General features: G+C 70.2%; 53 protein-coding genes, 1 tRNA gene and 3 pseudogenes (2 of these 57 running past the window's edge). 44 read left to right on the top strand and 13 right to left on the bottom strand.

Annotated features, from left to right (window positions below):
• The 8 genes and pseudogenes from OG413_RS17625 to OG413_RS17590 form a co-directional block, all read left to right on the top strand.
• Positions 1-82 carry the end of a DUF6177 family protein gene (locus tag OG413_RS17625; protein WP_266806666.1) on the top strand. The gene continues 1,337 nt to the left of window position 1, outside the view, so only the last 82 of its 1,419 coding nucleotides appear in the window; its start codon lies beyond the left edge, outside the window; it ends in the stop codon at positions 80-82.
• Between the two features lie 125 nt (positions 83-207).
• Positions 208-540: a hypothetical protein gene (locus OG413_RS17620; protein WP_266806665.1), complete on the top strand. Its 333-nt coding sequence runs from the start codon at positions 208-210 to the stop codon at positions 538-540.
• 48 nt (positions 541-588) lie between these two features.
• Positions 589-900: a pore-forming ESAT-6 family protein gene (locus OG413_RS17615; protein WP_266806664.1), complete on the top strand. Its 312-nt coding sequence runs from the start codon at positions 589-591 to the stop codon at positions 898-900.
• Between the two features lie 58 nt (positions 901-958).
• Positions 959-1,384: a DUF6507 family protein gene (locus tag OG413_RS17610; RefSeq protein WP_266806662.1), complete on the top strand. Its 426-nt coding sequence runs from the start codon at positions 959-961 to the stop codon at positions 1,382-1,384.
• Positions 1,381-4,152 carry a hypothetical protein gene (locus OG413_RS17605; protein WP_266806660.1) on the top strand — a complete coding sequence of 924 codons (2,772 nt, stop codon included), beginning with the start codon at positions 1,381-1,383 and terminating at the stop codon, positions 4,150-4,152. The genes OG413_RS17610 and OG413_RS17605 overlap by 4 nt, the downstream gene beginning before the upstream one ends.
• Before the next feature lie 14 nt (positions 4,153-4,166).
• Entirely contained in the window at positions 4,167-5,033 is an 867-nt protein-coding gene (locus tag OG413_RS17600) for an immunity 49 family protein (protein WP_266806659.1), read from the top strand.
• A gap of 815 nt (positions 5,034-5,848) precedes the next feature.
• Positions 5,849-6,409, top strand: a complete 561-nt coding sequence (locus OG413_RS17595; RefSeq protein WP_266806657.1) for a hypothetical protein — start codon at positions 5,849-5,851, stop codon at positions 6,407-6,409.
• 528 nt (positions 6,410-6,937) lie between these two features.
• Positions 6,938-7,309, top strand: a pseudogene (locus OG413_RS17590) (immunity 49 family protein); the annotation flags it as partial.
• A gap of 107 nt (positions 7,310-7,416) precedes the next feature.
• Here OG413_RS17590 and OG413_RS17585 read toward each other — a convergent pair.
• Together OG413_RS17585 and OG413_RS17580 are read right to left on the bottom strand one after the other, a co-directional pair.
• Positions 7,417-7,565: pseudogene (locus OG413_RS17585) on the bottom strand (IS701 family transposase); the annotation flags it as partial.
• A 189-nt stretch (positions 7,566-7,754) separates the two neighbouring features.
• Entirely contained in the window at positions 7,755-8,699 is a 945-nt protein-coding gene (locus OG413_RS17580) for an MBL fold metallo-hydrolase (protein ID WP_266806655.1), read from the bottom strand.
• Between the two features lie 324 nt (positions 8,700-9,023).
• On the opposite strand from OG413_RS17580, the gene OG413_RS17575 reads away from it, so the two are divergent.
• The 3 genes from OG413_RS17575 (at position 9,024) to OG413_RS17565 (ending at position 11,109) form a co-directional block, all read left to right on the top strand.
• Positions 9,024-9,791, top strand: coding sequence for a hypothetical protein (locus OG413_RS17575; protein WP_266806653.1), 768 nt, complete (start codon positions 9,024-9,026; stop codon positions 9,789-9,791).
• A 98-nt stretch (positions 9,792-9,889) separates the two neighbouring features.
• Positions 9,890-10,396: a hypothetical protein gene (locus OG413_RS17570; RefSeq protein WP_266806651.1), complete on the top strand. Its 507-nt coding sequence runs from the start codon at positions 9,890-9,892 to the stop codon at positions 10,394-10,396.
• A 185-nt stretch (positions 10,397-10,581) separates the two neighbouring features.
• The gene (locus OG413_RS17565; RefSeq protein ID WP_266806649.1) at positions 10,582-11,109 is read left to right on the top strand and encodes a DinB family protein; all 528 of its coding nucleotides are present in this window, start codon (positions 10,582-10,584) and stop codon (positions 11,107-11,109) included.
• Between the two features lie 61 nt (positions 11,110-11,170).
• Here OG413_RS17565 and OG413_RS17560 read toward each other — a convergent pair whose 3' ends face one another.
• On the bottom strand, positions 11,171-11,512 hold the full coding sequence (locus OG413_RS17560; protein WP_266806647.1) for a DUF5713 family protein: 342 nt from the start codon (positions 11,510-11,512) through the stop codon (positions 11,171-11,173).
• Positions 11,513-11,735: 223 nt separating this feature from the next.
• Here OG413_RS17560 and OG413_RS17555 point away from each other — a divergent pair, with 223 nt between their 5' ends.
• The 3 genes from OG413_RS17555 (at position 11,736) to OG413_RS17545 (ending at position 14,842) form a co-directional block, all read left to right on the top strand.
• The gene (locus OG413_RS17555) at positions 11,736-12,893 is read left to right on the top strand and encodes an acyl-CoA dehydrogenase family protein (RefSeq protein ID WP_266806645.1); all 1,158 of its coding nucleotides are present in this window, start codon (positions 11,736-11,738) and stop codon (positions 12,891-12,893) included.
• A 19-nt stretch (positions 12,894-12,912) separates the two neighbouring features.
• Positions 12,913-13,788: an acyl-CoA thioesterase II gene (locus OG413_RS17550; protein ID WP_266806643.1), complete on the top strand. Its 876-nt coding sequence runs from the start codon at positions 12,913-12,915 to the stop codon at positions 13,786-13,788.
• Between the two features lie 88 nt (positions 13,789-13,876).
• Positions 13,877-14,842, top strand: coding sequence for a cation diffusion facilitator family transporter (locus OG413_RS17545; protein WP_266806641.1), 966 nt, complete (start codon positions 13,877-13,879; stop codon positions 14,840-14,842).
• A 214-nt stretch (positions 14,843-15,056) separates the two neighbouring features.
• Here the strand turns inward: OG413_RS17545 and OG413_RS17540 are convergent, their stop codons facing one another.
• Entirely contained in the window at positions 15,057-15,836 is a 780-nt protein-coding gene (locus tag OG413_RS17540; protein WP_266806639.1) for a phosphatase, read from the bottom strand.
• Positions 15,837-16,364: 528 nt separating this feature from the next.
• Here OG413_RS17540 and OG413_RS17535 point away from each other — a divergent pair.
• Positions 16,365-18,203, top strand: a complete 1,839-nt coding sequence (locus tag OG413_RS17535; RefSeq protein ID WP_266806637.1) for a cellulose synthase catalytic subunit — start codon at positions 16,365-16,367, stop codon at positions 18,201-18,203.
• A 24-nt stretch (positions 18,204-18,227) separates the two neighbouring features.
• Complete coding sequence (locus tag OG413_RS17530) at positions 18,228-21,275, top strand: acyltransferase family protein (protein WP_266806635.1); 3,048 nt, start codon at positions 18,228-18,230, stop codon at positions 21,273-21,275.
• A gap of 21 nt (positions 21,276-21,296) precedes the next feature.
• Here OG413_RS17530 and OG413_RS17525 read toward each other — a convergent pair whose 3' ends face one another.
• The 4 genes from OG413_RS17525 to OG413_RS17510 form a co-directional block, all read right to left on the bottom strand.
• Positions 21,297-22,553: a DUF418 domain-containing protein gene (locus OG413_RS17525; protein ID WP_266806634.1), complete on the bottom strand. Its 1,257-nt coding sequence runs from the start codon at positions 22,551-22,553 to the stop codon at positions 21,297-21,299.
• Positions 22,550-23,056 carry a hypothetical protein gene (locus OG413_RS17520; protein WP_266806633.1) on the bottom strand — a complete coding sequence of 169 codons (507 nt, stop codon included), beginning with the start codon at positions 23,054-23,056 and terminating at the stop codon, positions 22,550-22,552. The genes OG413_RS17525 and OG413_RS17520 overlap by 4 nt, the downstream gene beginning before the upstream one ends.
• Before the next feature lie 69 nt (positions 23,057-23,125).
• A complete protein-coding gene (locus OG413_RS17515; RefSeq protein WP_266806631.1) occupies positions 23,126-23,788 on the bottom strand; it encodes a GPP34 family phosphoprotein in 663 nt (220 codons plus the stop codon).
• A 164-nt stretch (positions 23,789-23,952) separates the two neighbouring features.
• Positions 23,953-24,570 (bottom strand): TetR/AcrR family transcriptional regulator, encoded by a 618-nt coding sequence (locus OG413_RS17510; RefSeq protein ID WP_266806630.1) that lies wholly within the window; start codon positions 24,568-24,570, stop codon positions 23,953-23,955.
• Between the two features lie 99 nt (positions 24,571-24,669).
• Here OG413_RS17510 and OG413_RS17505 point away from each other — a divergent pair, with 99 nt between their 5' ends.
• From OG413_RS17505 to OG413_RS17440, 14 genes and pseudogenes are all read left to right on the top strand, one after another.
• Complete coding sequence (locus OG413_RS17505; protein WP_266806628.1) at positions 24,670-26,292, top strand: carboxyl transferase domain-containing protein; 1,623 nt, start codon at positions 24,670-24,672, stop codon at positions 26,290-26,292.
• Positions 26,293-26,299: 7 nt separating this feature from the next.
• On the top strand, positions 26,300-28,255 hold the full coding sequence (locus OG413_RS17500; RefSeq protein ID WP_266806626.1) for a biotin carboxylase N-terminal domain-containing protein: 1,956 nt from the start codon (positions 26,300-26,302) through the stop codon (positions 28,253-28,255).
• A gap of 23 nt (positions 28,256-28,278) precedes the next feature.
• The gene (locus OG413_RS17495; RefSeq protein WP_266810213.1) at positions 28,279-29,208 is read left to right on the top strand and encodes a hydroxymethylglutaryl-CoA lyase; all 930 of its coding nucleotides are present in this window, start codon (positions 28,279-28,281) and stop codon (positions 29,206-29,208) included.
• Positions 29,209-29,216: 8 nt separating this feature from the next.
• Complete coding sequence (locus OG413_RS17490; protein WP_266806624.1) at positions 29,217-30,383, top strand: acyl-CoA dehydrogenase family protein; 1,167 nt, start codon at positions 29,217-29,219, stop codon at positions 30,381-30,383.
• 320 nt (positions 30,384-30,703) lie between these two features.
• Entirely contained in the window at positions 30,704-31,222 is a 519-nt protein-coding gene (locus OG413_RS17485) for a toxin-antitoxin system HicB family antitoxin (RefSeq protein ID WP_266806622.1), read from the top strand.
• An 82-nt stretch (positions 31,223-31,304) separates the two neighbouring features.
• Positions 31,305-32,150 (top strand): DUF4097 family beta strand repeat-containing protein, encoded by an 846-nt coding sequence (locus tag OG413_RS17480; RefSeq protein ID WP_266806620.1) that lies wholly within the window; start codon positions 31,305-31,307, stop codon positions 32,148-32,150.
• A 119-nt stretch (positions 32,151-32,269) separates the two neighbouring features.
• Positions 32,270-33,256, top strand: coding sequence for an ATP-binding cassette domain-containing protein (locus tag OG413_RS17475; protein ID WP_266806618.1), 987 nt, complete (start codon positions 32,270-32,272; stop codon positions 33,254-33,256).
• Positions 33,253-34,044, top strand: a complete 792-nt coding sequence (locus OG413_RS17470; protein ID WP_266806616.1) for an ABC transporter permease — start codon at positions 33,253-33,255, stop codon at positions 34,042-34,044. Before OG413_RS17475 ends, OG413_RS17470 begins: the two co-directional genes overlap by 4 nt.
• Positions 34,045-34,193: 149 nt before the next feature.
• On the top strand, positions 34,194-34,835 hold the full coding sequence (locus OG413_RS17465) for a GNAT family N-acetyltransferase (RefSeq protein WP_266806614.1): 642 nt from the start codon (positions 34,194-34,196) through the stop codon (positions 34,833-34,835).
• A gap of 130 nt (positions 34,836-34,965) precedes the next feature.
• On the top strand, positions 34,966-36,369 hold the full coding sequence (locus OG413_RS17460) for an FG-GAP and VCBS repeat-containing protein (RefSeq protein ID WP_266806612.1): 1,404 nt from the start codon (positions 34,966-34,968) through the stop codon (positions 36,367-36,369).
• A gap of 205 nt (positions 36,370-36,574) precedes the next feature.
• Positions 36,575-37,420 (top strand): siderophore-interacting protein, encoded by an 846-nt coding sequence (locus tag OG413_RS17455; RefSeq protein WP_266806611.1) that lies wholly within the window; start codon positions 36,575-36,577, stop codon positions 37,418-37,420.
• A 285-nt stretch (positions 37,421-37,705) separates the two neighbouring features.
• Positions 37,706-39,154, top strand: coding sequence for an aspartate aminotransferase family protein (locus OG413_RS17450; RefSeq protein WP_266806609.1), 1,449 nt, complete (start codon positions 37,706-37,708; stop codon positions 39,152-39,154).
• Entirely contained in the window at positions 39,138-39,392 is a 255-nt protein-coding gene (locus OG413_RS17445) for a hypothetical protein (RefSeq protein WP_266806607.1), read from the top strand. Before OG413_RS17450 ends, OG413_RS17445 begins: the two co-directional genes overlap by 17 nt.
• Positions 39,389-39,675 (top strand): annotated as a pseudogene (locus OG413_RS17440) (IucA/IucC family siderophore biosynthesis protein); the annotation flags it as partial. The gene OG413_RS17445 and the pseudogene OG413_RS17440, both read left to right, overlap by 4 nt.
• Before the next feature lie 180 nt (positions 39,676-39,855).
• Here OG413_RS17440 and OG413_RS17435 read toward each other — a convergent pair.
• A complete protein-coding gene (locus OG413_RS17435) occupies positions 39,856-41,475 on the bottom strand; it encodes a beta-N-acetylhexosaminidase (protein WP_266806606.1) in 1,620 nt (539 codons plus the stop codon).
• A gap of 133 nt (positions 41,476-41,608) precedes the next feature.
• Here OG413_RS17435 and OG413_RS17430 point away from each other — a divergent pair, with 133 nt between their 5' ends.
• The 3 genes from OG413_RS17430 to glmS all read left to right on the top strand — a co-directional run bounded on the left by OG413_RS17430 (position 41,609) and on the right by glmS (position 44,793).
• Positions 41,609-42,505, top strand: coding sequence for a DUF4429 domain-containing protein (locus OG413_RS17430; protein WP_266806605.1), 897 nt, complete (start codon positions 41,609-41,611; stop codon positions 42,503-42,505).
• Between the two features lie 86 nt (positions 42,506-42,591).
• A complete protein-coding gene (locus tag OG413_RS17425; protein ID WP_073723503.1) occupies positions 42,592-42,867 on the top strand; it encodes a hypothetical protein in 276 nt (91 codons plus the stop codon).
• A 96-nt stretch (positions 42,868-42,963) separates the two neighbouring features.
• Complete coding sequence (gene glmS, locus OG413_RS17420) at positions 42,964-44,793, top strand: glutamine--fructose-6-phosphate transaminase (isomerizing) (RefSeq protein ID WP_266806603.1); 1,830 nt, start codon at positions 42,964-42,966, stop codon at positions 44,791-44,793.
• A gap of 228 nt (positions 44,794-45,021) precedes the next feature.
• Here the strand turns inward: glmS and OG413_RS17415 are convergent, their stop codons facing one another.
• Positions 45,022-45,543, bottom strand: coding sequence for a universal stress protein (locus OG413_RS17415; protein ID WP_266806602.1), 522 nt, complete (start codon positions 45,541-45,543; stop codon positions 45,022-45,024).
• Between the two features lie 377 nt (positions 45,544-45,920).
• Here OG413_RS17415 and OG413_RS17410 point away from each other — a divergent pair, with 377 nt between their 5' ends.
• From OG413_RS17410 to OG413_RS17395, 4 genes are all read left to right on the top strand, one after another.
• The gene (locus OG413_RS17410) at positions 45,921-46,241 is read left to right on the top strand and encodes a hypothetical protein (RefSeq protein ID WP_266806600.1); all 321 of its coding nucleotides are present in this window, start codon (positions 45,921-45,923) and stop codon (positions 46,239-46,241) included.
• Positions 46,242-46,601: 360 nt separating this feature from the next.
• A complete protein-coding gene (locus OG413_RS17405) occupies positions 46,602-47,807 on the top strand; it encodes a helix-turn-helix domain-containing protein (RefSeq protein WP_266806599.1) in 1,206 nt (401 codons plus the stop codon).
• Between the two features lie 10 nt (positions 47,808-47,817).
• Entirely contained in the window at positions 47,818-48,420 is a 603-nt protein-coding gene (gene orn / locus OG413_RS17400) for an oligoribonuclease (RefSeq protein ID WP_266806598.1), read from the top strand.
• A 126-nt stretch (positions 48,421-48,546) separates the two neighbouring features.
• A tRNA-His gene (locus tag OG413_RS17395) sits at positions 48,547-48,619 on the top strand.
• A 235-nt stretch (positions 48,620-48,854) separates the two neighbouring features.
• Here the strand turns inward: OG413_RS17395 and OG413_RS17390 are convergent.
• On the bottom strand, positions 48,855-49,064 hold the full coding sequence (locus tag OG413_RS17390; RefSeq protein WP_266806597.1) for a hypothetical protein: 210 nt from the start codon (positions 49,062-49,064) through the stop codon (positions 48,855-48,857).
• A 90-nt stretch (positions 49,065-49,154) separates the two neighbouring features.
• On the opposite strand from OG413_RS17390, the gene OG413_RS17385 reads away from it, so the two are divergent.
• Positions 49,155-49,817, top strand: a complete 663-nt coding sequence (locus OG413_RS17385; RefSeq protein WP_266806596.1) for an HAD family hydrolase — start codon at positions 49,155-49,157, stop codon at positions 49,815-49,817.
• Here the strand turns inward: OG413_RS17385 and OG413_RS17380 are convergent.
• Entirely contained in the window at positions 49,798-51,033 is a 1,236-nt protein-coding gene (locus tag OG413_RS17380; protein ID WP_266806594.1) for a helix-turn-helix transcriptional regulator, read from the bottom strand. The genes OG413_RS17385 and OG413_RS17380 overlap by 20 nt on opposite strands.
• A gap of 295 nt (positions 51,034-51,328) precedes the next feature.
• On the opposite strand from OG413_RS17380, the gene OG413_RS17375 reads away from it, so the two are divergent.
• The 6 genes from OG413_RS17375 to OG413_RS17350 all read left to right on the top strand — a co-directional run bounded on the left by OG413_RS17375 (position 51,329) and on the right by OG413_RS17350 (position 56,024).
• Positions 51,329-51,475 (top strand): hypothetical protein, encoded by a 147-nt coding sequence (locus tag OG413_RS17375; RefSeq protein ID WP_266806593.1) that lies wholly within the window; start codon positions 51,329-51,331, stop codon positions 51,473-51,475.
• Between the two features lie 151 nt (positions 51,476-51,626).
• Positions 51,627-51,806 carry a hypothetical protein gene (locus tag OG413_RS17370; RefSeq protein WP_266806592.1) on the top strand — a complete coding sequence of 60 codons (180 nt, stop codon included), beginning with the start codon at positions 51,627-51,629 and terminating at the stop codon, positions 51,804-51,806.
• On the top strand, positions 51,803-52,096 hold the full coding sequence (locus OG413_RS17365) for a hypothetical protein (protein WP_266806591.1): 294 nt from the start codon (positions 51,803-51,805) through the stop codon (positions 52,094-52,096). The genes OG413_RS17370 and OG413_RS17365 overlap by 4 nt, the downstream gene beginning before the upstream one ends.
• A 244-nt stretch (positions 52,097-52,340) precedes the next feature.
• Positions 52,341-53,087, top strand: coding sequence for a DUF1838 family protein (locus tag OG413_RS17360; RefSeq protein WP_266806589.1), 747 nt, complete (start codon positions 52,341-52,343; stop codon positions 53,085-53,087).
• A gap of 216 nt (positions 53,088-53,303) precedes the next feature.
• On the top strand, positions 53,304-54,425 hold the full coding sequence (locus OG413_RS17355; RefSeq protein ID WP_266806587.1) for a transcriptional regulator: 1,122 nt from the start codon (positions 53,304-53,306) through the stop codon (positions 54,423-54,425).
• 495 nt (positions 54,426-54,920) lie between these two features.
• Positions 54,921-56,024, top strand: a complete 1,104-nt coding sequence (locus OG413_RS17350) for a methyltransferase domain-containing protein (protein ID WP_266806585.1) — start codon at positions 54,921-54,923, stop codon at positions 56,022-56,024.
• Positions 56,025-56,671: 647 nt separating this feature from the next.
• Here OG413_RS17350 and OG413_RS17345 read toward each other — a convergent pair.
• Positions 56,672-57,483: the 3' portion of a LacI family DNA-binding transcriptional regulator gene (locus OG413_RS17345; protein ID WP_266806583.1), read on the bottom strand. The gene runs 220 nt beyond the window's last position; the window shows 812 of its 1,032 coding nt (coding positions 221-1,032); its start codon lies off the right edge, out of view — the gene reads right to left on this strand; the stop codon is at positions 56,672-56,674.

The raw sequence follows: 57,483 nt of genomic DNA, 5'->3' as shown, positions 1-57,483 counted from the left end.
CTACCCGTTGCCGGGGGACCCTTCGGACTTGTCGGGCTGGCAGGACTTCGAACTCTTGATGCGCCATCTCAAAGGCGCCTAGCGGTCTCGGTCGGATGTCATGAGTCAGCCCATAGGCAAGTCTGGCCGATTGCAGATTGCAGTAGCGATGCGGAGGTTGATAGATATGAACGTGCAGACGATCTTTCGACGTGGCGGGGGAAACTGATGAAGTTCGACATGGGGGCGTCGGTCCTCTCGAACCTGTTGTCGCAGTCGCAGGGAGCGAGTACCGACCTCGGCGTCCTGATCCGGCAGCTGATCGCAGCCGCGGAGCCGCTGGAGGGCAAGTTCAACGGCGCGGGCAAGGTGGCGTTCGACGACTTCAAGAATCGCTCGGACGAGATCACGGCGGCGTTGAACGCTTCGCTCTCCGGGATCCTGGGCGGTCAGTCGGGGATGGACGCGGCGTTCGGTTCGGGTGACCAGGAACAGGGCGAGAACGCGCGGACGCAGATGGCGTCCGCGAATTTCGACGCGGCGCGTTTCTCGGGCCGCTGACACCGGCCGGTCTGCGGGTTTTCGTTTTCTCACGGGGAGTGATGGTTGATGGCGGGCAACAGTGACCGGCGTTCGTACGACACGGGTGCGTCGACCGAGGTGCAGGGCAACATCCAAGTGGTGATCGCACAGTTGGAGCAGGTGATCACCGCGCGGGACACCCAGGTGAAGGCGGCGATGAACGACTTCGCGGCCGATGGCGTGGCGGATGAGTACCACGGCAAGGAACTGCGCTGGAACGCGACCTCGCAGGAGGTCAGGAACATCATCCAGCTGCTGAGGACGACGCTGGAGAAGAACGACGGCACCGCCCAGCAGACGCTGGCGCGGGCGAAGGCAGCGGTGGACGGCATCGGCTGAGTTCGCGCTCCGCGGGTCGTGATGTGTTGGTTCGGGTGTTCAGGGGGGCGGGGCTTCGATGGTGGCGTGGGATATCAAGCCGCAGGGTGTTCAGGGTCAGTTGAAGGTGGTCGGCGGGCATGCCGGTGACCTGGAGAAGGCGTTGAACGCGATGGTCAAGGCCATGTCGGAGGCAGCGCAGGCCGCGGGTACGGCGGTGCCGGGCACGGCGGCCAGCACCCCCCTGCAGGGCCCGGTGGCCCCGGGGCAGGAACTCCTTTCCCGAACGGCGATGGGCCCGGTGGCCGCGGCGCTGGGTGAGTACCTCAAGGAGCGTCAGCCGCAGCTGACGTCGGTTGCGGAGCGGATTCAGGCCGCCGTGCTGGGCGCGGCCACGGCGACGAACGAGTACGTGGAAGGCGACCTGGACACGGCCAAGCAGGCCCAGGACGCGGCGAAGTCCGTCCGGCTGGATCTGTTGAAGGATCTGGGGGGCCGCAAGTGAGCGAGAACGATCCGGTCGCCCTGGAAGGGATCCCGGTCTTCACTGGGAACCTCGCCCTGCTCGACACGCAGGTGACCGCCCTGACGAAGAGCGGGGCGACGATCTCCACGACCGCCGGTGACGTCCACAGCAGCTTCGGCGGCCTGCAGGCCTTCTACCGGGCTCCCGAGGCGGAGCAGTTGTTCGCGACGACGAAGCCGATCGCGGATACCGGGCTTTCCCTGAAGTCGGACCTGAGCACCATCGCGAACGCGCTGAGCACGTATTCGGACGACGCCTACCCGCTGGTCGAAAAGCTCAAGGAACTGAAGCGCGACGCCGGGGCCTTCCTCGTCAAGGCCAACGCGGACGACAAGTGGCGCGAGGACGGCGATCTGGTCGAGGAGAACAACAACCGCCACAACGAGATCGCCGAGACCTGGGCCGCGTTCCAGACGGTGGAGAGGGCCTGCCACGCCAAGATCGTGGCCCTGGTGGGCGGCACCCCACTCAAGACCGACGACGGCTCCGGCAAGGAGGGCACGTACGGCTACGACGCCGAGGCCCTCAAGCACGCCAAGGGCCTGCCCTGGGGCGACCCGGTCGAGGAGTCCAAGCCGTGGTGGCACCTGGGCGAGCACCTCTGGGACTTCACCAAGGGCGTCTTCGTCGACGGCGTGTGGGGCACGATCAAGGGCCTGGGCACCCTGTTCGGCACCGACGGCTGGGACGCGGCGAAGCAGGCGTGGAGCGGACTGCAGGACCTCACCACCGGCGTCATCCTCACCATCGCCGCGCCCGGCCTGCTCTGGGCCACCCCGGAGGACCGCCTGCCGGGGTTCGCCCGCGACTCGCGCCGGGCGATGAAGGAAACGGGCAAGGCGCTCCTGGCGTGGGACCAGTGGGGGGAGAACCCCTCGCGGGCGGCGGGTGCGGTGACATTCAACGTCCTGACGACCGTCTTCACCGGCGGAGCCGGCGGCGGAGTGTCCGGCGTGGGCAAGGCGGCCGTCGCGGCGAAGGCGCTGTCCTTCGCGGGCAAGGCGGGCCGGATCATCGACCCGATGACGTACGTCTTCAAGGGCGCGGGCGCGGGCCTGACAAAGATCAGCGACGTCATGGCCGGCCTCAAGGGCTCGGGCGCCGTGGAGATCCCGAAGATCGACGAGGGTGCGTTCAGTCTGCCCGAGGGCTCCCTCACACGGCCGGACGGAACGATTCAGCTGCCCAAGGACACCCCCGTCCCGGCCGGGGCGACCGAACTCGTCGATGGCGCCATCAAGCTCCCCGAGGGCACGGTCACCCTGCCCCCGAACACCGTCAAGTGGCCTTTCGATGACGGACCCGCGAAGTACGCCGACATCGAGGGCAACCTCTACAAGGAGGACGGCACCCTCTTCCAGCGGGCCGACAAGGCCAAGGTCGAAAAGGCCCCGGACACGGCCCTGGACACGGAACAGCCGAAGGTGGAGGTTCCGGTCCGCCAAGAGGCACCGGTCCTGGCCGGCGTCGGTGCCCGCGGAGGCGACGACGCCGTTCGACTCGGCAGCGAGATCTCCGACCCGGTCCGTACTGGGGACAATGGCGTTCACGTCACGGGGGGATTCGACAACACCCCTGGGGGCCGGGGCGGCGACCACAGCGAGCCGCGCGGCCACGTCGGCGGCAACCTCCCACGCAACGACGTGACCGACACCCCTCGCGGCGGCCCGTCCCGCCCCAGCGACACCCCGCTCGCTACGGGACCCCGTCCGGACGCCCCCGGCCCCGGCGCGCGCCACACCGACGGCCCCGCCCCGGGAAGTCACGGCTCCGAAGGCTCCGGCTCGGGCGGCGGCCGCGGCGCGGACGACGCCGTTATCCCGGGCGCCCGCTCGGACGACGCCATGGGCACCAGCACGCACAACAGCGACCAGGAGCTGACCCCGGAGCGGCGCAAGGAGCTCCAGCAGAGGCACGTCGAGCTGGCGAACGCCGACAAGGCCTGGCGACTGGAGCGCTACAACAAGCTTGGTCGCCGTAGGCGGATCGTCAATCTGGAGGACGGTGTCGAGCTACCGCAGTTGACCTTGGACGCCAACGGCAAGTGGATCGCCATCCACGACCTGCCGACCGGACCGCGCGAGACGAGACTCAGCCCCACATCACTGGGCACCAGCTCGGTCCCCGATGGAGTGCTGCCCGAGCTGAACAAGGTCTCCGGTGACCGCCGAGTGTCCGTCGACCTCAACAACGCAGAACTGAAGCTGAAAGAGGAGGGCACGTCAGCACGCCTCGACGCCGTCAAGCTGGCACGAGCGGCCTACGACACCCGGCTTCCCGGTGTTCCCAACAACAGCAAGATTTCAGAGGCGTTGGGCAACCGGGCCGCAGTGCTCCACGTCATCCCGCACGAATTTCCCCCGGCAAAGGTGATCGACCTCCCAAAGACGCCCAACGGCGCGAACATGTTCGATGGGGCGTACGAGCTTCCCAACAATGAGCGCCTGATCGTGGAGGAGAAAGCTCCGTCCAACGATCCCGACTGGCGCCAAGGCAAGGCCGACCCCGACCCGCACAACCTGAGCGACCACGGCGGTGCCCAGGGCATGCGAGTGCAGCAGGGCACCAAGCCATACATTCGAACGATCCTGGCCGAGATGACATCCCGTGGTGGAAAGGAGGCCGAGATCGCCGCGGATCTCCGCGCCGCACTGAAAGCGGGCAAGCTGAGGTACGTCCTGGTCAAGGCAAAGGAGGACATCAACGGCCTCTACGCTGGAGCAGTGATAGAGCAATTCAAGATCTAACTGGAGGAGAGCAGATGGCAACGCGCATTCCCCGCCATGACTTCCGCACGGACAACGCCGCGGAGGCCATGAAGCCTGTCATCGCGGCCGCACAGGAGGCCATCGCGGGCATCGAGACGTCCGAGGACGACCGCTACGACGCCCTGACGTTCTCACTGGGGGCGGCGAAGTGGCACTGCCTTCCGGACCCCACAGCGGGCGAACTCGACACATGGGAGTCATGGGTCCTGGCCATGCAGGTCGGCTCCGCGCTCTTCCTCGCCGGTACCACGCAGGAGAGTACGGTGGCCTGCCGCGTCGGAACCCTTGACGAGGTGCGCACACTCCCCCGGACCGGCCCACAGGACTACCTGCACGCTGGGAACTGGCTTACCTCCTTCTACCTGGCGGTAATCTGCCGCGAGAACGACCGGGTGAGCCAGCTGGCTCAGGTTCCGGTGTCATTCCTGCGTGCTTCAGGTGCGGAGTTCGATGAGTACGTCTATGCGTGGATCGAGACACTCCAGCACCTCTGGTTCGGCCGCGCGCAGGTCTGGGACTCCCTGGTCATCGCCGTCCAGGGCACCGCGCCGGAGCAGGCACGGATCGCCGACACCGAACTGATGCTGAAGATCCTCTACCCGCCACTTGAGCTCTTCCAGCTATACCTGCGCAGGGAGAACCAGGCATTCACCGAGTCCCTGGTGGGGGCTCTGATGTGGCACAAGGAGTACTGGACAGCAGACGAGGCCCGCTCGTTGAGCGGCGACGGCCTTGTCGCCCTGGGCCCGTTGGCCATCGCCTGTATGGCGCAGGACGCGGGCATGCCGGTCGAGGTCGAGTCCGAGTACCTTCCAAAGCACCTCCTCCAGCGCAGCTGGATCGGCGAATTCCCCACCTGAGGACACACCGAGTTACGCGCCCCCGGTGGTTCGTTGTTGCGTTTTGGAATGTATACGTAGCTCTGCCATAGGTCGACCCAATGAGTGCCTACTGGATCGAACCTCGCATCTCAAAATCTTCGCGGGTGAGAGCCCGTGACCACAGCCATTCCACGTCACACCGTCTCCCGGTAGCATCCGCCTGGGCGAGAACAACCAATTTCCGATCACACACTGCATATGCTGGAAAGAGTCAACAAAGCGTCATTCGCCCTGGAAAGGGTGAACCGAATTCATTGATCGACACGACATGATGCGGCCAGACCCCGAGCCGTACGCAAGACGACCGGGCCAATACTTGGCCGATCGGGTGGATGTTCTCGAAGAGTCAGGCGAGTACAGGGCAGACTCTTCTGGCTGGACCGGCTGCAAAAGGGGCACGATAGTGGACTGATCCCCTCAGCGGCGCTCACGGAACTCCGACAAGTACCGAGCGGCACCATCGCCGAACGCATTACCGGAACCGCACCTACGGTGAAAAGTCAATTCTGGGTACTGCGCCAGTTGGTATCCGAATAACCCGGGGAAACGGTCAGACACCCTCTGGGTGGCCATTGATCTCGCGGTGTCGAGGGAGGCTTCGGTTCGGGCTTGGCGTGCTGGCGTCGACTGCAGGACGGGAACGGGTTAGGTGTCGCGAGTGGTGGTCGGCTCCAGCCGCGTGCGCGTCATGACAGAGGGAGCCAGGCAGACCCGAGATCCATCGAACATGGCCGGGTCACATCGAAACACCACCTGATCACCGATAGACGCGGCGACGAAGGGACTGAATCCCAATGAAAAATCAGACCGCGACCTCTCTGGTAGAGAGAATCTCCGCCATCGATTGGCAAGCTGGCGAGTGTGACTTCACCCACGGTGCATCACGATCCCGCCTGATGCGCGAGTACCTCCATCGAGCCGCACTCTGGGTTCAGGAATTCCAAAAACATGCCGATCGTTCGATTTTCGATGTAAGTCATTCAGAGCGATGGCCTTTCTTTGATATGGCACGAAGTGTAGATCCTTCCGCACGCCCGGATCCAGACACCACAGCCCGCCTTGATGCCTTTCTGTTCGATCAAGCAAGCGGCCCACTGGTCGGGAAAATCTGTCATGCCGCCTTGAACTGGACTTCACTATCGACCGCTTCACTTTCAAAGTATCCAAATCTACCTGCCCCATTCGAACCATTGATCGTCCTTTTTGAAAGAGGTGGCGCGTTCTGGGTCGAGAATGGTTTCACTGATTTCATCACCCATCGCGTCCGCTTGACGACGCGGGAGGACCACATCGATAGCGAGCCGCTGAGCTCACTGGACAACGAAAACCTCGACTCACTGGACGAAGATCAATAACTCTGATTCCATTCGACCTGTGATCAACATTAGCCCCGGCGGCAGTGCACGAACTTCACTGAGCCCACCGGCTCCTGGCCAGCGGTGGCTAATGAATGAGTTCTGGATTCTGTGCAGATCGGCACCCGAATAACCCGGAAAAACGGGCAGACATGCCCTGGATGCCAATTGATCTTGCAGTGTCGAGTGGGACTTCGGCTCGGCCATGGCGTGCTGGCGCCGACCGCGGGACGGGCACGGGCAGATATCGCGAGTCACGGTCAACTCCAGGCACCCGGCGATTCGACATCAGCAAGGGTCCTCTTCCGTGACCACTACCATCGCCCGGCATAATCTGCCCGCAGGGCGCGATGCCGAACAGCTCTCGGAGGGGCTCAGCGAAGACCTGGCAGAGGGAGTCGATCGCCCTGAGGGAACAACGGTGCTGATCGATTCCACGTTCAGCTCTGCTGTCATGTCCCTGCGTGCCAGGTGCGGTATCGACCCCGGTCGGCAGCTGTTGAGCCGTGGGAGGCCACGGTCAACGCGATGCAAGTGGGCTCGGCACTGTTCGCCGCAACCGGTGTGAGTGAGGGGACTGTCGAATGCCGGATCAACCGGAAGCTGCGAACCATCCCGGCGACCGGCCCGATGTCGGCAGCCGACGCGGCTACCTGGCTGACAGCGTTCTGGCTGGCTGTCAGCTGCCATGACCAGGAGCGCATGACGCAGCTCAGTGAGATCCCGCTGGAACGGTTGCGTTCCCCGGAAGGGCAGTACGACGAGTACATCTACCACTGGGTGGACGTACTGCAGGGCTGGTGGCTCCGGCAACCCGGGCTTGCGGACAAGCTCATCGCCACGATCGAGGCATCCGACCCGGCGGTGGCCCGCATCACTCCGGAGGACCTGTTGCAGGGCCTGCTCTACCCGCCGATCAACCTCTTCTACCACTACGTCCGCAGGCACCAGGTCGGCTTCGCCCCGCCCTCATCGACGCGCTGGAGCTCCGCAGAACTTACTGGACACTCAACACCGTCCGAAGACGCATCACCTACGTACTCGGCGAGCGTCCAGCAATTCTTGCGTGGCAGGTCCGGCAGCGACCCGAGCACCAGCGCACCCTTGCCCGGCGCCGCGGATCCACCCGAACCAACCACCCCGCGAAACGGCACATCAGTAACTCGAACATGTCCTGCCACCGGGCTGGACCCATGCTGTGCTCTACGGCCACCGTCGGCTCATGTCGCCAGACACCGGTGATCATCGGTGGCCGCACCCTCTCCGGGACCAGGCCCGGCCAGCAAGACATGGCCCCGCCCAGCCATTCTCGTGGGGCTCCCGTCAGGTTGCCGATGGGAACTCATCAGTAGCGCATCGCGGTGAAATCGATGGGCCTGGGCCTAAGCATCTGGACGCGGGCCGTCAGTTGCTTCATTCGCGTGGTCATCTCCCGGGCGGGGAGCCGCTTGCGGTCGCCGTGTCCCGGCAGGAGCCACTCGAAGTGCAGCCGGTCGGCGGTTCGCACCAAGGAAGCGCCCAGCTCCTCGATGGAGTACCAGGTGACGCTCTCGGCTACTTCCAGATCGGCCGTCGTACGCGACCAGTACAGGCTGTCGCCGCTGAAGCAGTACCGCTCGTCGGCGATATAGAGCACGCTGCCCCGGGTGTGACCCGGGAGCGGGTGCGCTGTCACGCCCTCACCGATCTCGACCGGATCCGTGCCGCGCAGGACATGGTCGGCGTCGGGTGCGGCGTCGAGATCATCCGCGTGAATCCACAGCCGGGCGCCGAAGCGATCGGCGTAGCGGCGGCCGTGCGCGGCGTGGTCCCGATGAGTGAGCAGGACATCGGTGACGGAACCCAGTTCCTCGTACCGCGTGGCCAGCGTGCTGCTCCAGCGGGGCGTATCGATCATCATCACGGTGCCGGACGGCCGGCGCAGCAGGTAGGAATTGGCCCCGGCCGTGCGAGGGGAGTTGTGCCCGCACAGGTGAACATCGTCGTCCAGGGCCAGGGGGAAGGGATCCAGGGCATCGTCGAGTCGTCGGCCGGAAGGGCGGATCGACCGGACGGGACAGGCGAACGCGGCAGCGTGCAACCGCCGCGCCTCCGCCCCGTTCCGCGGCTGTCGGATCATCTCGGAGCGGCCCGCGGTCTCGCGTATGAGTTCAGGGGCAAGCTGACGCGCGACGTCGCAGTTCGTACAGCGGGTGTCGACATACCAGCCGCTCTCCCCCGCGCTCAGCTTTTCCGCTTCGGTGACTGCGCCCTGGTCTCTCGTTGATTCGGGTAACAGATCGTCGTTCATGGTGACTCCGTCCCTGGGTTGCGCAGGCTGTACGTCTCCTCAAGAGGTATCCCGCCCCGAAGGAAAAGAGGAAGAGGGGCCGGTGCTTGTGCTTCTCGGAGGAGCCCGCTCTGTGAGCGAGTGCAGGAATTACCGAAAAGCACCAAATTTCCCTGAAAGTACTTCCTGGACTTGGCCGGGTGTTGACCCTTTAGACTCCGGCGGCAACGGCCAGATTCCACTGGTACGGGACAGTCGCCAGCTAGATCACGTTCTACAGCTGGAGTACTGGACGAGTTCATGAAGGGCGTTCTCCAAGCTGTGAGCCAAGGGGCTGAGACCGAAGTGAGCGCCGAACCGTCACGTGCCGTGCTGGACCGGTTGCGCGCCATGGACTGGGCTGACGACTCTGCGGCTTTCGGCCATACCCATTCGCGTGCTCTGCTCATGCGCGAGTACCTGCGACGGGCAGCTCTGTGGGCCCTGGCGTACGAGGCCGAGCGGTCCTGGCCGTTCCTCGACATCGCCGAGCATGTCGACGCCGGAATCGTGGCCTCGCCCGATGTCTCCGACGAGGTGGAGGAGCTTCTCAAGGATCTCGCCCCGGCATCCCTGAGGACCACCTGTCGAGGAGCTGTCCGGTGGGCTGCTCTACGGGATGTCCACCATGCCCTGCCGACGGATCCGCCGGACCCGTACGAGCCGCCGCTGCTCATGTACGAGCGTGGCGGCGGCTACTACCTGGAGGAGTACCTCGACCTCAACGGCGTGATGATCCCGCTGCGGGACGTGGAGAGCAACGCCTCGGCCACCCCCTTCCTCACACTCGCCCCGGCCACCCTCGACGCGCTGGACGCCGAGGGTGAGATGACGTATTACGCGAAGATCAGCGACGGGTATCCCCGGCACAGCCCGCGCGGCACCGTCCGGCGGCGCGTCGACGACGACCGGACGTACGACGAGGCTTTCACCCGCAATCTCTGCTGGGAGCCGACCGAATACCTCAGGCTGTACGACCTCGGACACCACGACATCGACCGCGTCCGGATCGCCGAGATCGAGGCGGCCACGTTCATCGAAACCCTGACGGAGAAGCTCACCGGCTCCGCGTAGACCCGGCCTTCCCCTCACGCGTAGGCGACGGCCTCGGCGGCCGGCCGCCACACGGACGCTGGGTGAGCACGCACGCAGTCGAAGGGAATTGAGCTGACGTGATCGATGACCGAGGCGACCGGACGGCTTCCGGCATGTTGGAGAGGCTCCGCGCGGGCGAGTGGGACGGGGATTGGGACGACGCTTTCGCGCACGTGATGTCGCGTCAGCTGTTGATGCGGGAGTACCTGAGACGGGCCGCCTTGTGGGCCGAGGCGTTTCCCGCGAAGAGTTCGTGGCCGTTCTTCGACATCACAAGGTACGTGGACCCGAACTTCCAGCTGTCGCCGGACATCGCCCACGAGCTGGACGCATTCCTGCGCACCCGGTTGAGCGGGCTCGTCAAGACCACCTGTGCCGGTGCCGTACGCCTGGCGGAACTCCGGGTGCAACACCCGGCGGTCGGGGCTGATGGCCTCCCCGACCTCTACGAGCCGTTGATCCTGATGTACGAGCGGGGCGGCGAGTTCATGCGGGACAACGCAGGCGCCCTCGATCTGAGAGGCGTCTCATTCCGCGCCGGGAAACTTGAGGACAACGCGGGAAGCGCCCCCTTATCTCGCTGAGCAACGCCGTACTCGAAGCGCCCCGGAGGACGGGCCAGGACTGAATCCGCTCCATCCTGAGTACGTCCGGCTTCCAACGCGGCTCATAAGTGGTCGCCGGTATCGCCCGTCAGTGGACGCGCGCGCAGACTCCGTTCGATCTGTCGAGGACATGTACTGACCTAATTCCGGCCTACGGTCGGCCCATGACCACTTCCACGGACAGTCCGGCCACGTTTCCCCCCGGCGAGCGCGGTGAGTTGCTGCGCGCTCTTGCCGAGCAGCGGGAGCTGCTGCTCATCACCGTGCGCGGCATCACCGACGCACAGGCCATGCGCCGCACCACCGTCAGCGAACTCACGCTGGGCGGAATCGTCAAGCACCTGGCCAGTGGCGAGCGGGTGTGGGCACAGATCCTGGCCAGGGGGGACGGGGAACTGCCGGACGGGATGCTCGACATGGAGCAGTACCGCATGGCGGAGGGGGAAACGCTCCCGGGGCTGCTGGAGCTGTACACGGAGGCGACGCGGGCGATCGAAGGGGCCGTGAGGGCTCAGCCGGACATGGACAGGAGCGTGCCCCTGCCCAGGACTCCCTGGTCCCCGCCGGAGACGGTCCACTGGCCGGCGCGCCGGATTCTGCTGCACCTGATCAGGGAGACGGCCCAGCACGCCGGGCACGCGGACATCATCCGGGAAGCGCTGGACGGGGCCGGCACCACCGCTCAACGGTGATCGCGTCGGGGTACCTCGTGGCGCATTCGCCCCTGCGCGTCGTCCATGTGGTGCGCAGGTGTCACCATTCCCGGGCGGAGATCAGCTCTTCCCCGTCCGCGTCCTCGAAGCCGTACGCCATCGCGATGAACCAGAACGCCTCGCCTATCTCCTCGCGGGCGACCGTCTCGATGTCGCTGCCCGCCGCTTCGAACTCCGCCTCCAGGTCGTTGAACGCCTCGGTCGCCACCTCGGTCAGCATGTACAACGCCGCCAGGTCCGCGGGGTGTTCGGCCTCGATCCGCTCGCACAGGTGCAGCAGGACGGCCTTGCCCTTGTCGAGCACGTGGTCCGGGTAGTAGTCGTCCTCGTACAGCGGGACCAGGAATTTGTGCGCCGCCACCTGCTCGTTCGTGATCGCCACGGCGATCCCCCCTTGCTCGCTCGAAGGCCCGAAGACCGCAGGCCCGAAGATCCGATGCCCCGATCCTCCACCACACCACTGACAGTGCCGGGTCCGGGGTGTGTGCGTGCCGAGTATCACCCTGGACAGGCCCCGTGACTGCCGGGTAACTTCAATGGGTGGCTGAGCAAGCGCTTAGCCATGCGGACGAAGCCGAAAGCTGACAGCCACCAAGGAGGCACCCGTGCGCCGTACGGTATTCAACGAGGACCACGAGGCGTTCCGGGAGACCATCCGCGCCTTCATCGCGGCCGAGGTCGTACCCGTCTACGACGAGTGGTTCGCCGCCGGCCAGGTGCCGCGCGAGTTCTACCACAAGCTCGGTGAGCTGGGCATCTTCGGTATCGAGGTCGCCGAGGAGTACGGCGGCGCGGGCATCGACTCGCACAAGTACGAGGCCGTCATCTATGAGGAGACCGCCCGCGTGGGTGTCTCCTTCGGTGGCTCCGGCGTGCACACGCTGCTCGGCCTGCCGTACATCAAGATGCTCGCCACCGACGAGCAGAAGAAGCGCTGGCTGCCGAAGTTCACCACCGGCGAGGAGATGTGGGCCCTCGCGATGACCGAGCCGGGCACCGGCTCCGACGTCGCGGGTATGAAGACCTCCGCGAAGCTCTCCGAGGATGGCAAGCACTACGTCCTCAACGGCTCGAAGACGTTCATCACCGGTGGCGTGCACGCCGACCGTGTGATCGTCTGCGCCCGTACCTCCGCCCCGCGCGAGGACGACCGCCGCTTCGGCATCTCCCTCTTCGCCGTCGACACCAAGTCCGCGGGCTACTCGATCGGCCGCAAGCTCGACAAGCTCGGCCTGCGCACGTCCGACACCGCCGAGCTGGCGTTCGTCGACGTCAAGGTTCCGGCCGAGGACCTGCTCGGCGAGGAGAACAAGGGCTTCGGCTACCTCGGCACCAACCTGGCCTCCGAGCGCTGGGGCATCGCCTTCGGCGCGTACGCGCAGGCCGCGGCGGCCGTCGGCTTCGCCAAGCAGTACGTGCAGGAGCGCACCGTCTTCGGCAAGACGGTCGCCTCGTTCCAGAACACCAAGTTCGAGCTGGCCGCCTGCCAGGCCGAGGTGGACGCGGCCCAGGCCGTCGCCGACCGCGCGCTGGAGGCGCTGGACGCCGGAGAGCTGACGGCGGCGGAGGCCGCGTCCGCGAAGCTGTTCTGCACCGAGGTCGCGCACCGGGTGATCGACCGCTGCCTCCAGCTGCACGGCGGCTACGGCTTCATGAACGAGTACCCGATCGCCCGCCTGTACGCGGACAACCGGGTCAACCGCATCTACGGCGGCACCAGCGAGGTCATGAAATCGATCATCGCCAAGTCCATGGGTCTGTAAGAGCGGCTACGTTCCCTTCATGAGCGCACCACTGGACTCCCTGCTCGATCTGCTCGACCTGGAGCGGATCGAGCGGGACATCTTCCGGGGCCTGAGCCGCAGCGCGGTCGTGCCCCGGGTCTTCGGCGGCCAGGTCGCGGCCCAGGCGCTGGTCGCCGCGGGCCGCACCGTCCCGGACGACCGGGGGGCCCACTCCCTGCACGCGTACTTCCTGCGTGCCGGGGACCCGGGCGCGCCGATCGTCTACAGCGTCGACCGGATCCGCGACGGTAAGTCCTTCACCACGCGCCGGGTCGTCGCCGTCCAGCACGGGCAGCCGATCTTCCACCTCTCGGCGTCCTTCCAGACGTACGAGGACGGGCTGGAGCACCAGGCGGCCATGCCGGCCGCCCCGGATCCGGAGACGCTGCCCACGGCCGCCCAGATGCTGCCCCGGTACGCGGACCGGTTCAGCGACCCGGGTGTCGTGGACCGGCTGATCGAGGCGCGGGCCGCCGTCGACCTGCGGTACGTGGACGCCCCGCCGTTCGGCACCGTCGGGGAGCCGCGCGAGCCCCGCTCCCAGGTGTGGTTCAGGACGAACGGCAAGCTCGCGGACGACCCGCTGCTGCACGTCTGCATGGCGACGTACGTCTCCGACATGACGCTGCTCGACTCGGTGCTGCTCGCCCACGGGCGCGGCGGCTGGGCGGTCGGGGACGTGGTGGGCGCCAGCCTGGACCACGCGATGTGGTTCCACCGGCCCTTCCGGGCCGACGAGTGGCTGCTGTACGACCAGGAGTCGCCCTCGGCGTCCGGCGGGCGCGGTCTCGGCCAGGCCCGCATCTACACGCAGGACGGGCAGCTGGCGATCACCGTCATCCAGGAGGGCGTGGTCCGGGTCCCCCGGGACTGAACGGGCCGCGGTTCATCGGGGCCGAACGGGCCGCGGGTCATCGGGGCCGAACAGGCCGCGGTCCGCCGATTCGGACATACTCCCCACCATGAGTGACGAGAAATCCGGTGGTGGGGAGTCCACGTTCACCGTCATCGTCGCGGCGGTCGCCAATCTCGGCATCGCCGTGGCGAAGGCCGTCGCGGGACTGATCAGCGGGTCGAGCGCGATGCTCTCCGAGGCCGCGCACTCGGTCGCCGACACCGTCACCGAGGTCATGCTCCTCACCGCGCTCAAGCGGAGCGAGAAGCCCGCCGACGAGGACCATCCCCTCGGCTACGGCCCCGAGCGGTACATCTGGGCGATGCTCGCCTCCATCGCGACGTTCGTCGGCGGCGCCGTCTTCTCCGTCTACGACGGCGTCCACACGCTCGTCGAGGGCGAGGAGCTGGGCGATCCGCTCATCTCGTACATCGTGCTCGGGGTGGCCTTCCTGCTGGAGGGCTACTCCCTGCGCACGGGCGTCAGACAGGTGCGGCGCGAGGCGGCGAAGCTGCGCGTTCCGGACGCGTACTACTTCCGCCACACCCCCGACACCGCGGTCAAGGCCGTCGTGATGGAGGACTCGGCGGCCCTGGTCGGTCTGCTGCTGGCCGCGGGCGGGCTGCTCGGCGGGCAGCTCTCCGGCTCCGGGGTGTGGGACGGCATCGCCTCGATCCTGATCGGTGTGCTGCTCGTGTACGTGGCCTGGGTGCTCGGCCGGTCCAACGCCCAGCTCCTGATCGGCCGCCCGCTGCCGAAGGCGATGCGGGCGGGGGTGCGCGAGGAGCTGCTGTCGGTCCCGCACATCGTGGACGTACTGGAGCTGACCACGCTCATCCAGGGGCCGACCGAGCTCCTGATCGCCGCGAAGATCGACTTCCGGGACATGGCCAGCGCCGAGCAGGTCGAGTGGGCCTGCGAGGAGGCGGAGGCGCAGTTGCGGGAACGCTTTCCGTCCATCCGCCGCGTCTATCTCGATCCGACGCCGGGGCCCGAACAGCGCCGGGCCCGCGAGGCGCGCACGTCCGAGTGACCGCTTCCGAGTGACCACGTCCGAGTGGCCACGTCCGAGTGACCACGTCCGAGTGACCGGTCCGGTCGGCCGCGTCCGATCGCGTGCGTCACGGGCGATTCACCCCGGGGCGCGGCACGGCGCGCCCGCCGGGTGTCCGGACGGGTGTCCTGGCGTCCCTGCCGGTTCGGGCGTGTGCGCGGCTCGGGCAGCCCGCAGGCGCGCGCCTGCGGGCTCAGAGCAGGCCCGCCGCGTCCAGGAGGTAGTCGGTCATCGGGTCGTAGAAGCGCGGGTCGGTGACGTGGTCGTCCAGGGGGACGGTGACCTGGAGGGTGCCCTCGGACTCGCCGAGGAACAGGGCCGGGTCGTTGCAGTCCGCGTAACCGATCGAGTCGAGGCCGCGCTGCCCCGCGCAGCCCGCCCAGCCGTGGTCGGCGACGACCAGGTCGGGCAGCGGCCGGCCCTGCTGCTCCATGGCGTCCAGGATGGCCGCCATCGGGGCCGGGGAGTGCGTGTGCCACAGGGTCGCCCCACGCTCCAGCACGGCGACGTCCGCGAACTGGAAGACCATGCCCTCGTCCGCCATCAGCCCGGACGGGATCCGGACGATCTCGCAGCCCGCCCGGCGCAGCGCGTCCGCGGTCTGGCGGTGCACGTCCAGCAGGCCGCCCGGGTGGCCGGTGGCGAACAGGACGCGCTCGGAGCCCGCGGCCGCCTTGCGCAGCCGGGCCGCCATCCGCTCCAGGCCGTCGACGGTCAGCTCCGGGTCGATGGTGTCCTGGCCCTGCCGGTGCGCGGGGTCGTCGTTGACGCCGCACCGCTCGGCCATGACGGCGAGGACGTCCTGCTCGTCGGTCCAGCGGTCGCCGAGCTCCAGGCCCAGCCAGTAGTGGCGGTCGCCGTTGGCGAGCTTGCGGTAGTGGGAGAGGTTGTTGTCGCGGGGTGTGGCGACATCCCCGGCGATACGCGTACGGACGAGGTGGTCGACGAGGGCGGCGCGGCTGGGTATCGGCATGGACCCATTGTGCCGTCCGGTGTGCGCCGCGTGCCGGATGTCCTGTCCACCGGGCGGGACGGGAGGTCGCAGGGCCGGACGGGATGGTCGCGGGGCCGGACGTCGGACGGTCACCGAGCGGCGCCGGGCGGTCACGGGCCGGGCGCCGGGCAGTCACGGGCCGGGCGCCGGGCAGTCGCGGTCGCGGGGCTGGACGTCGGACGGAAACCGGGCGGGCACCCGGCGGTCACGGTCCGGGCTTCGGCAGCTCGTCTGTCCCGGCTTCGGCCGCTCGCCGGCCCGGATTCGGCCGCTCGTCGGCCCGTGGCGGAAGTCTTCCCGGACTGTTCACCCCCGCGTGACCTGCTCCTTCGCAGGCCGGACGGGCCCGGCCGCTCGAATGGATACACACAGAGGTCTGGACCACCGGAGTCACGCCAATTCCGTGTCCGATTCCGCCAGTTCCCGCACTCCCGGAGAAGTGGTCTATACCTTTGGTACTAGGGTGGGCCACCTGAAACTGCCACATACGCAGCCGTGGGGGGCTTTATGAGCGTGTGTCATCTTCCGCAACCACCGTCCGACGACGAGCTCTACTGGTACTTCGGTCCACAACGCCGTTGGGTCCTGGTCAGCAGTTCGCTCGCCTTCGTGTTCACGGCGGCGACGATGTTCACCTTCGCGTTGCGGACACCCGCCCTGTGGGCGTTCCTCGCGGTCCTCGGGCTGAATGTCGTGGCCCTGCTGCTCTCCTCGCTGAACAGCCTGCGTCAGCGCCGGCTGACCCGGCGGTCGCACGACGTACTCGTACACGCCTGGCGGCCCGCCGCGCTGCCCGGCGTCGACCTCTACCTGCCGACCTGCGGCGAACCGCTGCCCGTGCTGGCCAACGCCTACCGTGCCGTCGCCGCCGTGGACTGGCCAGGTGCGCTGACCGTCTGGGTGCTGGACGACGCCGACCGGCCCGAGGTCGCCGCGCTGGCGGCCGAGCACGGCTACACCTACGTCGTACGTCCCGACCGGGGGCACCTGAAGAAGGCGGGCAACCTCAACCACGCGCTCACCCTGAGCGGTTCCGAGTTCATCGCGATCCTGGACGCCGACTTCGCGCCCCGGCCGGACTTCCTGCGCCACCTCGTCCCGTATCTGGCCGACCCCGGCGTCGGCATCGTGCAGAGCCCGCAGTGCTTCGACACCGACGAGGGCATGGGATGGATCCAGCGCGCCGCCGGATCGGCGCAGGAATGGTTCTTCCGCTGGATCCAGCCGTCGCGCGACGCGAGCGACGCCGCCATCTGCTGCGGCAGCAACGCCGTCTACCGGCGCAGCGCGATCGACCTGGCGGGCGGCTTCGCCCGGCTCGACCACAGCGAGGACCTGTACACCGGACTCGCCCTGTACGAACAGGGGTTCCGCACCCAGTACGTACCGGTGCTGGTGGCCAAGGGCACCTCCCCCGACCACCTCACCGCCTTCGTCAACCAGCAGTACCGCTGGGCCATGGGCAATCTGCATCTGCTCGGGACGCCCGTGCTGCGGCGGATGCGGGCGCCCTGGCGGATGCGGCTGTGCTTCTACGAAGGCGTCGTCGGATACCTGACCGCGGCGGTGAACACCTTCGCGGCACCGCTGCCGCCGCTGGTCATGATGTTCCTGTACCCGGACCACATCCGCCCCTGGCACGTGCTGCCGCTCCTCGCGCCGCTCTGGCTCTGGCACGTACTGCTGCCGCGCGTCAGCCGTACCCGCTGGCGGGTGGAGGTGATCCGCGCCAACGTCCTGACGAGCGTGGCCGCCGCGACCGCCTTCGTGCACACGCTGCGGGGGCGCAGCGCCGCCTGGGTGCCCACCGGCGCCCGCGGTACCGGGGCCTCCGGGGGGATGGCCCGGCGGGTGGTGGGCGTCTCGCTGGTCTGGCTCGTCGTGTCCAACGGGGCCGCCGCCGCGGGGCTCGCGCTGGCTGTCGCCCGTAACGGCTGGGAGCCCAACTGGGGCCTGGTCCTGTACCTCCTGGTGCAGTGCCAGATCAACGTGCCGCTGATCCGCGACCTGCTGGCCGAACTGCGCCCGAAGGCACACGCGAAGGCGAAGACGGACGCGAACGCGGACGCGAAGACCAAGGCAACGGCAACGGCAACGGCAACGGCAACGGCAACGGCAACGGCAACCGTGAAGACCAAGGCCGCCGCACGCGCTGCCGCCCTTCAGCCCGCCGGTCGCACCGGGCCCGTCCGCAATCCGGTCACGGGCCTCGTCACCGGCCTCCGCGCCCGGACCCGCATGCTGCCCCGGCGCTGGCCCGAGACCCTGGCCGCCTCCGCCGTCCTCCTGCTGACCGGCCTGCTCGCCTCCGGGCTCGTCAACCCGATGCTCCCCTGGCTGAGTTGAGCTGACGTGAAAGGCACCATCCTCATGCCCTTCCTCATGACCCCGCGCCGACGCCGGAAGGCCGCCGCGCCCGCGACCGGCTCCGGCGGCGAATCCGGGCCGAGCCCGCACCGGTCCGCGTTCCGGCCCGACATCGAAGGTCTGCGCGCGGTGGCCGTTCTCGCGGTCCTCGCCTTCCACGCCGGGATACCCGGCCTGGCGGGCGGGTTCGTCGGGGTCGACATCTTCTTCGTCATCTCCGGCTACCTGATCACCGGACTGCTGGTCCGGGAGGCCGTCACCACCGGCCGCATCCGGCTCGGCGACTTCTTCTCCCGCCGCGCCCGGCGGCTGCTGCCCTCGGCCGCCGTGGTGCTCGGCGCCGTGGCGGTGGCCGGTGCCTGGCTGACCGTACCGCTGCGGCGCACCGACCTGGAGTACGACGTCGTGGCGGCGGCGCTGTCCGTCGCCAACTGGCGGTTCGTCTCGCAGCGGACCGACTATCTCGCCGCCGGGCACGACCAGAGCCCGTTGCTGCACTTCTGGTCCCTCGCGGTGGAGGAGCAGTTCTATCTGTTCTGGGCCCCGCTGCTCGCGGTGATCGTCACCGTCGCGGCCCGCGCGGTCCGCCGGGGACGGGCGGTGCGCGGCGCCGTGGCCCTGGTCACGGCCGTGCTGGCCCTCGGGTCGCTCGCCCTGTCCCTGTACTGGACGGACTCCTCCGTATCGCTGGCGTACCTCGGAACGCCCTCGCGCGTCTGGCAGTTCGGTGCCGGGGCGCTGCTCGCCCTGCTGCCCTGGCATCTGATGCGCGGGCCGCGTCCGCTGCGCCTGCTGTGCGGCTGGGCCGGAGCGGCGGCGATCGTCTGGTGCGTCCTGTCGTACGACGCGAGCACCCCGTACCCCGGTTACGCCGCGCTCGTACCGACGCTGGGCACGGCGGCCGTCATCCTGGCCGCGATCCCCGGCAGGGGCGAGCGGTACGTGGAAGGGGCGTACGGGGTCGGGCGGCTGCTGGCCGGGCGGGCACCGCGTGCGATCGGGCGGCTCTCCTACAACCTCTACCTCTGGCACTGGCCCGTCCTCGTGCTGGCCGAGGCCCGGTTCGGGGCGCTCGGCTGGCCCGCGCGGACCGCCCTGACGGTGGCGTCCACGCTGCCCGCCCTGGCCACCATGCGCTGGGTGGAGCAGCCGCTGCGCCGCAGCCGGACCGTCTCCGAACTCCCCCGGCGCGGACTGGCGGTGGGTGTCTCGGCGATCATCCTGCCGGTCGTGCTGGCGCTGGTGGTGGGCACCACGACGCTGCGGCTGCTGGGCCCGGCCACCCCGGTCGATCTCCAGGGGCTCGCACCGGGTGCCGCCGCCGGGCCCTCGCTCCTGGACCGGAGCACCGGTGCGCGGCTCGCGGACGGGCCCGTGGTGCCCAACCCCGTACAGGCGCGCAAGGACTTCCCGCCGGACGGTGAGTGCGAGGTCGCGCCGACCGTGACCCGCAGCCCCGCGTGCCTGTTCGGCGCGACGGACAGCCCGGACCGGATCGTGCTGCTCGGCGACTCGCACGCCGGTCAGTGGTTCTCGCCCATGCTCGCGCTGGCGGCCGAACGCGGCTGGGCGCTCCAGGAGTTGGTGAAGCAGGGCTGCCCACTGCCCCAACTTGCCGTGAACAGCCCGCAGTTGGGCCGTATCTATCGAGAGTGCGACACCTGGCGGGCGGACGCCCTGGAGCGGCTGCGCAAGCAGCCGAAGCCCAGGCTCATCGTGATCGCCTCGCTCAACCGCTACACCGCCGACCCGGCACTCCTCGCCCAGGGCTGGGAGAAGACGCTGAAGCCCCTGCGCGCGCTCGGGGTGCCGATCGTCTACATCGAGGACACCCCCGTACCCGGTACGGACATCCCCGCGTGCGTCTCCGGCCGCCCCGAGGACCCCGGGGCCTGCGCGTTCGCCCGGAAGGACGCCGTACCGGCCGATCCGCTGGCCCGGCGGATCGCGTCCGGCGCGCTGCCCGGTGTACGGAGCATCAGCGTGAACCCCGTCCTGTGCCCGGGGGACGGACCGGTCTGCCCCGCCGTACGGGACCGGGTCCTGCTCTACCGGGACGACGCCCATCTGACCAACGTGGCCGCCGTCGTCCTGACCCCCCGGCTGGAGCGGCTGCTCGGCGAATCCGGCGCACTGCCCGCGCCCGGCGTACCCGCAACTCCCGCACCGCCCGCACCGAGCCGCCCCGGAACGCCCGGGGCCGACGGGTGGACCGAGCTGTTGCGGGACGACTTCGAGGGCCCGGCGGGCAGCCGCCCGTCCGCCGCGCACTGGCGGTACGACCTCGGCACCTGCTACCCGGGCTGCCCCGCGCCGCAGTGGGGCACGGGCGAGATCGAGACCATGACCGACTCGACGGACAACGTCCGCCTCGACGGGAAGGGCGCGCTGGAGATCGTCCCCACCAGGAAGGCGGGCGAATGGAGTTCGGGCCGCATCGAGACCCGGCGCTCCGACTTCGCGCCGCCGCCCGGCGGGATGCTGCGGATCGAGGCGTCGATCGCGCTGCCGGACGTCGCGGGGGCCGGGGCGGCGGGCTACTGGCCGGCCTTCTGGACCCTGGGGGCGCCGCTGCGTGACGGGTACACGGGCTGGCCGGGCGTCGGGGAGCTGGACATCATGGAGTCCGTCAACGGCCGGGACACCGTGTTCGGCAGCATGCACTGCGGCGTCCTGGAGGGCGGCCCCTGCGAGGAGCCGGTGGGCCTGACCTCCGGGCCGCAGCCGTGCCCCGGTTGCCGTACGGCGTTCCACTCGTACGCCGTCGAGGTCGACCTCTCCCCCGGCGCGGAGCAGGTGCGCTGGTATCTGGACGGGCGCCTGTACCACCGGGTGACGGCCGCCGCGATGGACGGCCCGACCTGGAAGCGGGCGGTGGACCACGGGGTGTTCCTGATCCTGAACGTGGCCGTCGGCGGCAAGCTCCCGCTCGCCGACGGAGCGAGTCCGGGCCCCGCCACCGAGCCCGGCCACCCGATGCGGGTCGACCGCGTCACCGTCTCGGCCCGGGAGGCGGCAGCCGCGCGGGAAGGGGCCGCCGCCGCCCGGTAGGCCGCCGCCGCGCGGCAGGCGTTACGCGGGAGGTGGGGCCGGTCCTCGGCGGGGCCGGCCCCACAGCGTTGCCGTGCGCAGCAGCCACTCCACCGGGCCGAGCCGGTGGCGCCGCATCAGCAGGGCGGAGAAGGCGAGTTGGCATCCGTAGAAGAGCAGCGCCCCGCCCAGGGCGGTGGCCGCGCCCACCCGGCCGTACAGCGCGGCACCGTAGCCCGTGAAGACCAGGGCCATGACGAGCGACTGCGTCAGGTAGTTGGTCAGGGCCATGCGGCCCGCCGGGGCCAGCCGGGCGGCGAGGGCGGCGCCGCGCGGTGTGGTGAACCAGAGCAGCAGGCCGCTCGCGTAGGCGGCGCTCAGTGCCGGGGCGGTGATCATGCCGACGACGAACAACAGGATCTCCCAGCGGACGGACAGCGGTCCGACCGCGCCCGCCGCCATGAGCGCCCCGCCGGGCAGGCCCACGAGAAGCCCGCCCACGAGGATCCGGCGCAGCCGGTCGACGCGGCCGACGATGCCGGTGAGCAGGTCACGCCGGCCCGCCACGTATCCGGCCAGGAAGGCGGCGACGACCATGCCGCCCATCATGAGGAAACCGGCCAGGATGTCCGGCCAGGCTCCGATGTTCGCGCGGATCACGTCACCCGCGCCGCCCCGGTAGGCGGCGGTCAGTTCGGCGGTCTGCCGGGCGAGGCCGGCCGCGTCGCCGTCGTCGGCCGGGTCCAGCAGGGTGACGGCCGCCGCGAAGAACAGGTAGAGGGCGGCGACGGTTCCGTACACCCAGAGGGCGGCTCGCCACATCCGGGCCGGGGCGGCGTCGCGGGCGGCGAAGAGGATCAGGCCGAGCAGGGCGTAGATGGTGAGGATGTCACCGGTGTACAGCAGCGCGGCGTGCAGGAGGCCGAGGACGAACAGGGCGAGGAGCCGGCGCAGCATCCGCGGTGCGAAGCGGGCCCCGTCGCGTGCGGCCGAGGACATCTGAAGCGTGAAGCTGTAGCCGAAGAGGAACGAGAACAGCAGGTAGAACTTGGTCTGCACGAACATCGTGACCAGCCACAGCGCGGCGTAGTCCACGCCGCCGGTGAGCGGGCCACCGCCGCGACGGCCCTCGATCCCGGCCATGACCAGCACGTTGGCGAGGAAGATGCCGCCGAGCGCGAAGCCGCGCAGGGCGTCGACCTCCACGATCCGGTGCCGCCGGGGCCCGGTCGGTATACCCGGAGGCACGGCGGCCGTCCCGGCGGCGGCGGAGCGGGGCGGGGGCGGGAGGTGCGTCATGCGTGATTCCCCAGGAACAGGGTGCCCATGAGCACCAGGATGCCGAACGAGAACACCGCGCCGTAGCCGGGGTTGGCGCGGCGGATCAGGGACCGGCCGAGCATCACCAGGGCCGGGAGCCAGCCCACCGCGTAGCTGATCCACGCGAGGTCCGCGAGGCGGTCGGTGGACGCCAGGTCCCCGGCCAGGAACAGTGCCCAGGCCGCCAGGACGAAGAGCGCCGGTGAGGCCCACAGGTTCCGCTCGACCGTTTCCCGGCGCGAGGGCCGGGGCGAGGGCCCGGACGTTGCGCCGAGCCGCGCTTCCCGCGTTTCGCCAAGTCGTGCTTCCCCCGCCGCGCCGAGCCGCGCTTCCCCCGTTTCGCCGGACGTCTCCCGGAGCTGCGCCCCTCGCGGCGTTGCGCCCGGCGTCTCCCGGGGCGGCTCACCGGACGTCTCGGGAGGCGATGCCCCGGATATCTCCCGGAGCGGTTCATGGTGGTGCGGCACTCGTCCCTCGCACATCGTGATGGTGCCGCCCCTCCGGCCGGAGAGGCGGCTTCGGTCATGCCCTGTTGCCGGGTCGGCCCGGAATCAGCCCGTCGCGGTGATCACGGTGACCGCGGTGACGGCCGTGATCACCGCCTGGACGTTGCGGATCGCTTCCCGGACGCTGTCGCCCGCCCACTGCCCGTCGGCGATCTCCGCCATGCGCGGGGCGACCCGCTTGCGCGGCAGGTCGGGGAATGCCTGGCGGTGCATGTTCGCGGCGTGCAGCAGCGCGACCAGTCCGCTGGTACGGCCGTCCGGTTCCGCGCCGTCCAGCACGACGGCGCTCAGCCGGTCCCGCAGCTCCCGCTCCACGGAGCCGTCCGCTTCGGGGTAGCGCCGCGTCGGGAACAGGCCCAGCGCCCGGTGCCGTTCCTCGGTCACCAGGCCGCGTTCGCACAGACGGTCCACCGCCGCGCGCACGCCCTTGCTCTGGTCCTTCGTGAGCCAGTCGGCCGCCTTGCGCCTGCCCGAGCCCTTCGTCCAGGCGGCGATCCGTTCCAGACCTCCGTCGAGCAGCACGTCACCGGTCGGCGCCGCGTCGGTCACCTCGATCCGGCCGCCGGTCACCGTGACCCGGCCCGCCATGGCGAGCTCCAGCAGAATGCCGCCCGCCACGCCCCAGCCCGCGGCCGTCCGCCCCTTCGCCGCACCGCTTTCGTCGTCAAGCGACAGCAACATGATCTCTTCAGCCAGCGTGACCGTCATCCGTCGTATCCCCCTCGTACGTTCGTCCCGCGTGCCCTGGACGTCCCGCGTGCACTGGACGTCCAATCTCATCCGGGACGTCCTGTCGCGTCCCGTCGCGTCCTGGGTCTCCTGCCCGTCCTGGGAGGAGAGACGCCCTCACACGCCCCTGAGGTTGCCGGACCTCACGAACCGGCCGCCGCGTCGAACGCCCCCCGCGCCAGCCGGTGCAGCAGCGCCGCCGTCGCCGTACGGCCGGGGAGCGCCTCGGGGCGGGCCAGGTGCGGGGTGGAGTTCAGCAGGCCGAAGACGGCGTGGACGGTGACGCGGGCCTCGTCCTCGGCCAGGTCCGGATAGAGCTCGCGGACGACGCCGACCCAGACCTCGACGTACTGGCGCTGGAGCTGGCGCACCCGCTTGCGGTCCGTGTCGCGCAGCCGGTCCAGCTCGCGGTCGTGGAGGGTGATCAGGGGGCGGTCGTCCAGGGCGAAGTCGATGTGGCCCTCGATGAGCGCGTCGAGCAGGGCGCGCGGGGAGCCGTCCCCGTCGGCCGCGTCCTGCGACACGCGGAGCCGGCCGCCCGCCAGCAGGCGTTCGCTGATGCCCACCAGCAGCTCGGCGAGCATCGCGTCCTTCCCGGGGAAGTGGCGGTAGAGGCCGGGGCCGCTGATACCGACGGCGGCCCCTATCTCATCGACGCCGACGCCGTGGAAGCCGCGCTCGGCGAAGAGGCGGGCGGCCTCCCGGAGGATCTGCTCGCGGCGGGTGGGAGCCGCGACGCGGGCGGCGGCATGGGTGCTCATGGGGATTCATTCTAGACAGGGCCGTTAGCGCTCGTTAACCTGAACGCAATGCGTTAACGCTCATTAACAATCGCGGTACGGGCAAGGGGGCTCGACACGATGCAGCAGGCACCGGTCCTGACGAGCGCGGCCGATCCCGCCTCGGAGGCCTGGCAGGCCAACGAGGCGGCGCATCACGCGCTCGCCGAGGAGCTGCGCACGCGGCTCAGCACGGCACGGCTCGGCGGGGGTGAGAAGGCCCGCGCCCGGCATGTGGCACGCGGCAAGCTGCTGCCCCGGGAGCGGGTGGACACCCTGCTCGATCCGGGTTCGCCCTTCCTGGAGCTGGCCCCGCTGGCGGCCGAGGGGCTGTACGGGGGCGCCGCCCCGGCGGCCGGGGTGATCGCCGGAATCGGGCGGGTCAGCGGCCGGGAGTGCGTGATCGTCGCCAATGACGCCACGGTCAAGGGCGGCACGTACTACCCGATGACCGTGAAGAAGCATCTGCGCGCCCAGGAGGTGGCGCTGGAGAACCGGCTGCCGTGCCTGTATCTGGTCGACTCGGGCGGGGCCTTCCTGCCCCTGCAGGACGAGGTGTTCCCCGACCGGGACCACTTCGGGCGGATCTTCTACAACCAGGCCCGGATGTCGGGGGCCGGTATCCCGCAGATCGCGGCGGTGCTGGGGTCCTGCACGGCGGGCGGGGCGTACGTCCCCGCGATGAGCGACGAGGCCGTCATCGTCCGCAACCAGGGGACGATCTTCCTCGGCGGTCCGCCGCTGGTGAAGGCCGCGACCGGTGAGGTCGTCACGGCCGAGGAGCTGGGCGGCGGCGAGGTCCACTCCCGTACGTCGGGGGTCACCGACCATCTCGCGGAGGACGACGCGCACGCGCTGCGCATCGTCCGGAACATCGTGGCCACGCTGCCGGAGCGCGGCGCGCTCCCCTGGTCGGTCCGGCCGGCCGAGGAGCCGAAGGTCGACCCCGCCGGTCTGTACGGGGCGGTGCCGGTCGATTCCCGCACCCCGTACGACGTACGCGAGGTGATCGCGCGGGTGGTGGACGGCTCGCGGTTCCAGGAGTTCAAGGCGGAGTACGGGACGACGCTGATCACCGGCTTCGCCCGTATCCACGGGCACCCGGTCGGCATCGTCGCCAACAACGGCATCCTGTTCTCCGAGTCCGCCCAGAAGGGCGCGCATTTCATCGAGCTGTGCGACCAGCGCGGCATCCCGCTCGTCTTCCTGCAGAACATCTCCGGCTTCATGGTCGGCCGCGACTACGAGGCCGGTGGCATCGCCAAGCACGGCGCGAAGATGGTCACGGCGGTCGCCTGCACGCGGGTGCCGAAGCTGACCGTGGTCGTCGGCGGTTCGTACGGGGCGGGCAACTACTCGATGTGCGGCCGGGCCTACAGCCCCCGCTTCCTGTGGATGTGGCCCAACGCCAAGATCTCCGTGATGGGCGGCGAGCAGGCCGCCTCCGTGCTGGCCACCGTCAAGCGCGACCAGCTCGGCGACGACTGGAGCGCCGAGGACGAGGACGCCTTCAAGGCCCCGATCCGCGCCCAGTACGAGACCCAGGGCAACGCGTACTACGCCACCGCCCGGCTCTGGGACGACGGGGTGATCGACCCGCTGGACACCCGGCAGGTGCTGGGTCTCGCCCTGACCGCCTGCGCCAACGCCCCGCTGCCCCAGAAGGACCCGGCCGGGCCCGGCTTCGGCGTCTTCAGGATGTGAGGAACAGATGACGATGTTCGACACCGTTCTGGTCGCCAACCGCGGCGAGATCGCCGTCCGGGTGATCCGGACCCTTCGGGAGATGGGGGTGCGCTCCGTCGCCGTCTTCAGCGACGCGGACGCGGACGCCCGGCATGTACGGGAGGCGGACACGGCGGTCCGGATCGGCCCGGCGCCCGCCGCGCTGAGCTACCTCAGCGTGGACGCCCTGCTGGACGCGGCCCGCCGCACCGGTGCGCAGGCCGTGCACCCGGGGTACGGGTTCCTCGCCGAGAACGCGGGCTTCGCGCGGGCGTGCGCGGACGCGGGGCTGGTCTTCATCGGGCCGCCCGCCCCGGCGATCTCCCTGATGGGCGACAAGATCCGGGCCAAGGAGACCGTCTCGGCGGCCGGGGTGCCGGTGGTGCCCGGTTCCTCGGGCAGCGGGCTCACCGACGCCCAACTGGCCGCCGCCGCGCGCGAGATCGCCATGCCGGTACTGCTGAAGCCCTCGGCGGGCGGCGGCGGCAAGGGCATGCGGCTGGTCCGCGACGAGGCGCTGCTGGCCGACGAGATCGCGGCGGCCCGGCGCGAGGCCCGTGCCTCGTTCGGCGACGACACGCTGCTGGTGGAGCGGTGGATCGACCGGCCTCGCCACATCGAGATCCAGGTGCTGGCCGACGCGCACGGCCATGTGGTGCATCTCGGCGAGCGCGAGTGCTCGCTCCAGCGCCGCCACCAGAAGATCATCGAGGAGGCGCCGTCCGTCCTGCTGGACGAGGAGACCCGGGCGGCGATGGGTGAGGCGGCCGTCCAGGCGGCCCGCTCCTGCGGGTATGTGGGCGCGGGCACGGTGGAGTTCATCGTCCCGGGCAACGACCCCGCCGCGTACTGCTTCATGGAGATGAACACCCGTCTCCAGGTCGAGCACCCGGTCACCGAGCTGGTCACCGGCCTCGACCTGGTGGAGTGGCAGCTGAGGGTCGCGGCGGGCGAACACCTCCCGTACGCCCAGGGCGACATCACCCTGACCGGGCACGCGATCGAGGCCCGGGTCTGCGCCGAGGACCCGGCGCGCGGCTTCCTCCCCTCCGGCGGCACGGTGCTGGCCCTGCGCGAGCCGCAGGGCCACGGGGTGCGGACGGACTCCGGGCTCAGCGAGGGCGTGCCGGTCGGCAGCCTGTACGACCCGATGCTGTCGAAGGTCATCGCGTACGGCCCCGACCGCGCCACCGCCGTACGCAAGCTGCGCGCGGCCCTCGCGGACACCGTGATCCTGGGCGTCCCGACCAACGCGGGCTTCCTGCGCCGTCTGCTGGCCCACCCGGCGGTGGTGGCGGGCGAGCTGGACACCGGCCTGGTGGAGCGCGAGGCGGACGGGCTGGTCCCGGACGGGGTGCCGGACGAGGTGTACGCGGCGGCTGCCGCGCTGCGGCGTGACGCGCTGGATCCCCGGCCGGACGCGGGCGGCTGGACGGACCCCTTCTCCGTACCGAACGGCTGGCGCACGGGCGGCGCACCGGCCCCGCTCGTCTTCCCGCTGCGAGTGCCGGGAGGTGAACCAGCGACGCACGCCGCCCCCCGCGAAGCGACGGTCACCCCGGACGGCGTGACCGTCGAACTCGACGGCGTCACCCACCACTTCCACCGCGGCGGCCACTGGCTGGGCCGCGACGGCGACACCTGGCACGTCCAGGACCACGACCCGGTCGAGGCGTCCCTGAGCGGCGCCGCCCGCGCCGGGGCCGACACGCTGGCCGCGCCGATGCCCGGGACGGTCACGGTGGTGAAGGTGGCCGTCGGGGACGAGGTCGAGGCCGGGCAGAGCCTGCTGGTGGTCGAGGCGATGAAGATGGAGCACGTCATCTCCGCGCCGCACGCCGGCACCGTCACCGAACTGGACGTCACCGCCGGAGCCACGGTCGCCATGGACCAGGTCCTGGCCGTGGTGGCGCCCGTAGCCGCAGCCGGGGAGGAATCATGACCGCACGACCGCACGGGCTGCCCATGGAGGTGCCCGCCCCGGACCTGCCGCCCCGGGTCCGCATCCACGAGGTCGGGGCCCGCGACGGCCTCCAGAACGAGAAGGCGGTCGTCCCGACGGAGGTGAAGGCGGAGTTCATCCGCCGACTCGCCGTCGCCGGGCTCACGACGATCGAGGCGACGAGTTTCGTCCACCCCAAGTGGGTGCCCCAACTGGCCGACGCGGAACAGCTGTTCCCCATGCTCGGCGACATCGCGGACGTCGGGGACGTGGCGCTGCCGGTCCTCGTGCCGAACGAGCGCGGTCTGGACCGGGCGCTGGCGCTCGGGGCCCGCCGGATCGCCGTGTTCGGCTCGGCGACCGAGACGTTCGCCGCCCGCAATCTGAACCGGACCGTCGACGAGTCGCTCGCCATGTTCGAGCCGGTCGTGGCCCGCGCCAAGGCGGACAAGGTGCATGTGCGCGGCTATCTGTCGATGTGCTTCGGCGACCCGTGGGAGGGGCCCGTCCCCGTCCACCAGGTCGTCCGGGTCGCCAGGGCGCTGATGGACCTGGGCTGCGACGAGCTGTCCCTCGGCGACACGATCGGCGTCGCCACCCCCGGCCACGTACGGGCGCTGCTCTCCGAGCTGAACGAGGGGGGCGTGCGCACCGACACCATCGGGGTGCACTTCCACGACACGTACGGCCAGGCGCTGTCCAACACCCTCGCCGCGCTCCAGCACGGGGTGAGCACCGTGGACTCCTCCGCGGGCGGCCTCGGCGGCTGCCCGTACGCGAAGAGCGCGACGGGCAATCTCGCCACCGAGGACCTCGTGTGGATGCTCGACGGCCTCGGCATCGACACCGGGGTCGACCTCGGCGCGCTCACCGCCACCAGCGTGTGGCTCGCCGAACAGCTGGGCCGCCCCAGCCCCTCCCGTACCGTCCGCGCGCTCTCCCACAAGGAGTGAGACACCACATGTCCCTGGATCACCGGCTGACCGCCGAGCACGAGGAACTGCGCCGCACCGTGGAGCAGTTCGCGCACGACGTGATCGCCCCGAAGATCGGCGACCTCTACGAGCGCCATGAGTTCCCGTACGAGATCGTGCGCGAGATGGGGCGGATGGGACTGTTCGGGCTGCCGTTCCCGGAGGAGTACGGCGGCATGGGCGGCGACTACCTCGCCCTCGGGATCGCCCTCGAAGAGCTGGCCCGGGTCGACTCGTCGGTGGCGATCACCCTGGAGGCCGGGGTCTCGCTGGGCGCGATGCCCGTCTACCGCTTCGGCACCGAGGAGCAGAAGCGGCAGTGGCTGCCGAGGCTCTGCTCGGGCGAGGCGCTGGGCGCGTTCGGCCTGACCGAGCCGGACGGCGGTTCGGACGCGGGCGGTACGCGCACGACGGCGGTGCTCGACGAGGCGAGCGGCGAGTGGGTGATCAACGGATCCAAGTGCTTCATCACCAACTCCGGTACGGACATCACGGAGCTGGTGACGGTGACGGCGGTGACCGGCCGCAAGGAGAACGGCGCCCCGCGCATCTCCTCGATCATCGTGCCCTCCGGCACCCCCGGCTTCACGGTCGCCGCCCCGTACTCCAAGGTCGGCTGGAACTCCTCGGACACCCGCGAGCTGTCCTTCACCGACGTCCGGGTCCCGGCGGCGAACCTGCTGGGCGAGGAGGGCCGCGGGTACGCGCAGTTCCTGCGGATCCTGGACGAGGGCCGGATCGCGATCTCCGCCCTGTCGACGGGCCTGGCGCAGGGCTGTGTGGACGAGTCGGTGAAGTACGCCGCCGAGCGGCACGCGTTCGGCAGGCCGATCGGTACGAACCAGGCCATCCAGTTCAAGATCGCCGACATGGAGATGCGCGCGCACATGGCCCGCATCGGCTGGCGCGACGCGGCGTCCCGGCTGCTGGCGGGCGAGCCGTTCAAGAAGGAGGCGGCGATCGCCAAGCTGTACTCCTCGACGGTCGCGGTGGACAACGCGCGTGAGGCGACCCAGATCCACGGCGGCTACGGCTTCATGAACGAGTACCCGGTGGCCCGGATGTGGCGCGACTCGAAGATCCTGGAGATCGGCGAGGGCACGAGCGAGGTCCAGCGGATGCTGATCGCCCGGGAGCTGGGGCTGCCCGCCTGAGCGGTGACCACGGCTCGGGGAAAGCCGCTGTGCGTCCGGATGCGGGGCGCACGGCGGCTTTCTGTTTGAGCGGTCATCCGGTCACCCGGTCTGAAGGCTTGTGGTGGCATGGCCTGGCACCATCCGGTGCCACGCGGCGCCGTCCAGCGCCATCCGGTGCCATTCCGCGCCCCCGGAAGCGTTCACGCATGCATGGCGCCACACTTTCCCAGACCGGTGCCACCACATCTCCGCAGGTCAGAGCGATTTCAGCTACAACCGACCCAAGAATGTCACCACATGGCTTGCACATGGAGCCATTGTGGTGCCACTATTGCGTCATGGACCTCACCCCGTACGTCGACACCCTCCGCCGCGAACTCGCGGTGGCCGCCGCGGCCGGCGGCGACGAAGCTCGCGAGCTGGCAGAGAGGCTCACCGCTCCCCTGGAGTCGGCGACCCGGCTGGCCATGCTGAATGTGCTCTCCGCCGCGACGGACGAGATCACCCGCGAACTCGCCCCGGGCTCGGTCGACGTACGGCTGCGTGGCCTCGACCCCGACTTCGTGGTGGTGCTGCCGCCCACCGAGGGGGACGCCCCCGCGGAGCCCGCAGCACCCCTCGAACCGCTCAGGGCCCCGGCCCCGGCCGACGGCGAGGAGGGCGGCCCCGCCCGCGTCAATCTGCGGCTGCCCGCCCACCTCAAGGCGCGTGCCGAGGAGGCCGCGAACCGCGAGGGCCTGTCGGTCAACGCGTGGCTGGTGCGGGCCGTGTCGGCCGCGGTCGACGGCGGCTCCCGGCCGCGTACGACGGAGAAGGCGCAGACCGTCGGACAGAACTTCACGGGCTGGGTGCGCTAGCCGCACCCCCGCCCGCACCACTTCACCCACACCACGTCCCACCAGCGGGGACGCCACGAGGACCCAAGAGGACGGGACAGCCATGCCTTCTTTCGACACTCCCCAGCCGATCTCGGTCAACGCCCGTGTGGACGCGGGTTCCATCCAGTTCGCCGCGGCCGACCGCCCCGACACGGTTGTCGAGGTGCGGCCCCGTGACCCGAAGAAGGACAAGGACGTACGGGCCGCCGAGCAGACCGAGGTCACCTTCGCGGGTGGTGTCCTGACCCTCAGGACACCCAAGCAGCGCTACCTCGTCGGGCCCACCGGCAGCGTCGACGTGACGGTCGACCTGCCCACGGGCTCACGCGTCGACATGACCGGCTCCTGGACCCAGGTGCTCGGCGCGGGCCGGCTCGGCGACGTCCGCGTGAAGACGTCCTCCGGTGACGTCCGCCTCGACACGACCGGCCCGCTCCACCTGACCGCCTCCCACGGCTCGATCACCGTCGACCGGGTCGAGGGCCCGGCCGAGATCACCACCAGCTCCGGCAGCCTGCGCGTCGGCCTGGTCGACGGCACCGCCGTCCTGAAGAACTCGCACGGCACCACGACCGTCGGCGCCGCGACCGGCGACCTGCGGGTCAGCGGCGCCAACGGCGACATCGACATCGAACGCGCCGAGGGCTCCGTCACCGCCACCACCGCCCACGGCACCCTGCGCGTCACCGAAGTCGCCCGCGGCACCGTCCAGCTGGAGACCTCCTACGGCGCCATCGACATCGGCATCCGCGAGGGCACCGCCGCCTGGCTCGACGTCAGCTCCGGCCGCGGACAGGTACGCAACACACTCACCGCCTCCGAGACCCCGGACAAGACCGAGGACACCGTCGAGGTCCGCGCCCGGACCCGCTGGGGCAACATCGACATCCGCCGCGCCAAGTCCTGACCCCGGCACGACTAGCACCACCGGCACCACTGGCCTCACCGGCCTCACCTCACTTCAGCTACCCCCCAGCCACTTCAGCCTCCGATTGGGAGGGCTCCATGCCTTTTTCTGTCATGCCCATGTCCACATCTGGGCAGGGTGACAGTCACTCGTCACCGGCCGCCGTCTCCGCCGTCGGTCTGCGCAAGTCGTACGGCGACAAGACCGTCCTCGACGGCATCGATCTGTCCATCCCGGCCGGGTCCGTGTTCGCCCTGCTCGGCCCGAACGGCGCCGGCAAGACCACCGCCGTGAAGATCCTCTCCACGCTCATCACCGCCGACGGCGGACAGGCCCAGGTCGCGGGCCACGACGTCACCACGTCACCGGACGGGGTGCGGGCCGCGATCGGTGTCACCGGGCAGTTCTCCGCCGTCGACGGGCTGATCACCGGTGAGGAGAACATGTTCCTCATGGCAGACCTGCACCACCTGTCCAGGGCCGAGGGGCGGCGGGTCACCGCCGAACTGCTGGAGCGCTTCGACCTGACGGAGGCCGCGAAGAAGCCCGCCTCCACCTACTCCGGCGGCATGAAGCGCCGCCTGGACATCGCCATGACCCTGGTCGGCAACCCGCGGATCATCTTCCTCGACGAGCCCACCACCGGCCTCGACCCCCGCTCCCGCCACAACATGTGGGGCATCATCCGCGAGCTGGTCTCCGACGGCGTCACCGTCTTCCTCACCACCCAGTACCTCGAAGAGGCCGACGAACTCGCCGACCGCATCGCCGTCCTCAACGACGGAAAGATCGCCGCGGAGGGAAGCGCCGACGAGCTCAAGCGCCTCATCCCCGGCGGACACGTACGGCTCCGCTTCACCGACCCGGCCACGTACCAGTCCGCCGCCTCCGCGCTGGACGAGGTCACCCGCGACGACGAGGCGCTCTCGTTGCAGATCCCCAGCGACGGCAGCCAGCGCGAACTCCGCTCCCTCCTCGACTGGCTCGACACCGTCGGCATCGAGGCCGACGAACTGACCGTCCACACCCCCGACCTCGACGACGTCTTCTTCGCCCTCACCGCCAGGACCAACGTCCCCAACCAGCCCAAGGAGAACGTCCGATGAGCTCCCTCTCCCTCGCCGTACGCGACTCCAACACCATGCTGCGCCGCAACCTCCTGCACGCACGGCGCTACCCGTCCATGACGCTGAACCTGCTGCTCACCCCGATCATGATGCTGCTGCTCTTCGTCTACATCTTCGGAGACGTGATGAGCGCGGGCATCGGCGGCGGCGGTGCCGACCGCGCCGACTACATCGCCTACATCGTCCCCGGGCTCGTGCTGATGACCATCGGCAGCACCACCATCGGCACCGCGGTCTCCGTCTCCAACGACATGACCGAAGGCATCATCGCCCGCTTCCGCACCATGGCCATCCACCGCGGCTCCGTGCTCGTCGGACACGTCGTCGGCAGCGTCCTGCAATGCGTGATCAGCGTGATCCTCGTCGGAGCCGTCGGCGTGGCCATCGGCTTCCGCTCCACCGACGCCACCGCCCTGGAATGGCTCGCGGCATTCGGACTGCTCGTCCTCTTCGCCACGGCACTCACCTGGATCGCCGTCGGCATGGGCCTGATCAGCCCGAACGCCGAAGCCGCCAGCAACAACGCCCTGCCCCTGATCCTGCTCCCGCTCCTCTCCAGCGCCTTCATCCCCGTCGACACCATGCCGGGCTGGTTCCAGCCGATCGCCGAATACCAGCCCTTCACCCCCGCCATCGAAACCCTGCGCGGCCTGCTCCTCGGCACCGAGATCGGCAACAGCGGATGGCTCGCCATCGCCTGGTGCGTCGGCCTCACCGTGCTCGGCTACTTCTGGTCGACCGCCAAGTTCAACAGCGACCCCAAGTAACCACCACCCGCGACCCGAAGTAGCCACCGCCCGCAGCCCCACCCGCCCCCGGGGCGGCGCACCCCGACACCACGTCGGGGTACGCCGCCCCGTCGGCGTTCCCCGAAACTCGCTCGACACCGCTCGCCCCGCCCCGGCAGAGTCCCGTCATGACACCCCGACACTGGCCCCTGTACGGGCTCCGCGTCCGTACCCCCCGTCTCGAACTGCGCCTTCCCGGCCCCGATCTGCTCGACGCGCTCGCGTCGGTCGCCGCCGACGGGGTGCACGCGCCGGACAGCATGCCGTTCACCGTGCCGTGGACCGAGGGGGCGCCCGACGAGGTCGGACGGGCCGTGTACCAGCATGTGCTGGCCACGGTGGCGAACTGGTCGGTGCGGGACTGGACGCTCAGTCTGGCCGTGCTCCACGAGGGCGAGGTCGTCGGGCGGCAGGACGTGTCGGGGCGGGAGTTCGGCGTGACCCGGGAGGTCGCGACCGGCTCGTGGCTGGGGCTCGCGCACCAGGGCAGGGGCATCGGCACCGAGATGCGGGCCGCCGTGCTGCATCTGGCCTTCGCCGGACTCGGCGCCCGGTACGCCACGTCGGGTGCGGTGAACGGCAACACCCGTTCGCTCGGCGTCTCGCGCCGCCTCGGCTACGTACCGGACGGGCTGGACGTCGAAGCCGTACGCGGCGAGAGCGTCACCGTGCGGCGGCTGCGGCTGGACCGGGCCCGCTGGGAGGAGCACCGGAGCGTCGAGGTCACCGTCGAGGGGCTCGACGCCTGCCGGGCGAACTTCGGCGGATGACCCGTACCCACGTACAACCCTTGGCCACCGACAGCGGTCTTCGCTGTGCCGCACGGCCGTGACCCGCTGACGCGCACGGCCCTGTTCCACCGGTTCGCCCGGTCCTCATCCGCAGGAGAAACAGCCCTTCATGCAGCAGTCCCCTCGCTCCCCCCGTGCCCGCACGGCCCTCGCCGTCGCCGCCGTGCTCGCCGCCGGGCTGACTCCGCTCACCCTCGCCCCGCCCGCCTCGGCCGCCGCCGCGAAGAACTACGACGACTTCAACGGGGACGGCTACCGCGACCTGGCCGCCTCCTACGCGTACACCAGCATTCACGACGGCTCGCTCGACTTCACCGGTGGCGCGGTCCAGGTCACGTTCGGCGGGCCCAAGGGGCTGACGGCCCGTACGCAGCTCATCCACCAGGACTCCGCCGGTGTCCCCGGTGCCGGGGAGGCGAACGACCAGTTCGGCACCGCGCTGGCTCATGCCGATCTGAACCGGGACGGATACGCCGACCTCGTCGTGGGCAACCCCGCGGAGGAGTCCGGCAAGACCCCCGTCGGCTCGGTCACCATCCTGTGGGGCTCGTCCAAGGGGCTGAAGGGCGGCACCGCACTGCCCCGGAAGGGCGGCGGAGCGTACGGGTCCTTCGGCAGCGACCTGGCCACGGGCGACTTCAACGGGGACGGCAAGCCCGACATAGCCACGCTCAACGCCAGTGACACCTACCTCTACCGAGGCGGCTTCACCAAGTCCGGCGGCCTCGGCAAGGTCACCAAGTACGACAAGGCCAACGGTAGTTGGTACAGCGAGAGCCTGGCCGCCGGCAAGGTCAACGGGGACGGGAAGACCGATCTGGTCATCATCGGCGTGCACGGGACCGACAAGTTCTTCCGCACCGAAGCCTGGTTCCTGAAGGGCGCGTCCGGCGGGCTGACGTCGGGCCCGACCAAGGTCATCGACAGCAAGAAGCCGCACTCGGGCCTGGACGCCGCGATCGGCGACTTCGACCGGAACGGCTACGGGGACATCGCCATCGGCAACCACTACGAGAACGGCGGACGCGGCTCGGTGACCCTCTGGTACGGCACAGCGAGCGGCCCCGGTTCCAGGAGCGGGAAGCTCAGCCAGTCGACCGCCGGTGTCGCGGGCGCCTCGGAGCCGGACGACTCCTTCGGCCAGGCCCTCTCGGCCGGCGACGCCGACGGCGACGGGTACGCCGATCTGGCCGTCGGCGTTCCGTGGGAAGCGGCCGGGAAGAAGAACTCCGTCGGCGGGGCGTACCTGTTCCTCGGCGGCTCCGGCGGGCTCAAGGGATCGCGTTCCCAGGTGATCGGCAAGACGCTGCCCGGAGTCGCCGGAGGGACGGTGGAGGGCGACGGCTTCGGCTACGACCTGCGCCTCCGGGACCTGAACCGGGACGGCAGGGCCGATCTGGCCGTGGCGGTGCCCGGCGAGAACACGGTGCGCGTGCTGCCGGGAGCCAAGGGCGGGGTGACCGGCACCGGTTCGTACGTCGTCAAGGAGACCGGAACGGCACTGCCCGACTAGCGGGCACGAAACGGCGGAACGCCGGAATGGCGGGAAGGCGGGAAGGCGGGAAGGGGCCGGGCGGGGCCGGTGGCCGCGCCCCGCCCCATTCCGTCCGGCGACCCATTCCACAGACACAAAGGTTAGGCTAACCTTCCTTTGGATTGCCGTTGCCGGGGCCGGGCCGTCCGCCCGCGGGCCCCGCCCGTACCGGAGGAACTCCCGTATGACGACTGCTCCCGCACCCGCCATCACCCCCTTCCGGTTCTTCGGCCTGACCGTGCTCCGGACCCGACGGCTGAGCCCCACGATGCACCGGATCACCTTCGGCGGCTCGGGGCTCGACGGATTCGCCGCCGGGGGCCGTGACCAGAGCCTGTCGCTGTTCCTGCCGCACCCGGGGCAGTCCGGGCCGGTACTGCCCACCGGCGAGGACTGGTTCGCCGAGTGGCGGGCACTGCCGGAGGACGTGCGGGCGGTGATGCGCTCGTACACGGTGCGCGCGCAGCGACGTACGGCCGATGGATCCACCGAGGTCGACATCGACTTCGCGCTGTACGCGGACAGCGGTCCCGCCGGCCGCTGGGCGATGGCGTCCGCCCCGGGGCAGTCGCTCAAGGCGCTCGGCCCGGCCGCCGAGGACAACACGGCCGTCCGCTTCCGGCCGCCCCAGGACACCGACTGGGTGCTGATCTGGGCCGACGAGACGGCGCTGCCCGCCGCGTCCGCCGCCCTGGAGTGGCTGCCCGCCGGGCTGACCGCGCGGGTGTGGCTGGAGGTGCCGCACACCAAGGACCGGCAGGCCCTCAACACGGCGGCCAGGGCCAGGATCAGCTGGCTCGTACGGGGCGAGGGCGCCCCCTCGGCCGTGGACACCGTCCGGGCCGCGGAACTGCCCGGGGGCACCCCGTACGCCTGGATCGCGGGCGAGTCGTCCGGGGTACGGGCGCTGCGCCGCCATCTCACCCAGGAGCGGCGGTTCGACCGCGAGCGGGTGACCTTCGTCGACTACTGGCGCCGCGGGCTCAGCGAGGAGCAGCTGCGGGCGGAAGCGGCCACCGAAGACGCCTGAGCCGGACCGAAAACGCCTGAGCCCGGACGAAGGACGCACGGCCCGGAGGACGTGAGACGCACGACCCGGAGGACGGAAGTCGCCCGAGCCGGACGGCATCCGCGCCTCCCGCCGGACGGCATCCGCATCTCCGCCCGACGGCGTCCGTACGCACCTCTCGGGGCCGAGGAATCACCCCGCCGGAAGTCAAGTTAGGCTAACCTAACTTAGGCATCGCACCCTCGTCCCCCGCTTTCCCTGTCCGGAGGGCGGCGATGACGTTCCCCTCACCCGGGAGGACCCCTCATGCGTTCGCACCTGCTCAACCACACGACCGCGGAGCAGTACCGGCGCACCGTCACCGCAGGAGTGGAACGGGTCGCGGCCGGACTCGCCGCCGCCGACCGCCCCTTCAGCGGGGTCGGCGTCGATGAACTCTCCCCCGTCGTCGGCGCCATCGACCTGGACCGGCCGCTGGGCGATGTCTCGGCCGCCCTCGACGAGCTGAGCGGGGTCTATCTCCGTGACTCCGTCCACTTCCACCACCCGCGCTATCTGGGCCATCTCCACTGCCCCGTGGTGATCCCCGCCGTGCTGGGCGAGGCCGTGCTCTCGGCCGTCAACTCCTCGCTGGACAGCTGGGACCGGAGCGCCGGTGGCACGCTCATCGAGCGCCGGCTGATCGACTGGACCGCCGAACGCATCGGGCTGGGCCCGGCCGCCGACGGCATCTTCACCAGCGGCGGAACGCAGTCCACCCTCCAGGCCCTGCTGCTCGCCCGCGAAGAGGTGGCGTCCCGGCCCGAGCACTTCGCCCGGCTGCGCGTCCTCACCTCCGAGTGCGGCCACATCGGGGTGCGGAAGGCCGCCAAGATCCTCGGCCTGGGGCCCGACTCGGTCATTTCCCTGCCCGTCGACCGCGACAAGCGCGTGCAGACCGTGGCCCTGGCCCGCGCGCTGGAGCGGTGCGCCGCCGAGGGCACCGTCCCGATGGCCGTCGTCGCCACCGCGGGCACCACGGACTTCGGCTCCATCGACCCGCTGCCGGAGATCGCCGCGCTCTGCGAGCAGTTCTCCGTCTGGATGCACGTCGATGCCGCGTACGGCTGCGGACTGCTGGCCTCCCGCGGGCGCCGCGGGCTGCTCGAAGGCATCGAGCGCGCCGACTCGGTCACCGTGGACTACCACAAGTCCTTCTTCCAGCCGGTGAGTTCCTCCGCCGTACTGGTCCGGGACCGGGCGACGCTGCGCCACGTCACGTACCACGCGGAGTATCCGGACCCGCGGCGGATGACCGGGGAGCGCAGCCCCGACCAGGTCGACAAGTCCCTCCAGACGACCCGCAGATTCGATGCGCTGAAGCTGTGGATGACCCTGCGCGTCATGGGCGCGGACGGCATCGGCGAGCTGTTCGACGAGGTCTGCGACCGGGCCGCCGAGGGCTGGCGGCTGCTGGCCGCCGACCCGCGCTTCGAGGTGGTCGTCCGGCCGCGGCTCTCCACACTGGTGTTCCGCTTCATCCCGTCCGGCGTCACCTCGCCCGCCGAGATCGACCGCGCCAACCTCTACGCCCGCAAGGCGCTCTTCGCCTCGGGCGAAGCGGTCGTCGCCGGTACGAAGGTCGGCGGGCGCCAGTACCTGAAGTTCACCCTGCTCAACCCGGAGACGACCGCGCGGGACATCTCCGCGGTGCTCGATCTGATCTCCGGCCACGCGGAGAAGTACCTCGGCGAGTCCCTTGTCCGCGCTTCCTGAGCCGCACGGCTTCACGTCCGCCGTGATCACCACCGTGATGGAGGCGCTGTTCGCCGACCCGTCGGTACGCCGGGGGCTCGTCGGCCCCGAGGGGCGTGACGACGCCGTGCACGCGCCGCACGGGCCAATGGGTTTCGAGGTGATCCGGGAGATCGCCGGACCGGGGAGGAGCGCCCTGCTCGGCGCCCGCGCGCGGGAACGGTTCCAGGCCAACACCACCGGAGGTTCCCGCTGTTGACCACCCTCCGTGCCGACTGCGTCGCCCACCTCCCCCGGAGCGCTGGACCACCACAAACAGACTGCTCGTCCGCAAAGCCCTCGCAAAATTCAGCCACGCGCGGCTTCTCCCGTTGAACGCACGGGACTTCTTCACCGACCTGCGTTCCACGCCCGGACCCACGGCGCGGGCCCTGCCGGTCAACCCGGAGGCGGTCTCCTCCACCCTGGCCGGAACCGCGTACCGGCCGGCCGGAGAACCGGCCACCTCCGCCGAACGCGTCACCGCCGGATTCCGTACCGTCCCGGCGGACCCGGCGGCGACGGCGGCGGCAAGCAGCAGCGGCAGCGGCGCCCCAGCCGCTCAGCACGCCGAAGAAGCCGAAGTGCCCGATCGCCGCGTAGCGACGGGCCCATGAACGGGTGAGCGCCCGGAGACGGTCCTCCGGGCGCTCACCTTCTCGTACGTACCGGGCGTCAGCCCGTCACTGTCCGGCCCACGGCACCTGCGGCGACCGGTAGAAGTCGATGCCGAGCGCGGTCAGCCGCGGCCCCTGGGCGGCCAGCCGCACCTTGTACGTCTCCCAGTCGTGCGTCGCCGCGGGAGACCAGCCGAGCTCCGCCACTCCCGGCAGCCGGGGGAAGGCCATCTGCTCGATCTCCGTGCTGTCGGTCAGCGTCTCCGTCCAGAGCGGCGCCTCGACGCCGAGGACGGAGCCCTCCGGCGCGCCTTCCAGGTACGTCGCCGGGTTCCAGTCGTAGGACCGCTGGACCTCGACGAGCCCGGCCCAGGACAGCCCCAGCTTGGTGTCCTTGGTGTACTTCATGTCGAGGTAGGACCGGTCGGCCGGGGACAGGATCAGCTTCGTACCGCTCTTCGCGGCGTCCACCACCTGCTGCCGCTCGGCGGCGCCCGTCCGGTCGTAGCCCCAGTACTGCGCCACGGCCCCTTCGACCGGCTTCGCCCCGGTCAGCTGGTGCCAGCCCATCACGGTCTTGCCGTACTTCCCGACGGTCGCCTGCGCCTTCTCCATGAACGCCACGAAGTCCTCGTGGCTGGTGGAGTGCGCCTCGTCGCCGCCGATGTGGAGGTACTTGCCGGGGGTGAGCGCGGCCAGTTCGCGGACGACGTCATCCACGAAGTCGTACGTCACGGCCTTCGGGACGCACAGCGAGCTGAAGCCGACGGTGGTGCCGGTGTAGAGGGGCGGCGCGATGCCGTCGCAGTTCAGCTCGGCGTAGGAGGCGAGTGCCGCGTTGGTGTGGCCGGGCAGGTCGATCTCCGGGACGACCTCCAGATAGCGGGAGGCGGCGTACCGGACGATCTCCTTGTAGTCGCTCTTGGTGTAGTACCCGCCGGGCCCGCCGCCGACCTCGGTGGAGCCTCCGTACGTGGCCAGCCGGGGCCAGGAGTCGATGGCGATGCGCCAGCCCTGGTCGTCGGAGAGGTGCAGATGCAGCTTGTTCAGCTTGTAGAGGGCGAGTTGGTCGATGTACCGCTTCACCTCGGCGACCGAGAAGAAGTGCCGCGAGACGTCGAGCATCGCGCTCCGGTAGGCGTAGCGCGGGGAGTCGGTGACGGTGCCGCCCGCGACCTGCCATGGCCCTGCCTGGCGGGTGTCCCGCTCCACCCGGTCCGGAAGCAGCTGACGCAGCGTCTGGACGCCGTGGAAGAGCCCGGCGGGCTCTCGGGCGGTGATGGTGACGGCGCCCTTGGCGGACCGCAGCCGGTAGCCCTCCGCGCCGAGACCTGGGTCGCCGTCGCCGAGCTCCAGCCGGATGCCGTCGCGGCCGTCGCGGCCGGTGACCGGCAGCGCGTAGCCGGTGGAGGGGCGCAGCAGGCCCGCCAGATAGGCGCCGATCTCGCGGACCTCGCGGGTGCCGTCGGCGACCCTGATTTTGGTCGACGGGGTGATGGCGTACGGGGATCCGCCCGGCATCACCTCGGCGGGGACGGGCACGAGCTGCCCGAGCGGCCGAGGCGCGTCCGCCCGTGCCGGGGCGGCGCCGCCGGGGGCGGATGTGGCTCCGATGCCCGCGAAACCGGCCGCCACGACGAGCAGCAGCGAGCCGAACAGACGGGGAAACGTTCTGTGCTGTGTCACAAGCCGGTCCCTTTCGACGGGGTCACCTTTGGTTCTCCTGTGCGACCGAACGGTTACCATCCGTATCGCGCAAGTCATGCACCCGTCAAGGACTAGACCTCTTCCGGCACAGGTGGCTGGCAGAATCACCGGCATGGCGGAAATCATCCAGCGCGACGGAACGTGGACCTTCGACGGCGAAACGGTACGGATCGTGCCGGGCGGCAAGGCCCATCCGGTACGGCAGGACCTGGGCGAACTCGCCGTCCCCGTACAGGCGCTGGCGGGCATCTCGTTCGAACCGGACCGCAAGGGCGGCCGGCTCCGGCTGCGGCTGCGCGGCGGGGCGTGCCCGGTGCTGCTCGCCGCGGACGGCCGGCTCAAGGACGGCGCGGACCCCTATGTACTCACGGTGGAGAAGGACCGCACGGGCGTCGCCGAGTACTTCGTCGACGAGGTGCGCAACGCCCTGCTGATCGAGCAGGTGCCCGAGTGCCCGGTGGACCGCTTCCTGCTGCCGGGACCGGCCCTCCCGGTCTCCGGCGGCGGCGGGGACGGCACGGCCTCGTTCGACGGGGAGACCGTCCGGCTCACCTGGAACTGGAAGGCCGAGGAGTCGAAGACCGCGGGCGGCACGGTCTCCTTCCCGGTGTCGTCCGTCACGGGGGTGCGCTGGCTGCCCGCCATGGGCCTGGAGAACGGGCATCTGCGCTTCGAGCTGGGGGGCGGACCGGTCACGGCGCCGCCGAAGTTCGATCCGCACTCGCTGGACCTGTGGGGTCTGTCGAAGAAGGAGTACACGGCGGTCCTGGTCGCGGCGGCGGTGCTGACGCGGCTGCCGGGAGCGCGGAAGGCCCTGGAGAAGTCCGGGGCGGCCGACGCGGCCCCGGCGGCCATCGCCCCCGCCGCCGCACCCGCGCCCGCGCCCGCCGCCGACGATCACGACGTGCTCCTGCGCAGGCTGCGGGAGCTCGGCGAGCTGCATCGGGCCGGAGTGCTCACCGACGAGGAGTTCAGCACGGCGAAACAGGCCGTACTGAAGCGCCTCTGACCCGATCGGCGGCCTCCCCGACGACCCCTTGCCCGATATCGGGCAGATTTCTTGCATAACACCTCGACGCCGCGCAATATCGACGAGTGCTCGAACGCCGCTCGTCGCACGACGACCTCATCGACCACCTCGTACGCTCCAGCGCGCTCCAGCGCGGCGAAGCGGCCCGGGTGATCCTCGACGTGCTCGCGTACTTCGACGAGACGACGGACGACTTCGTCCGGCGCCGCCACCGGGAACTGCGGTCCGGCGGCCTGGTCAATACGGAGATCTTCGAACGCATCGCGGCCGAGCTGCCGCACCGCGCGGTGGCGCCGCCGGAGCTCTCGCTCCGCCAGCTGCGCCGCATCGTCTACGGCTGAGCACGGTCCGGTCTTGTGCGTGGTGCACGTCTTGTGAGTGGTGCACGTCTTGTACGTGGTGAATGACTTGTACGTCGATGGAGGGGCAGAGACTCTATGTGCGGAATCGTCGGTTATATCGGAAAGCGTGATGTCGCCCCGCTGCTGCTGGAGGGCCTGCAGCGGCTGGAGTACCGGGGTTACGACTCCGCGGGCATCGTCATCACGGGCAAGGCGGCGGCCGGCAAGCCCGGCGCCCTGAAGACGGTCAAGGCCAAGGGCCGGGTCCGCGAGCTGGAGGCCCGGGTCCCCAAGCGGTTCGCCGGGACCACCGGGATCGCCCACACCCGCTGGGCCACCCACGGCGCCCCGAGCGACGAGAACGCCCACCCCCACCTGGACGCCGACAACAAGGTCGCCCTCGTCCACAACGGCATCATCGACAACGCCTCCGAGCTCCGTGCGAAGCTCGTCGCCGACGGTGTCGTCTTCCTCTCCGAGACCGACACCGAGGTGCTGGTCCACCTGATCTCCCGGTCGCAGGCCAGCACCCTGGAGGAGAAGGTCCGCGAGGCGCTGAAGTCCGTCGAGGGCACGTACGGCATCGCCGTCCTGCACGCCGACTTCAACGACCGCATCGTCGTCGCCCGCAACGGCTCCCCGGTCGTCCTCGGCATCGGCGAGAAGGAGATGTTCGTCGCCTCCGACGTCGCCGCGCTGGTCGCCCACACCCGCCAGATCGTCACCCTGGACGACGGCGAGATGGCCACCCTCAAGGCCGACGACTTCCGTACGTACACCACCGAGGGCTCGACCACGACGGCCACGCCCACCACGGTGGAGTGGGAGGCCGAGTCGTACGACATGGGTGGCCACGACACGTACATGCACAAGGAGATCTCCGAGCAGGCCGACGCCGTGGACCGGGTGCTGCGCGGCCGGATCGACGACCGCTTCTCCACCGTGCACCTGGGCGGTCTCAATCTGGACGCCCGCGAGGCGCGGGGCGTGCGCCGGATCAAGATCCTCGGCTGCGGCACCTCGTACCACGCGGGTCTGATCGGCGCCGGCCTCATCGAGGAGCTGGCCCGCATCCCCGCGGACGCCGAGCCCGCCTCCGAGTTCCGCTACCGCAACCCGGTCGTGGACCCCGACACCCTGTACGTCGCGGTCTCCCAGTCCGGCGAGACGTACGACGTGCTGGCCGCCGTCCAGGAGCTCAAGCGCAAGGGCGCACGCGTCCTGGGCGTCGTGAACGTCGTCGGCTCCGCCATCGCCCGCGAGGCCGACGGCGGCATGTACGTCCACGCGGGCCCCGAGGTCTGTGTCGTCTCCACCAAGTGCTTCACCAACACCGTCGTCGCGTTCGCGCTGCTCGCCCTGCACCTGGGCCGCATCCGCGACCTGTCCGTCTCCGACGGCAGGCGGATCATCGAAGGCCTGCGCAAGCTGCCCGAGCAGATCGGCGAGATCCTCGAAGCGGAGGACGACATCAAGAAGCTCGCCGAGGAGTACGCCGGTGCGCGGTCGATGATGTTCATCGGCCGGGTACGGGGATACCCCGTCGCGCTGGAGGCCTCCCTGAAGCTCAAGGAGATCTCGTACATCCACGCCGAGGCGTACCCCGCCTCCGAGCTGAAGCACGGCCCCCTGGCGCTCATCGAGCCGGAGCTCCCCACCGTCGCGATCGTCCCGGACGACGACCTGCTGGAGAAGAACCGCGCGGCGCTGGAGGAGATCAAGGCCCGCAGCGGACGCATCCTCGCCGTCGCCCACCGCGAGCAGGAGAAGGCCGACCACACCATCGTCGTACCGAAGAACGAGAACGAGCTGGACCCGATCCTGATGGGCATCCCGCTCCAGCTCTTCGCCTACCACACGGCACTGGCCATGGGCCGTGACATCGACAAGCCGCGCAACCTGGCGAAGTCGGTCACGGTCGAGTAGTCAGTTCCGCGGACGCCGCCCTCGGAGCCGTCCCGCCCCCTGCCACGGGGTGCGGGGCGGCTCTCGCCGTTCACACTCCAGGCGCACGCTCCGGGCGCGGCGCTTCACACGCAACGGTGAACTCGGGAACCCCAGGCGCCCCCTGACGCCCCGTCCGAGACTGGACCGACACCAGACCGACACCTGCCCCCGGCACCGGGGATTCCGAGGGCCAGGGAATTCAGGGGGTCAGGGGATGACGATCACCGGGCGCTGTGCGCGACGGGCGAGGCGCCCCGCCACCGAGCCGAAGATCCGGCCGACGATGCCGTGCGTGGAGCCGACGACGATGGCGTCCGCCGAATACTCGCGGCCGACCTCCTCCAGCTCATGGCAGATGTCGCCGCCGCGCTCGACCAGCACCCAGGGCACCTCGGAGAGGTAGTCGGCGCAGGCCAGTTCGAGCCCGAGGACCTCGGTCCGGTGATCGGGGACATCGACGAAGACGGGGGGCTCGCAGCCCGCCCAGACGGTGGTCGGCAGCCGGTTGGCGACATGCACGATGATCAGACCGGAGCCGGATCTGCAAGCCATGCCGACGGCGTACGCGAGGGCCCGTTCACTGGACGTGGAGCCGTCGAAACCGACCACCACACCGTGCCGGAACGCGGGATCGCAGGAATGACGTGTTTCTTCGACCGTCTGCGGTTCCGACCGGGGGTCGGCTACCTGCTTGCGGTCTGCGGGTTCAGGGATTTCGTGACCGGCCATCGGTGTCTCGGCGAAGAGAGTCCTCGTGAGGAGGGAGCGGCTTGCGAAGGTGCTTCAGCGGGTGGTGCGGCTGTCCGGGAATCATCTTCCCAACCCCCTACCCGCAAGGGTACGGCGCCACTCCTCCACTGCCCAGACCCCCGCAAAAGCGCGCACGACGTTGGAGGGAGCATGCCCGAGGCGGCCCCGTATGGCAATGCCGGTTGTGCACTACACCGAGCGCCACGCCGCCGGAGGAGTCCGATCGTCCTGTTTTCCGCACCCCGGGAAAGCGGACGGAAGGGAATCGGAGTACCGGGGAGTGACCCCTTCGAACGGTCCCCGTTAGCCACATCGTCACACCGTGCCACCAGGCCGCCACCTCAAGGAGCAGAGCCGTGCCCACCCCGCCGGGACCCTCGTCCGAGCCGAGCCCCGAAACCGCGCCCGACCGGGCGAGCGACGGGGCGGGCGACGGGGTCCGCTGGGTGGTCTTCAGCTGCCTGCTCGTACCGGCGGTTCTGGTGGTGTACGGCTCATCGGTCGGTAATGCCACCGTCTCCGCCCTCGGGCTCGCCTCCGTCACGGCAGTCTGCCGGCTGCTGCTGTGCCGGTCCGAACGCGCCACCGCCCGAGGGGCCGAAGGAGCGCACCGGAGCGGTCGCCAGGCGGGCAGTTGTGCGCCGGGCGTGACCGGATCCAGCACGCACAACCATTAGTTTTCAGCCAACTTCACATCTGCGCCGAATCCTTGGCGATATGGCCGACCAACCCACTTGCCACCAGGCAGGAAGAGACCGCGCGGTACGCTTTCACCCAACGCGGACGGGCCATGATCGCGAGGCGCACTTCCCTGCGCGGCCCGCGAGTGGAACGCTTCGTGATCGAATGCTTCGCGCCAAGTTGCCTTGTCGACATAGTGCCGACGGGGGAACGTGTCACGTCGGGACTGCGGGACACAGTAGATTCGATCATGGGGATCGAAGGCTGGGGACCCGTGCAATACCGAGGGGAAACGTGCAGGAGCGACAGGCCCGTAAGGACCAGGGAGACGCGAACACCGAGGGGGGCTTAGCGTCATGAGCCAGGACTCCGCCACCGCAACGGAGGCCGCACGAAAGCTGACCGGGCGGCGACGCCGTGAAGTCGTAGCCGTGCTGCTGTTCAGTGGTGGCCCTATCTTCGAGAGCTCCATCCCGCTCTCCGTTTTCGGAATCGACCGGCAGGACGCGGGAGTTCCCCGCTATCGCCTGCTGGTCTGCGGCGGCGAGGAAGGGCCGCTGCGTACGACGGGTGGACTCGAACTCACCGCGCCGTACGGCCTGGAGGCGATCAGCAGGGCCGGCACCGTCGTGGTGCCCGCCTGGCGCTCGATCACCTCGCCGCCGCCCGCGGAGGCACTGGACGCGCTGCGCCGCGCCCATGAGGAGGGCGCCCGCATCGTCGGACTGTGCACCGGGGCCTTCGTGCTCGCGGCGGCCGGTCTGCTGGACGGCCGCCCGGCGACCACCCACTGGATGTACGCACCGACGCTGGCCAAGCGCTATCCGTCGGTGCATGTCGATCCGCGTGAGCTCTTCGTCGACGACGGCGATGTGCTCACCTCGGCCGGGACGGCTGCCGGGATCGATCTCTGTCTGCACATAGTGCGTACGGACCACGGCACGGAAGCCGCCGGGGCGCTGGCCCGTCGGCTCGTCGTGCCGCCGCGGCGCAGTGGCGGCCAGGAGCGCTACCTCGACAGGTCTCTGCCTGAAGAGATCGGCTCCGACCCGCTCGCCGAGGTCGTGGCCTGGGCCCTGGAGCATCTCCACGAACAGTTCGACGTGGAGACGTTGGCCGCGCGCGCCTATATGAGCAGGCGGACCTTCGACCGGAGGTTCCGCTCACTCACCGGCAGCGCACCGCTCCAGTGGCTGATCACCCAGCGGGTGCTGCAGGCGCAGCGGCTGCTGGAGACCTCCGACTACTCGGTCGACGAGGTCGCGGGCCGCTGCGGCTTCCGCTCCCCGGTCGCGCTGCGCGGGCATTTCCGCCGCCAGCTCGGCTCCTCCCCCGCCGCGTACCGGGCCGCCTATCGGGCCCGTCGTCCGCAGGGAGGGATGGTGGAGAGCACCGCCACGGTGATCGACACGGTCGTGCCCATCCAGGGTTCGCCGTCCGGCCGCCGGAGCCCGGCGGTGTCGGTCGCGGCCTCGGGGGGCTCCTCGGAGCACTCCCTACCGGGTCCGGACGCGTACGCTCCCGGTCGCCCGGCCCTGCCGGGACAGCGGAGCGCCCCGTAGGGTGGGGCGCATGAACGACCGCATGGTGTGGATCGACTGCGAGATGACCGGGCTCTCGTTGGCGGACGACGCACTCATCGAGGTGGCCGCACTGGTCACCGACTCGGAGCTGAACGTGCTCGGCGAAGGGGTGGACATCGTGATCCGCCCGCCGGACGCGGCCCTGGAGACCATGCCCGAGGTGGTGCGGCGGATGCACACCACCTCGGGTCTCCTCGACGAGCTGGCCGGGGGAACCACCCTGGCCGACGCCGAGGAGCGGGTCCTGGCATACGTACGCGAACACGTGAAGGAGCCGGCCAAGGCCCCCCTCTGCGGGAACTCGGTCGGCACCGACCGCGGCTTCCTGGCGCGGGACATGCAGACGCTGGAGGGCTACCTCCACTACCGGATCGTCGATGTGTCCTCCATCAAGGAGCTGGCCCGCCGCTGGTACCCGCGGGCGTATTTCAACAGCCCGGCCAAGAGCGGCAACCACCGGGCACTGGCGGACATCCGCGAATCCATCGCGGAACTGCGCTACTACCGGGAGGCGGTCTTCGTACCGCAGCCCGGCCCGGACTCGGAGCGCGCCAAGGAGATCGCGGCGCGCCACGTGCTGCCGCCCGAGTAGCACGACAAGCCCAGGTCACGGGCCCTTCGGGGCCCGTGGACCGGGCAAAAACAACCGGGGCGCGAGCACCCTCCCGGACCCTGTACACTTTTTCTCGGCCGGTCGGAAAAACGACCGGGCGACATGGTGGGTATAGCTCAGCTGGCAGAGCACCTGGTTGTGGTCCAGGATGTCGCGGGTTCAAGTCCCGTTACTCACCCTGAATGATCAGCCCCTGACCTGGGAAAACGGGTCAGGGGCTGATCTGTTCCCAAACCCTTCCCAGCGCGGGCCCAACGGGGCCCCGATTCGGGCCTATCGTCCTTTCACTGGTCCCCGTACGCGGGGATGGTCCCCGGATCACGTCGCGCTGGACGTCACACACAGCGTGGTCCCCGCGTTGCGGGGTTGCCCCCTTCGCCTGAGGCGACGGGGGCTGTTTCGTGCGTCTGGGGTCAGACGTCGGCTGGGGGCTCGAAATGCCGGACCGGCTTCTCCAGCGCCGTCTCGACCTGGTACCGATCCTGCCCGGTGGCCGTCGCATGGTCGGTGATGGCCTGCTGCACACGGGCTGCGATTGCCACGGTGAGGCGGCCTTCCTGCTGCTCGGCCCACGTCGCGCGCTCCAGCTCGATCAAGGATTCGCTTCGTTCGATATTCGCCACGGGCGGAGCGTAGGCCGCGCACCGGACCCCGCATTGGCCTGGCCGCAGCCCCGTCGGCAGGGTCATCTTCACCCGTTCTACGATCGCCCCATGATTCGCGCAGTCGTTTTCGACGTCGGTGAGTGCCTGGTGGACGAGACCAGGGAGTACGGCACCTGGGCCGACTGGCTGGGCGTCCCTCGCCATACCTTCGCCGCCATGTTCGGTGCTGTGATCGCCCGGGGTCGGGATTACAGGGACGTGTTCCAGGAGTTCCGGCCCGGCTTCGACCTGGACAAGCAGCGCCAAGCGCGCGCGGACGCGGGCCAGCCCGAGCACTTCGACGAGTCGGACCTTTACCCGGACGTCCGGCCGGCCCTTGCCCAGCTCCGCGCCGATGGGCTGTGGCTCGGCATCGCAGGCAACCAGACCGTCCGCGCGGGCGGAATCCTCCGCACGCTGTTCACCGACGATGTCGACCTGATCGGCACCTCGGACGACTGGGGCGCCTCGAAGCCCGACCCTGAGTTCTTCGTCCGCGTCGCCGAGGTCGTCCCTGCGGAGCCCAGCGAGATCCTGTACGTCGGCGACCGGGTCGACAACGACCTCCGCCCCGCAGTGTCCGCAGGGATGCAGACTGCACTGATCCGCCGCGGGCCCTGGGGCACCATCCAGTGGCAGACCGCAGAGGCCGGGGACCTGCCGACGTTCCGTATCGAGTCCCTCGCTGAGCTGCCGGAGCGGATCAAGAAGTTCAACGAGCGAGCGCGCTGACTGTGGTTGTCCATCCGTACAGCCGCTCGTCCAGGTCCCGTACGCACGGCTGGTGCTGGTGCGGGGCCAGTGCGCGCCGCACCTCACGCACCCGGTCCATGCCGGTGGCGTACCAGGTCCGCTCCAGCTGATCGAGCGCTTCCAGAGCGTGTTCGCAGGCCGCTTCGGGGGCACCTGCGGCGACCTCCACGGCTGCCAGATCACCGAAGATCACCGACCGCTGCTTCTCCTCCGCCGACCCCAGGTCTTCGAGGGCTCCGAGGAGAGTGGTGCGCGCTTGGGGCAGATGCCCGGCCCGCAGCTGCGTGTTGCCCTTAAAGGCGGCAAGGCGGACGGGCGAGAACCAGTCCAGCCACTCGGGAATGGCTTCCTCTCTCTGGCCGGCGAGGAGGTCCTCGGCGTGGCCGATCAGGTGTAGCGCGGTCCGCGTGCGGTTGGACCGGGTCTCGCATTCGGCCTCGACAGCGTCCAGCCAGGCCATGAGCAGCGCGGGTGCAGGTCCTCGCCGGGCGTAGGTTCGGGCGGCGACGAGCCTCTCGGTTGCCGCTTCTCGGTCGCTGGACCAGCCGGGGATGAACGCAGTGTGGCCGAGTACGGCGGCTCCAAGGAGCGGTTCGTCGGCTTCGCCTGCCGCCTGGAGCGCCCGCAGCCATGTGGCCGCTGCGCGGTCCGGTTCCCTGAGGTCGAAGAATTCGATTCGCCCGGCAAGTAGGCAGGTCTCCGCCAGCGCGGCGGCGACGGCGCGACGGGTCTGACCGGCTGTCTCCGGGAGCAGTGCGCAGCCGAGAGCGGCGTGTGCAATGGCCGCCCGGTGCAGCGTGGCCGGAGCCACTGACCAGTACAGCCGTCGATGTGAGCGGGTCACGGCCTCGAAGTCGGGCGCGACCGAGGCCGGTTGTGCGGCAGTCGCGGATTGCGGGGGCACGACGGCAAGGCCGACGGCCGCAACCGTCGCCCCGACCAACTGCCGGCGCACGGGGTCCGGCCCACGGTCCCGTCCGTGGGGAGGCGTGAAGCCCAACGATTCCAGGTCCTGGCCCAGCACGCGCGTGAGAGCCTGCTGCAGGTCAGGGTGAGGCCACGGAGGCGCCTCCGACTCCCACCGCCTCACCTGCCGGACGCCGACCCCAAGCGCAATCGCCAGAGCCTGTTGCGAGCGGTAGCCCGCAGTCAGGCGGGCTGCCTTCAGTCGTGTGTTGCTCCGGGCTTGGGACACGCGGTCACCTCCGTGATGGGTACTCGGGGCCAGTGTCACAGCAAGTCCTGTATCAGACCATCACTCACCCGGTCAGCGGCAAAAAAGCCCTCATCCAGCCCTGAAAAGCCCTCCGAAAGCCCTTGAACTGTCGCTTTGGCGGGACGACGCTGGACGAACCAATTGGCACCGCCCGAGGAGCTGACCGTGACGACGCCTGTAGTGCCATCAGCGGTGCCTCCCTGAGGTAGCCGCGACCACGCCCCTCCCGGCGGTCAAAGATCTGACCGACGCTCAGCAGCGCGGCGCGGCGTGTGTGTGGTGCGCGGCGCCGCTCGGCAAGGACCTGGGTGTCGACCTCGGCGAGCAGCGGGTCACCCCCGCCACCGGTGCCGCGTACTCCCGGTTCCCCCGCGAGTGCCTCGACGCGCACGAGTGCGCGGGCCGGAGGGCGGCCCAGTGATGGCGTCGACGCGGCAGCGGACTGCCTACCAGCCCCCGGACGAGGCGTATGTCACGTACCTGGGGCACACCCTGACGTACGACGTCTGCCGGGCGGGAACGTTCTGCGCGACGTTCATACGGCTCGGCCGCGCGTGGAAGAGGGCGCGCCGATGAACACGCCCATCGGGTACGGGTACTGCTGGGCGGAGCGCCCCGGTTCGTACGCCCGCTGCACCCAGCCCCCCGGCCACACAGGGCCCCACTACGACTGGCGCGCCCCCAGCGACCACAGGGAACGGCCCAACACCCAGGCCACTTCCCCGGACCGCGCGGGGAGGGAAGCCGAGTGAAGTGCCACCACGCCGACGGCTCCCACGAATTCCCCGTCGAGACCGAGGACATGGCCTGGTGCCCGGAGCATGAGGTCACGCTCCTGTGGCACGGCGAACCGATCACGGACGCCGAGCTGAAGACCGCGGCAGCCGTGGAGTCCCGGATGGACGAGGCACTCGCCCTGGCCGAGGAAGCACGCGCCGACACCCAAAGCGCCCATTGCCGGGCCGCCGCCGGCCAACCGCACCTGCCCGACGGCCATGTCGCCTGCTGGCGCCCCGGCTGCGCATGCCCCTGCCACACCTGAACCCCACCTGAACCCCACCTGATCGGAACCACCATGAACAGCACGTCGATTCCCACCCCGCCCTCGAACGAGGAAGGCGGGCAGGGCTGCAACGGGTGCGGCACCACGAAGGGCGTCTGCCACGACCCGAACCGGCACGGACTCAGGTGACGGACTCGGCGGGAGCGGCTTCTCCCTGCCCCGCTTCCGCCCGGCCTCGGTGTTTCCCGCCCGGCCGGGGCGGCAGTCGCGCAGAGTACTCCGTATGACGACACCCGCTGAACTGCTCCGCTCCTTCGCCCGCACCCGCGCCTCGCTCGACGGCGAGGAGGTCACGTACTGGTGGTCGGGAGATGTGTACTCCTGGGCTCCCGACGAGCCCTACCAGCGCGTCTTCGGCTTCGAAGGGCTCAATGTCTCCCGCCTCGTCCAGGACGCCGATGCCGGCCCGGACGCCTACCAACTGCTCACCCGCGAGGCCGCCTTCTACCTGGACCCCCTCACCCGCGAGATCCTGGAGACCTGGCAGGGCCTGCCGGTGGTGCACGTCTGGAACGACCCGGCGAACCAGAAGTGGCGCCCCTTCCCGATCCCCACGACCGAGCTCGGCGGACAGGTCTGCTTCAGTCTGGAGATCCCGCTGGCCTACCCCTCGCCGCTGCCGGTGGCCCAGTACCCCGTCCACTCGGCCGACGACACGTACAAGGCACTGGAGCTCTTCCAGTTCTTCGCCGACCGCACCGACCTGGCCGGCCCGGCGCCCAGCGTCCCGGCCACCATGTCGTGGACCCGGATGTCCCCGTGGCTCCCGTGGATGGCCCGCGGCCAAGCGCCCGGCGGCCTCACCTTCCACTGCCGGGGCCGCAAGCTCGGCTCGTACGCCGAGGTCCCCGAGCGCACTCGCGCCTACATCGCCGACCGCCACCCGGAGTTCGCCCACGCCCCGGAGAAGTGGAGCGAGCCGAACGAGACCAGCTGGACGTACTTCCGCAAGCTCAACCCGCCGACGTAGCCGCCGGCGGGTCCTGAGCGACTGATAGTCCTCGCATGTGCGGCTTCGGCCTCGGAAAGAGAAGGGGCTTTCATCGTGCCCGGGGTTTACCGTCCGGGAGTACCGTGGCCCCATACCTTCTGGCGGGGGTCCACATGAACACCAGCGTCGACGACCGCATCCGTGCGCTGCGAGAGTTCCGTGACATCACCCAAGACGAACTTGCCCGGCTCCGGTGTGTCTGTCGACACCATCCGAAAGTTGGAGCAGGGCGTACGGGAATCAGCGCGGATCAATACCCTGCGCGGTCTCGCTCGGTCGCTGGACGTCCAGCTTGAGCGTCTCGTGGGACAGCCCACCGTGACCCAGCAACTTACCGATGACGGCGGCCTCTTGGCGCTGCGCGACGCGATTCAGGACCCCGGTTCCCTCCCTGGCGTCCTGGGCGATATCGACCTTGAGGACCCGCCCGGACCGACCGAGTGGGCGGCGCAGGTGCAGGCCGCTACGGCGACGTACTGGACCGGTGGCTACTCAGAGCTCGCCGGCACACTGCCCGGCCTGCTCCGCGACGGCCGCGCCGCCGCACGTCAGCACGACACCGAGAGCGTGTGGACCGACCTCGCCCTCGCCTACCAGCTGGCCGCGTCCCTCTCCACCCAGTCCGGCCACCCGGACTGGGCCTACACCGCGGTGGAGAAGCAGCTCGCCGCCGCCGAGCGGGCATCGGACCCGCTGCTTGAGGGCATGGGCGTATCGACCCTGTCATGGGTACTCCTGCGCCAGGGCCGATGGGAGCAGGCCCGGGACATCGCCGAGCGGAAAGCGGACCAGCTCGAACCGCCGCGCCGCCGCGCGACGGCGGACCAGCTCGCCGTCTACGGGAACCTGCTCATCGCGGCCGCGACGCCGGCCGCCCGCGCCGACCAGCATGACGACGCCATGCAGTTGCTCACGCTGGCCGAGTCCGCCGCTGTGCAGTCCGGCCCTGTCCGGGCGTACGGCAGCGTCTTCAGCCCGGTCGACGTCCGTACACAACAGGTGAACGTCGCGCTGGCCGGGAGCGAGGGCCGGCCGGACGCCGCGCTGGACGCCGCGGCCTCCGTCGACCTGGGGGCGATCAGCCGCCCAGTGCACTCGGCGTCGTACCGGGTCGACGTCGCGCAGGCTCGTTACCAGACTGGCGACCGCGCGGGCGCCCTGGAGCTGCTGTTGGAGGTGGAGGCCGACCAGCCGGAATGGATCAAGTTTCAGTCGTTGGCCGCCGCGACGGTGCGGGAGATGCTCAAGGCCGAGCGCCGACGGAACGGCACGCTGCGCGGCCTCGCTGCGCGGCTCGGCGTGGACCCGGCACTGTGAGGTAAGGCGCTACGTCCTACCTCACAGGGACCCGGCTGCTTGACTGGTGGGGTACGCCCCTGGGTTGTGACCGTGCGGGCACTTAGCGTGATCCCCATGACCGTGGCGCCGGTCCTCCCGCCAGGATCGACCGGCTCCGCACCCATTCCGCAGGGGGTGAGCATGAGCGCCGAGACCAGAGCCGCAACGGGCGACGCGGCGTACGGCGCGTGGGTAGGCCACACAGTGACGTGCGACGCGTGCAAAAAGGGATCGGGCTGCGATACCGAGCCCAAGCTCAAAATGGCGTGGCGCGAGGAGCGGCAGAGCATGCCCCCGCGGATCACCCGGCCGCCGCTGGGCGGTCACGGACGAAGGGCAGACGCATGAGCACTGCCCGCAGCGGGCCAGCGACGGTAAGCACGGCGGCGCCCCCTCGGACAAGCCGTGGACACCAGATCCGTCTCCGGCGCCGTCTCCGGACGGCAGCGGCCCCCAGAAGCACGCCGGGCAGTCGTGAGCACCGCACAGCGGCAGGCCCCCACCTGCCAGAAGTTGGTCCAGGACCTCGTCGACCGAGGGCTGCTCGACAGCAACTGGCGGCAGGCGTGGGAGGCAGTGCCGCGGATGCATTTCATTCCGGAGACCGCCTGGCGTCAGCTCCCCGACCGGTGCGAGCCGGTCGGCGGCACGGACGGCCGGCTGGCCCTGGTCCATTCGGACGAGCCAGTCGTCACCCAGCTCGACGACGGAGCCGAGGGCGGGCCCGGCATCGCGACATCCTCCAACTCCCAGCCGTCGATGGTCGCCCGAATGCTCGGGCTGCTCCAGGTCGAGGACGGGCACCGGGCGCTGGAGATCGGCACCGGGACCGGGCACGTCGCCGCCCTGCTCTCCGAGCGGCTCGGTGACGAGCAGGTCTACAGCATCGAACTGGACCCCGTCCTCGCACGGCAGGCCGCGGACGCCATCGCGGGCGCCGGCTATCGGCCGCACCTGCGCATCGGGGACGGCGAGCAGCCCTGGCCCGGCCTGGGTCCGGTCGACCGGCTGATCGCGACGTGCGCTCTCCGGCACATCCCGCATGCCCTGGTCCGGCAGGTCCGGCCGGGCGGGATCATCGTCGCCCCGCTCACTCGCGACTTCTGGTCCGGCGCCCTGGTCCGGCTCCACGTCAAGGAGGACAGCACCGCGGTCGGCATGTTCGCCGGCGGCGCGTCGTACATGCCGATGCGATCTCACCGCCCGACCGCCCACCAGGTCGAGGGCAAGGGACGGCCCCGCTCTGCGGGGCCGGATCCCGCGCAGATCCTGGACCTCGGCTTCGCGCTGTACGCCGGGGCACGGCTGCCCGGCGTCCGAGTCACCCACAAGGACACCCCTGACGGCGCTCAGGTGTGGGTGAGCCGCGAGAACGGGGCCGCCGCGATCGCGGTCACCGGGGAGGACGTCTGGCAGTACGGTCCGGGGCTCCTGTGGGAGGAGATCGAGCAGGCATGGTGGGAGTACGAGCGGCTCGGCCGGCCGGGGCCCGACCGGTTCGGGATGACCGTGACCGACCGGGCCCAGCAGGTCTGGCTGCGTGATCCGCATACGGTCATCGAGCCCACGAGGGCGTAGGTGCAGCGGGGTCCCGGCCGTGCGCACGGCCGGGACCCGACTCACGGACGAACCCCGTGAGCGGGACGCCGATCGGGTACGGGTACTGCTGGGCGGAGTGCCCCGGCGCCTTGCCCGATACACCCAGCCCCGTGGCCGCACGGGTCGCCAATACGTCCGGCGTGCCGCCCGAGACGACAGGGAATGGCCGAACGCCCGGGCCACCACCCCGGAGCACGCCGAGAGGGGGTCCGAGTGAAGTGCCACCACGGCGGCGGCGTCCACGAGTTCCCCGTCGAGACCGAGCACATGGCCCGGTACCCCGGACACGGGGTCACACTCCTGTGGCGGGGCGGGCCGAACTGCCTTCTCACGCGGGGGTGCCGTCCGACTGGGCCGCCAGCGCGGGGGGTGTGACCGTCGCCGGCACCAGTGCCGCGGCACACGCCCGGCGGATCAAGGAAGCTTTCATGTATTTGATCTTGTCCCGGCATGCGCATCGAGCGCAGTCACCCATGCGTGTGAATGACCTGCACAGCGGGACCAACGGGTGTTCTCGGTGAGCGGTCGGCCGCATGCCCGCCCGGCTCACCCGTCTCACCCGGCCCACCGGGCAGCACGCGCAGCATCTCTGTCGGACCGTCAGCCGCGTTACGTACACCGCGCCTTCACGACGAGTCCCGTACCACCAGTTCCGTCGGCAGCACGATCCTCGGGCGTTCTTCCGAGCGGCCCGCGATCTCGTCCAGGAGGACCCTGGCCATCGTGCGGCCCATCTCCTCGATCGGCTGGCGGACGCTGGTGAGGGCCGGGTCCATGTGGCGGGCGATGACCGAGTCGTCGAAGCCGATCAGGGCCACGTCGTCGGGGATGCGGCGGCCGGCCTCGCGCAGGACCTGGCGGGCGCCCGCGGCCATCACGTCGGAGCCGGCGAAGACCGCGTCGAGGTCGGGGCGGCGGGCCAGGAGTTCGCGCATCGCGCGGGCGCCGCCCTCCTCGGTGAAGTCGGCGGGGGCGATGAGGCGTTCGTCGGGGGCCAGGCCCGCCGCGGCGACGGCCGTGCGGTAGCCGTCCAGGCGGCGTTGGGCGCCGTAGACCTCCAGGCGTCCGGTGATGGTGGCGACGGAACGGCGGCCCCGGGAGACCAGGTGGCCGACGGCGGCCCTCGCACCCCCGAAGTTGTCGGAGTCCACCGAGGCGAGAGGTTCGGCGGCACTTCTGCGGCCGCTGATCACGGAGGGCATCCCGAGCTGTTCGAGCAGGTCGGGCAGCGGGTCGTCGGCGTGCACGGAGACCAGCAGGACCCCGTCGACGCGGTGGGCGGTCAGGTACTGGGCGAGCCGGCGGCGTTCCCGGTCGTTGCCCACGAGGGTGAGCAGCAGTTGCATCTCGGTGTCGGCGAGCGCGGCGCCGACACCGCGCACGATGTCGGAGAAGTACGGCTCGGCGAAGAAGCGGGTCTCGGGTTCGGGGACGACCA

This window comes from Streptomyces sp. NBC_01433 (assembly GCF_026340105.1).
Classification (GTDB): Bacteria; Actinomycetota; Actinomycetes; order Streptomycetales; family Streptomycetaceae; genus Streptomyces.
This window is presented reverse-complemented; position numbering and strand designations above follow the sequence as displayed.

Bases quoted from the DNA above. Each gene is read 5' to 3' on its own strand.
- OG413_RS17515 (WP_266806631.1), bottom strand. From the start codon at position 23,788: ATGACGGTCACGCTGGCTGAAGAGATCATGTTGCTGTCGCTTGACGAC.
- OG413_RS17475 (WP_266806618.1), top strand. From the start codon at position 32,270: ATGTCCACATCTGGGCAGGGTGACAGTCACTCGTCACCGGCCGCCGTC.
- OG413_RS17405 (WP_266806599.1), top strand. From the start codon at position 46,602: ATGAGCCAGGACTCCGCCACCGCAACGGAGGCCGCACGAAAGCTGACC.
- OG413_RS17455 (WP_266806611.1), top strand. From the start codon at position 36,575: ATGACGACTGCTCCCGCACCCGCCATCACCCCCTTCCGGTTCTTCGGC.
- OG413_RS17465 (WP_266806614.1), top strand. From the start codon at position 34,194: ATGACACCCCGACACTGGCCCCTGTACGGGCTCCGCGTCCGTACCCCC.
- OG413_RS17415 (WP_266806602.1), bottom strand. From the start codon at position 45,543: ATGGCCGGTCACGAAATCCCTGAACCCGCAGACCGCAAGCAGGTAGCC.
- OG413_RS17490 (WP_266806624.1), top strand. From the start codon at position 29,217: ATGTCCCTGGATCACCGGCTGACCGCCGAGCACGAGGAACTGCGCCGC.
- OG413_RS17470 (WP_266806616.1), top strand. From the start codon at position 33,253: ATGAGCTCCCTCTCCCTCGCCGTACGCGACTCCAACACCATGCTGCGC.
- OG413_RS17485 (WP_266806622.1), top strand. From the start codon at position 30,704: ATGGACCTCACCCCGTACGTCGACACCCTCCGCCGCGAACTCGCGGTG.
- OG413_RS17565 (WP_266806649.1), top strand. From the start codon at position 10,582: ATGACCACTTCCACGGACAGTCCGGCCACGTTTCCCCCCGGCGAGCGC.
- OG413_RS17480 (WP_266806620.1), top strand. From the start codon at position 31,305: ATGCCTTCTTTCGACACTCCCCAGCCGATCTCGGTCAACGCCCGTGTG.
- OG413_RS17550 (WP_266806643.1), top strand. From the start codon at position 12,913: ATGAGCGCACCACTGGACTCCCTGCTCGATCTGCTCGACCTGGAGCGG.
- OG413_RS17450 (WP_266806609.1), top strand. From the start codon at position 37,706: ATGCGTTCGCACCTGCTCAACCACACGACCGCGGAGCAGTACCGGCGC.
- OG413_RS17535 (WP_266806637.1), top strand. From the start codon at position 16,365: ATGAGCGTGTGTCATCTTCCGCAACCACCGTCCGACGACGAGCTCTAC.
- OG413_RS17360 (WP_266806589.1), top strand. From the start codon at position 52,341: ATGACGACACCCGCTGAACTGCTCCGCTCCTTCGCCCGCACCCGCGCC.
- orn (WP_266806598.1), top strand. From the start codon at position 47,818: ATGAACGACCGCATGGTGTGGATCGACTGCGAGATGACCGGGCTCTCG.
- OG413_RS17595 (WP_266806657.1), top strand. From the start codon at position 5,849: ATGAAAAATCAGACCGCGACCTCTCTGGTAGAGAGAATCTCCGCCATC.
- OG413_RS17510 (WP_266806630.1), bottom strand. From the start codon at position 24,570: ATGAGCACCCATGCCGCCGCCCGCGTCGCGGCTCCCACCCGCCGCGAG.
- OG413_RS17615 (WP_266806664.1), top strand. From the start codon at position 589: ATGGCGGGCAACAGTGACCGGCGTTCGTACGACACGGGTGCGTCGACC.
- OG413_RS17520 (WP_266806633.1), bottom strand. From the start codon at position 23,056: ATGTGCGAGGGACGAGTGCCGCACCACCATGAACCGCTCCGGGAGATA.
- OG413_RS17545 (WP_266806641.1), top strand. From the start codon at position 13,877: ATGAGTGACGAGAAATCCGGTGGTGGGGAGTCCACGTTCACCGTCATC.
- OG413_RS17370 (WP_266806592.1), top strand. From the start codon at position 51,627: ATGAACACGCCCATCGGGTACGGGTACTGCTGGGCGGAGCGCCCCGGT.
- OG413_RS17525 (WP_266806634.1), bottom strand. From the start codon at position 22,553: ATGACGCACCTCCCGCCCCCGCCCCGCTCCGCCGCCGCCGGGACGGCC.
- OG413_RS17620 (WP_266806665.1), top strand. From the start codon at position 208: ATGAAGTTCGACATGGGGGCGTCGGTCCTCTCGAACCTGTTGTCGCAG.
- OG413_RS17610 (WP_266806662.1), top strand. From the start codon at position 959: ATGGTGGCGTGGGATATCAAGCCGCAGGGTGTTCAGGGTCAGTTGAAG.
- glmS (WP_266806603.1), top strand. From the start codon at position 42,964: ATGTGCGGAATCGTCGGTTATATCGGAAAGCGTGATGTCGCCCCGCTG.
- OG413_RS17385 (WP_266806596.1), top strand. From the start codon at position 49,155: ATGATTCGCGCAGTCGTTTTCGACGTCGGTGAGTGCCTGGTGGACGAG.
- OG413_RS17495 (WP_266810213.1), top strand. From the start codon at position 28,279: ATGGAGGTGCCCGCCCCGGACCTGCCGCCCCGGGTCCGCATCCACGAG.
- OG413_RS17530 (WP_266806635.1), top strand. From the start codon at position 18,228: ATGCCCTTCCTCATGACCCCGCGCCGACGCCGGAAGGCCGCCGCGCCC.
- OG413_RS17600 (WP_266806659.1), top strand. From the start codon at position 4,167: ATGGCAACGCGCATTCCCCGCCATGACTTCCGCACGGACAACGCCGCG.
- OG413_RS17430 (WP_266806605.1), top strand. From the start codon at position 41,609: ATGGCGGAAATCATCCAGCGCGACGGAACGTGGACCTTCGACGGCGAA.
- OG413_RS17460 (WP_266806612.1), top strand. From the start codon at position 34,966: ATGCAGCAGTCCCCTCGCTCCCCCCGTGCCCGCACGGCCCTCGCCGTC.
- OG413_RS17540 (WP_266806639.1), bottom strand. From the start codon at position 15,836: ATGCCGATACCCAGCCGCGCCGCCCTCGTCGACCACCTCGTCCGTACG.
- OG413_RS17505 (WP_266806628.1), top strand. From the start codon at position 24,670: ATGCAGCAGGCACCGGTCCTGACGAGCGCGGCCGATCCCGCCTCGGAG.
- OG413_RS17500 (WP_266806626.1), top strand. From the start codon at position 26,300: ATGACGATGTTCGACACCGTTCTGGTCGCCAACCGCGGCGAGATCGCC.
- OG413_RS17580 (WP_266806655.1), bottom strand. From the start codon at position 8,699: ATGAACGACGATCTGTTACCCGAATCAACGAGAGACCAGGGCGCAGTC.